The sequence below is a fragment of the Segatella asaccharophila genome (assembly GCF_054687055.1).
On sequence record NZ_BAACAN010000002.1, the window covers coordinates 57,672 to 115,342 of the forward strand.

General features: G+C 48.0%; 38 protein-coding genes, 6 tRNA genes and 1 pseudogene (2 of these 45 cut by a window edge). 17 read left to right on the forward strand and 28 right to left on the reverse strand.

The genetic code is table 11. From position 1 onward, the window contains the following. Together ACYRYG_RS01575 and ACYRYG_RS01580 are read right to left on the reverse strand one after the other, a co-directional pair. Positions 1-33, reverse strand: a tRNA-Lys gene (locus ACYRYG_RS01575) (it extends 40 nt beyond the left edge of the window). Positions 34-203: 170 nt separating this feature from the next. Next, complete coding sequence (locus tag ACYRYG_RS01580) at positions 204-1,829, reverse strand: glycoside hydrolase family 10-like protein (protein ID WP_293426516.1); 1,626 nt, start codon at positions 1,827-1,829, stop codon at positions 204-206. Positions 1,830-2,040: 211 nt separating this feature from the next. Here ACYRYG_RS01580 and recR point away from each other — a divergent pair, with 211 nt between their 5' ends. Both recR and ACYRYG_RS01590 read left to right on the forward strand, forming a co-directional pair. Then, positions 2,041-2,652 (forward strand): recombination mediator RecR, encoded by a 612-nt coding sequence (gene recR, locus ACYRYG_RS01585; protein ID WP_293416627.1) that lies wholly within the window; start codon positions 2,041-2,043, stop codon positions 2,650-2,652. A 1-nt stretch (position 2,653) separates the two neighbouring features. Next, complete coding sequence (locus ACYRYG_RS01590) at positions 2,654-3,100, forward strand: hypothetical protein (RefSeq protein ID WP_293416625.1); 447 nt, start codon at positions 2,654-2,656, stop codon at positions 3,098-3,100. An 82-nt stretch (positions 3,101-3,182) separates the two neighbouring features. Here ACYRYG_RS01590 and ACYRYG_RS01595 read toward each other — a convergent pair. The 7 genes from ACYRYG_RS01595 to lon form a co-directional block, all read right to left on the reverse strand. After that, positions 3,183-3,256: transfer RNA gene (locus ACYRYG_RS01595), tRNA-Asp, on the reverse strand. Positions 3,257-3,283: 27 nt separating this feature from the next. Beyond that, positions 3,284-3,357: transfer RNA gene (locus tag ACYRYG_RS01600), tRNA-Asp, on the reverse strand. A 185-nt stretch (positions 3,358-3,542) separates the two neighbouring features. Next, positions 3,543-4,874: an NADP-specific glutamate dehydrogenase gene (locus ACYRYG_RS01605; RefSeq protein WP_460197416.1), complete on the reverse strand. Its 1,332-nt coding sequence runs from the start codon at positions 4,872-4,874 to the stop codon at positions 3,543-3,545. Positions 4,875-5,091: 217 nt separating this feature from the next. Continuing rightward, complete coding sequence (locus tag ACYRYG_RS01610) at positions 5,092-6,756, reverse strand: DEAD/DEAH box helicase (RefSeq protein WP_460197418.1); 1,665 nt, start codon at positions 6,754-6,756, stop codon at positions 5,092-5,094. A 79-nt stretch (positions 6,757-6,835) separates the two neighbouring features. Next, positions 6,836-8,068 (reverse strand): LptF/LptG family permease, encoded by a 1,233-nt coding sequence (locus ACYRYG_RS01615; protein ID WP_293416637.1) that lies wholly within the window; start codon positions 8,066-8,068, stop codon positions 6,836-6,838. Between the two features lie 55 nt (positions 8,069-8,123). Continuing rightward, a complete protein-coding gene (tgt, locus tag ACYRYG_RS01620) occupies positions 8,124-9,251 on the reverse strand; it encodes a tRNA guanosine(34) transglycosylase Tgt (RefSeq protein ID WP_293416619.1) in 1,128 nt (375 codons plus the stop codon). Between the two features lie 31 nt (positions 9,252-9,282). Continuing rightward, complete coding sequence (gene lon, locus ACYRYG_RS01625) at positions 9,283-11,760, reverse strand: endopeptidase La (RefSeq protein ID WP_460197420.1); 2,478 nt, start codon at positions 11,758-11,760, stop codon at positions 9,283-9,285. A gap of 150 nt (positions 11,761-11,910) precedes the next feature. On the opposite strand from lon, the gene ACYRYG_RS01630 reads away from it, so the two are divergent. Beyond that, positions 11,911-12,660: a methyltransferase gene (locus ACYRYG_RS01630; RefSeq protein ID WP_293416615.1), complete on the forward strand. Its 750-nt coding sequence runs from the start codon at positions 11,911-11,913 to the stop codon at positions 12,658-12,660. 17 nt (positions 12,661-12,677) lie between these two features. On the opposite strand, the gene ACYRYG_RS01635 is transcribed toward ACYRYG_RS01630, so the two are convergent. Continuing rightward, entirely contained in the window at positions 12,678-13,577 is a 900-nt protein-coding gene (locus ACYRYG_RS01635; protein ID WP_293442820.1) for a diacylglycerol/lipid kinase family protein, read from the reverse strand. 299 nt (positions 13,578-13,876) lie between these two features. Here ACYRYG_RS01635 and spt point away from each other — a divergent pair, with 299 nt between their 5' ends. Continuing rightward, on the forward strand, positions 13,877-15,064 hold the full coding sequence (gene spt, locus ACYRYG_RS01640; RefSeq protein ID WP_460197423.1) for a serine palmitoyltransferase: 1,188 nt from the start codon (positions 13,877-13,879) through the stop codon (positions 15,062-15,064). A gap of 143 nt (positions 15,065-15,207) precedes the next feature. Here the strand turns inward: spt and ACYRYG_RS01645 are convergent, their stop codons facing one another. From ACYRYG_RS01645 to ACYRYG_RS01660, 4 genes are all read right to left on the reverse strand, one after another. Beyond that, positions 15,208-15,723, reverse strand: a complete 516-nt coding sequence (locus ACYRYG_RS01645) for a cytidine deaminase (RefSeq protein ID WP_293416609.1) — start codon at positions 15,721-15,723, stop codon at positions 15,208-15,210. 157 nt (positions 15,724-15,880) lie between these two features. After that, a tRNA-Pro gene (locus ACYRYG_RS01650) sits at positions 15,881-15,954 on the reverse strand. Between the two features lie 60 nt (positions 15,955-16,014). Beyond that, positions 16,015-17,349, reverse strand: coding sequence for a M64 family metallopeptidase (locus ACYRYG_RS01655; RefSeq protein ID WP_460197425.1), 1,335 nt, complete (start codon positions 17,347-17,349; stop codon positions 16,015-16,017). A 25-nt stretch (positions 17,350-17,374) separates the two neighbouring features. After that, entirely contained in the window at positions 17,375-18,286 is a 912-nt protein-coding gene (locus ACYRYG_RS01660) for a glucosaminidase domain-containing protein (RefSeq protein WP_293416605.1), read from the reverse strand. 108 nt (positions 18,287-18,394) lie between these two features. Here ACYRYG_RS01660 and ACYRYG_RS01665 point away from each other — a divergent pair, with 108 nt between their 5' ends. Next, entirely contained in the window at positions 18,395-18,787 is a 393-nt protein-coding gene (locus tag ACYRYG_RS01665) for a 2-amino-4-hydroxy-6-hydroxymethyldihydropteridine diphosphokinase (protein WP_293416603.1), read from the forward strand. Between the two features lie 37 nt (positions 18,788-18,824). Here ACYRYG_RS01665 and radA read toward each other — a convergent pair whose 3' ends face one another. Further along, positions 18,825-20,237, reverse strand: coding sequence for a DNA repair protein RadA (gene radA, locus ACYRYG_RS01670; protein ID WP_293424768.1), 1,413 nt, complete (start codon positions 20,235-20,237; stop codon positions 18,825-18,827). A gap of 234 nt (positions 20,238-20,471) precedes the next feature. On the opposite strand from radA, the gene ACYRYG_RS01675 reads away from it, so the two are divergent. Then, positions 20,472-21,386, forward strand: coding sequence for a substrate-binding domain-containing protein (locus ACYRYG_RS01675; protein ID WP_293416601.1), 915 nt, complete (start codon positions 20,472-20,474; stop codon positions 21,384-21,386). Next, positions 21,368-23,575, forward strand: a complete 2,208-nt coding sequence (locus ACYRYG_RS01680; RefSeq protein ID WP_460197427.1) for a tetratricopeptide repeat protein — start codon at positions 21,368-21,370, stop codon at positions 23,573-23,575. Before ACYRYG_RS01675 ends, ACYRYG_RS01680 begins: the two co-directional genes overlap by 19 nt. Positions 23,576-23,630: 55 nt before the next feature. Here the strand turns inward: ACYRYG_RS01680 and rho are convergent, their stop codons facing one another. Next, the gene (rho, locus tag ACYRYG_RS01685; protein ID WP_293416597.1) at positions 23,631-25,703 is read right to left on the reverse strand and encodes a transcription termination factor Rho; all 2,073 of its coding nucleotides are present in this window, start codon (positions 25,701-25,703) and stop codon (positions 23,631-23,633) included. Between the two features lie 172 nt (positions 25,704-25,875). On the opposite strand from rho, the gene ACYRYG_RS01690 reads away from it, so the two are divergent. Then, positions 25,876-27,678, forward strand: coding sequence for an ABC-F family ATP-binding cassette domain-containing protein (locus ACYRYG_RS01690; RefSeq protein ID WP_460197428.1), 1,803 nt, complete (start codon positions 25,876-25,878; stop codon positions 27,676-27,678). A 63-nt stretch (positions 27,679-27,741) separates the two neighbouring features. Here the strand turns inward: ACYRYG_RS01690 and ACYRYG_RS01695 are convergent, their stop codons facing one another. Then, entirely contained in the window at positions 27,742-31,917 is a 4,176-nt protein-coding gene (locus tag ACYRYG_RS01695) for a translocation/assembly module TamB domain-containing protein (RefSeq protein ID WP_460197429.1), read from the reverse strand. A 322-nt stretch (positions 31,918-32,239) separates the two neighbouring features. Between ACYRYG_RS01695 and ACYRYG_RS01700 the strand changes: the two genes are divergently transcribed. From ACYRYG_RS01700 to nqrF, 6 genes are read left to right on the forward strand one after another with little or no spacing between them, the layout of a single operon-like run. Continuing rightward, on the forward strand, positions 32,240-33,595 hold the full coding sequence (locus ACYRYG_RS01700; RefSeq protein WP_460197430.1) for a Na(+)-translocating NADH-quinone reductase subunit A: 1,356 nt from the start codon (positions 32,240-32,242) through the stop codon (positions 33,593-33,595). A gap of 5 nt (positions 33,596-33,600) precedes the next feature. After that, positions 33,601-34,779 (forward strand): NADH:ubiquinone reductase (Na(+)-transporting) subunit B, encoded by a 1,179-nt coding sequence (locus ACYRYG_RS01705; RefSeq protein ID WP_293422432.1) that lies wholly within the window; start codon positions 33,601-33,603, stop codon positions 34,777-34,779. Then, positions 34,779-35,507 carry an NADH:ubiquinone reductase (Na(+)-transporting) subunit C gene (nqrC, locus tag ACYRYG_RS01710; RefSeq protein WP_293416633.1) on the forward strand — a complete coding sequence of 243 codons (729 nt, stop codon included), beginning with the start codon at positions 34,779-34,781 and terminating at the stop codon, positions 35,505-35,507. Before ACYRYG_RS01705 ends, nqrC begins: the two co-directional genes overlap by 1 nt. A gap of 18 nt (positions 35,508-35,525) precedes the next feature. Then, positions 35,526-36,158, forward strand: coding sequence for an NADH:ubiquinone reductase (Na(+)-transporting) subunit D (locus tag ACYRYG_RS01715; protein ID WP_293416587.1), 633 nt, complete (start codon positions 35,526-35,528; stop codon positions 36,156-36,158). 14 nt (positions 36,159-36,172) lie between these two features. Then, the gene (gene nqrE, locus ACYRYG_RS01720) at positions 36,173-36,799 is read left to right on the forward strand and encodes an NADH:ubiquinone reductase (Na(+)-transporting) subunit E (RefSeq protein ID WP_293416585.1); all 627 of its coding nucleotides are present in this window, start codon (positions 36,173-36,175) and stop codon (positions 36,797-36,799) included. Positions 36,800-36,817: 18 nt separating this feature from the next. Further along, positions 36,818-38,086 carry an NADH:ubiquinone reductase (Na(+)-transporting) subunit F gene (gene nqrF, locus ACYRYG_RS01725; protein WP_293416583.1) on the forward strand — a complete coding sequence of 423 codons (1,269 nt, stop codon included), beginning with the start codon at positions 36,818-36,820 and terminating at the stop codon, positions 38,084-38,086. A 179-nt stretch (positions 38,087-38,265) separates the two neighbouring features. Here nqrF and uvrA read toward each other — a convergent pair whose 3' ends face one another. From uvrA to ACYRYG_RS01740, 3 genes are all read right to left on the reverse strand, one after another. After that, complete coding sequence (gene uvrA, locus ACYRYG_RS01730) at positions 38,266-41,154, reverse strand: excinuclease ABC subunit UvrA (RefSeq protein WP_460197431.1); 2,889 nt, start codon at positions 41,152-41,154, stop codon at positions 38,266-38,268. A 76-nt stretch (positions 41,155-41,230) separates the two neighbouring features. Then, positions 41,231-41,701, reverse strand: coding sequence for a 23S rRNA (pseudouridine(1915)-N(3))-methyltransferase RlmH (gene rlmH, locus ACYRYG_RS01735; protein ID WP_293419612.1), 471 nt, complete (start codon positions 41,699-41,701; stop codon positions 41,231-41,233). After that, positions 41,698-42,051, reverse strand: a complete 354-nt coding sequence (locus ACYRYG_RS01740; protein ID WP_293419609.1) for a DUF4491 family protein — start codon at positions 42,049-42,051, stop codon at positions 41,698-41,700. Before ACYRYG_RS01740 ends, rlmH begins: the two co-directional genes overlap by 4 nt. Positions 42,052-42,211: 160 nt before the next feature. Between ACYRYG_RS01740 and ACYRYG_RS01745 the strand changes: the two genes are divergently transcribed. From ACYRYG_RS01745 to ACYRYG_RS01755, 3 genes are all read left to right on the forward strand, one after another. Beyond that, complete coding sequence (locus ACYRYG_RS01745) at positions 42,212-43,960, forward strand: phospho-sugar mutase (RefSeq protein ID WP_293419606.1); 1,749 nt, start codon at positions 42,212-42,214, stop codon at positions 43,958-43,960. Positions 43,961-44,125: 165 nt separating this feature from the next. Then, positions 44,126-44,212, forward strand: a tRNA-Ser gene (locus ACYRYG_RS01750). Between the two features lie 36 nt (positions 44,213-44,248). Then, positions 44,249-44,320: transfer RNA gene (locus tag ACYRYG_RS01755), tRNA-Glu, on the forward strand. Between the two features lie 132 nt (positions 44,321-44,452). Here the strand turns inward: ACYRYG_RS01755 and ACYRYG_RS01760 are convergent. From ACYRYG_RS01760 to ACYRYG_RS01795, 8 genes and pseudogenes are all read right to left on the reverse strand, one after another. Next, positions 44,453-45,271, reverse strand: coding sequence for a DUF2971 domain-containing protein (locus ACYRYG_RS01760; RefSeq protein WP_460197433.1), 819 nt, complete (start codon positions 45,269-45,271; stop codon positions 44,453-44,455). A gap of 49 nt (positions 45,272-45,320) precedes the next feature. Further along, positions 45,321-48,362, reverse strand: coding sequence for a type III restriction-modification system endonuclease (locus tag ACYRYG_RS01765; RefSeq protein ID WP_460197434.1), 3,042 nt, complete (start codon positions 48,360-48,362; stop codon positions 45,321-45,323). A 4-nt stretch (positions 48,363-48,366) separates the two neighbouring features. Then, on the reverse strand, positions 48,367-49,656 hold the full coding sequence (locus tag ACYRYG_RS01770; protein ID WP_460197435.1) for an abortive infection family protein: 1,290 nt from the start codon (positions 49,654-49,656) through the stop codon (positions 48,367-48,369). Positions 49,657-49,703: 47 nt separating this feature from the next. Next, positions 49,704-51,590, reverse strand: coding sequence for a site-specific DNA-methyltransferase (locus ACYRYG_RS01775; protein ID WP_460197436.1), 1,887 nt, complete (start codon positions 51,588-51,590; stop codon positions 49,704-49,706). Between the two features lie 89 nt (positions 51,591-51,679). Continuing rightward, positions 51,680-52,285, reverse strand: a complete 606-nt coding sequence (locus tag ACYRYG_RS01780; protein ID WP_460197438.1) for a DUF4391 domain-containing protein — start codon at positions 52,283-52,285, stop codon at positions 51,680-51,682. Positions 52,286-52,293: 8 nt separating this feature from the next. Then, complete coding sequence (locus ACYRYG_RS01785) at positions 52,294-55,521, reverse strand: helicase-related protein (protein ID WP_460197439.1); 3,228 nt, start codon at positions 55,519-55,521, stop codon at positions 52,294-52,296. Between the two features lie 522 nt (positions 55,522-56,043). Continuing rightward, a pseudogene (locus tag ACYRYG_RS01790) lies at positions 56,044-56,393 on the reverse strand (hypothetical protein); the annotation flags it as partial. 15 nt (positions 56,394-56,408) lie between these two features. Beyond that, positions 56,409-57,671: the 3' portion of an AMP-binding protein gene (locus ACYRYG_RS01795; protein ID WP_460197441.1), read on the reverse strand. It continues 231 nt past the right edge of the window; the window shows 1,263 of its 1,494 coding nt (coding positions 232-1,494); its start codon lies beyond the right edge, outside the window — the gene reads right to left on this strand; it ends in the stop codon at positions 56,409-56,411.

A 57,671-nucleotide genomic window follows, 5' to 3' on the forward strand; every position in this document is an offset into this window, starting at 1 on the left:
AGTCAGTTGCTCTACCAACTGAGCTAAGGGCGCAAACTGTTCCTTCGAAAAGAATCAAAGGCTGTCAGCTTTGAATTGCGAGTGCAAAGGTAGTGAGATTTTCAGAGACTACCAAACTTTTGTCATACTTTTTTCTCATGCCGTGGCTTTTCCCGTGTTTCTTCCGTTCTCCTGTCAGGGGCGGGGGAGGCTGGTCCGGGAGGTTAGTATGCGGGCCTGCTGATGAGAAAAGTTCCCAGGCGGTGGGCGATCTTCCTGTTGTTCAAGGAGTAGAGCGTGTATATGCCATTAGGGATGCCACGGACGCTGACGATCCCTCCCCGCGTAGGGACAGCGGCAATGATCTGTCCCTGCAGGGTCTTGATCATGACCGTCTGCACCTCTTCTTCTCCATCCCTCTCCGGCGGCAACTGCAGCCGGTTGCCATCACAAGTCAGCAGAGGAATGCTCCGGAATATTTTCCGGCTTTTGTCGTGTGGCGGGATGAGCTCCCGTCCATACCGGTCCATGGGGACGATGATACAATTCGACTTCCCCAGTTGTCTGCGGCATTTCTCCATCTGCGATTCCGGTAGGCGGATGGCTACGAGGTTACGTGCATCATTTATGTCGATGGGGTGGGAACCGGCATAAATATTATAGGTTGTATCCGTCGGAACGGTTCTCTCCCATGTCATCGGCGGCACGAGAGCAGGATAGCGGTTGAAATCATCCGTTATAAAAGTATAGATTCCCTGAGTATTGTCCGTCAGGAACTTGCTCCTGAAGAAAGCCTGTCCCAGCCCGAAGCGGCGGATCTGGAACAGTTCACGGGTGATGTCCCCCAGGCTCCAGTCGCCTTCCCCGGGATTGAGGAAATAGATGCCGAGTCCCGGAGCAATCATTTTCTGATCACTTTGTTCAGCCCAGTCTATTGCAAACGGGAAGAACTGGTTATCCCGGAAATACATCATCGGGAACAGTTCATCCATGAGCCCGCTCCGGAGCCATCCCTGCGCATCCTGGCAGACCCTGTCATAGGCATTCCATCCATGGCTCCCATAGCGGGATAGATCCTCGAATTTCCCGACAGGAGAACAACTCATCTTTACCCATGGCTTTTCCGTTTTTACGGCATCATGGATCTTCCTGACGATTGAGGTGATATAGTTCCTGGCGGCATCGTGGCTGACACGGATGGACCAGTTTTCCGGGTAGCGGATATAGTCAAGGTTGATGCCGTCAATATCATAGCGGTGCGTGATTTCCGCGCAGATCTCCGCCAGATAGTCTCCTGTGCGCGGGTCCTCCGGGTTCATGTATCCCTCTGGGCCGATGCGCCTGATGAGTCCCGGAAAGCGTCTGCGGAGCATCCGGCAGCCGAGTTGGTTCCATTTCCCCACCGGCATGGCCACGATCCAGGCATGGACTTCCATCCCCCTTTTATGACATTCATTGATGGCAAAGGCCAACGCATCATACCCCGGGCTCTTCCCCGGGAACCCCGAGAGGCATCCGTCCCATGGCTCATACCGCGAAGGGTAGATCACCGTGCCGCGGATACGGGTCTGGAGGATTACCGTGTTGATATTTGCCTGTTTCAACCGGTCGAGGATGTTCCTCAGCTCCTCTTTCTGCTTTTCCATGGAACGGGCAGACTGGGAATAAGAGTGCGGCCAGTCAAGACCTCCCATGGTCGTGAGCCAGACCGCCCTGACCTCATACTTAGGCGTTCCGAAAGAGAGGACGGCATCCCACGGAGAAGGCTTCCCGCCGTCCCCTTCAGGAGTTTTTGCGGAAGTTGTGATCACGAAGGATAAAAAGAACAGGAACAGATAGAATCGGCGCATTTTATTTTTATTTGGCCACAAAGGTACTGATAATTTTCCTTTTTCCAAATTAAATTCTTAATTTTGCAAGGCGTACACCGATTACTTGATCAGACTGTAAAGATACCTTTTGTCTTGAGCCTTGCCGCTCTTCCTGCAGGTCACATCTTCTATGGTACATTCCATTGATTTCCGGTTACTGAGAGAGTAAATGAAAGAGGAACAGCTAAGTATGGAACAACAATATCCTTCAAAACTTTTGGAGAAGGCCGTATCAGAATTTGCCAGACTGCCGGGAGTAGGCCGGAAGACTGCCTTACGTCTGGTCCTGTATCTGCTCCGGCAGAGCAATGATTCCGTTGACGAGTTTACCAGTGCCATCTCCCATCTGAAGAAGGATGTAAAATACTGCAAGGTCTGTCACAATATCAGTGATACGGATATTTGTCCCATTTGTTCAGATCCCCGCCGTGATGCCTCAACTGTCTGCATCGTAGAGAATGTACAGGACGTGATGGCCATAGAGAACACGATGCAGTACCATGGCCTTTATCACGTGTTAGGGGGCATGATCTCTCCCGTTGACGGCATCGGGCCGGGGGATATAGAGATCGATTCCCTGATCAGGCGGGTGTCCGGTGGCGGTATCAAGGAAGTGATCTTTGCCTTGAGCAGTACGATGGAGGGAGATACGACTAATTTTTACATCTCGCGGAAATTAGCTCCCTTTCATGTCCGTATGAGTGTCATTGCAAGAGGGATCTCTGTGGGGAATGAAATAGAATATACGGATGAGGTAACCCTTGGCCGTTCGATAGTGAGTCGTACACCTTTTGAAAAATAATATGGAAAGAGTTCAGAAACAATTGATGATCAGTTTTATCGGTCTGATGTTATTGTCAATATTGCTGGTGGTAGCAGGTGAGTCAGGGATAGCCTTTTTCACCTTCAGCTTCCGGGGTACCGGGCATTCCGGACAGGCACAGTTTATCTGGCAGGCTTTGCTGGAAATTACCACCATAGGGGTGATTCCCCTGGCCCTGAGGCTGTTCAAGTTTAAAAAAGTTCATCAGGATCTGGTCTCAAGGAGAGAGAAAGCCTTGCTGAAGTGGGGGCAAGTACGGATATGGCTCCTTTTCCTGCCCCTTCTTCTCGATGTGATCTTCTATTATGCCTCGATGGCCCCCGGGTTCGGATATATGGCGATCATTCTGTTCCTTTGCTCCTTCTTTATTATTCCCACCAAGGGAAGGTGTACAGAAGATGTAGAAAAAGACCTGGAGAAGAAATAAGAATAGCGGCCCTGGCTCCACGGAGGCTGGCAGAATGGGCTACAAACAAAAAACCTTCAAGAGAGGATCTTGAAGGCTGAAGCGGTACGTATGAGACTCGGACTCATGACCTCCTGCGTGACAGGCAGGCATTCTAACCAACTGAACTAACGTACCAGTGTGCAATGATGGAGCGGAAAAGGGCGGTACGTATGAGACTCGGACTCATGACCTCCTGCGTGACAGGCAGGCATTCTAACCAACTGAACTAACGTACCTCGTACGTGCTCTTGGATCAATTGCGAGTGCAAAGGTAGGAATTTTATTCTATATATCCAAATATATCCTTTATTTTTTTGCCCAAAGAATGTGAAAAGTCGTTCAGAAAAGCGAAAGAGCTGCCGTCAGCAGACAGCAGTCCTTCGATAATCAGCATTTTTATCCTTCACGCCATGCCCGATCATCATATCCCCTGCGCCATCATCGCACGGGCCACTTTCAGGAATCCTGCGACATTAGCACCCTTGACGTAATTGATATAGCCATCCGGCTCTGTACCATATCTGACACAGTCGTCATGGATATGATCCATGATCTCCCGGAGTTTGTCATCTACTTCCTTACGGGTCCATTTCAGTCGTTCTGAATTCTGTGTCATTTCGAGGCCGGAGGTAGCCACACCACCTGCATTGCTGGCTTTTCCGGGGCTGTAGAGGAGATGAGCATCCTGGAAAACCCTGACAGCCTCCGGGAGGACGGGCATATTAGCTCCCTCGCTTACGGCAATCACCCCATTGCGGACTAATGTTTTTGCCTCCTCTTCATTGATCTCGTTCTGGGTGGCACACGGAGTAGCTATATCCGCTTTTTCAGACCAGGGCTTTTCTCCTTTTATATATCTGGCCCCGTATTTCCCGGCATATTCACAGATACGTCCCCGTTGCTTGTTTTTCAGTTCCATGATGAACCTGAGTTTTTCCTCATTGATGCCATCCGGGTCATAGATATATCCATCCGAATCAGAGCAGGTTACCGGTTTTGCCCCCTTCTGGATCAACTTCTCCATGGTATACTGTGCCACATTTCCTGCCCCGGAGACCAGTACCGTCTTTCCTTCAAGGCGCTCACCACGTGTCCTGAGCATGTCTTCCAGGAAATAGACATTGCCATAGCCCGTTGCTTCCGGCCGGATGAGCGACCCGCCATATTCGAGTGCCTTTCCTGTGAGGATGCCCGTGTATTGGTGAGTGAGTTTTTTGTATTGTCCGAACAGGTAGCCGATTTCACGGCCCCCCACGCCAATATCACCGGCAGGGACATCTTCGTCAGGTCCGATATAATGGTAAAGTTCGTTCATGAAGGCCTGGCAGAAGCGCATGATTTCTCCCTCACTTCTTCCCCGGGAAGAGAAATCCGATCCTCCCTTGGCACCGCCCATCGGCAGGGTGGTAAGCGCATTCTTGAAAGTCTGTTCGAAAGCCAGGAATTTCAAGATGCTCTGGTTGACTGACGGATGGAACCGCAGGCCTCCCTTATAAGGGCCGATCGCATTATTATGCTGGACACGATAGCCCATATTTGTCTGCACCCGTCCCTCATCATCCACCCAGTTTACCCGGAACTGGATAATACGGTCCGGGATGCACAGGCGTTCGATGAGGTTAGCTGCCTCAAATTCCGGATGCCTGTTATATTCTTCCTGTATGGTTTTCAGAACCTGGCTGACGGCCTCGATATATTCCGGTTCTCCCGGAAACTTTGTCAGCAACTGCTTTACGATTTCTTGTTCTTCCATAATTCTTTCTGTTTAGATTATTAAAATATTTGAGTTTGCTGCTACAAAGGTAAACTTTTTTTAAATACAGCGGTTAAGTGAAGGATAAAAAATGATGGAAATCCTGGCAGGAGGTCATCTTTGCCGTATCTCTGCCAGGAGGGAAGGGCACGGAGAAAGAAAAAGGGCTGCCGTTCTCGATGCGGCAACCCCTGTAACCCGTTTCAGGCAGATAATGTCATTTCCTGCCGAAAAGTTTTTTAAAGAACTTCTTGATCCCTCCGCTCTTCTCCTGCGGTTTCTGAGCCGTGTGGGTCTGAGGAGCAGACTGGCGTGGGGCAGTCCGGTAGTTATGCCGGGGCTTGTCATTGCCATTGGCCGTTCTCCTGTGTGGCTGGCGGTACGTCTGCTGTCCTGCATTCTCGCGGGCAGGCTTCTTCGTCTTGTCCCTGTAGTCATCCCGGTGTCTGGGAGTATATTGGGGATTATGCTGTGCCTGTTGTGCTTGCGGCTGTCCTTGTTCCTGTCCGTTTTCTCCCTGTGGGCGAGGCCTTCTGTAATTCCTTCTCTCCCTCTGGTTCTGCGGAGTCTCATCAGTACCTTTTCTTTCCGGGCCGTTATGGTTATCCTTGTTGAAAGGTTGTCCCTCCCTGTGCGGTGTATGCTTATGATCCTTGTGTGATGTCTGGTCACGGTCTTTTCTCCTTCGGTTCTTCGCCATATTCCTGGGACCTCTTGAAGGAGCCCCCGATACCCTGTATTCAGGCCCTTTCAGGTCTCCAGGCAGAGGATTCTTGGTGATTTCCTTACCCAGGAACTTCTCGATCTGGGAGAAATAGTACATATCCTCTTCATTGACCAGCGTGACGGCAATACCTTCTTTCTCTGCCCGTGCCGTGCGGCCGATACGGTGCACATAGTCTTCTGCATCGTGAGGGACATCATAGTTGATGACCATCGCGATGTCATCGATGTCGATTCCCCTGGCCAGAATATCCGTAGCCACGAGCACGTCATACTGGCCACTCTTAAACTTGAACATCATGTCGTCACGTTCAGCCTGGTCCAGGTCTGAGTGCATCTCCCCGCAATTGACATGCTTTCTCTGGAGAGCGCCGGCAACCTGTTTGACCTTGATCTTACTGCCACAGAAGATCAGGACACGTTTGAGGTCATCCGCCTTGAAGATGTCTTTGATGATTTCCATCTTCTGCGTCTCATAACAGATGTAAGCACTCTGCTTGATCTTGTCAGCAGGTTTGCTGACCGCCAGTTTGACCTCTACCGGATTTTTCAGCAGTGTCTTGGCCAGGCCCTCGATCTTATCCGGCATGGTAGCAGAGAACATGATTGTCTGGCAGTTTTTAGGAAGATATTTGGCTATTTTCTCAATATCCTCAGAGAATCCCATGTCCAGCATCCGGTCCGCCTCATCCAGCACGAAGAAACTGACCTTGCTCAAATCCACGTTGCCCAGGGAGATGTGCGAGAGCAACCGCCCCGGGGTAGCGATAATCATATCAGCTCCCATGCGGAGACTCTTCACCTCCTGGTCATAACGGTTCCCGTCATTCCCGCCGTAGATAGCCACGCTGCTCACCCCGTTGAGATAATATCCGAAGCCCTGCATCGCCTGGTCGATCTGCTGTGCCAGTTCACGTGTGGGGCTCATGATCAGGCAGTTGATGGCTTTGTCAGGATACCCCCCGTCATCAAGTTTACTCATTATGGGAAGCAGGTAAGCTGCTGTTTTACCCGTTCCGGTCTGTGCTACGCCTAAAACATCTTTTCCTTTTAATATTTCCGGGATACATTTTTCCTGAATAGGGGTGCACGTGTCGAAATGCATGTCATAAAGTGCATCCAGCACATGATCATTTAAATCTAATTCTTCAAATTTCATAAAATTTCTTATTCAATATTTTTATAAGACAGATGGAGGTTCCCGTCCGGACTAGTCCTGTCCGAGGAGAGACCACGTATTAATTCGGTGCTTTCCGGTAGCAGAAATAAGCTATGAAAGCAAAGAGGATATTCGGCACCCACGCTGCCAGCATAGGAGGAGCACCCGCATTGATGGCAAATGTGGCGGAAATGGTCTCCAGCATGATGTAGATAAAACTTAGGGCCAGGCCGATGCCGAGGTACAGTCCCATCCCACCCTTCCGCTTCTTGGCAGACAGAGAAGCACCAATGATGGTAAGGATAAAGGACGCGAAGGATGCAGCGATACGCTTGTGATACTCCACCTCATACTGTACGACATTCTGCGATCCCCGGTTGACCTGTTTAGAGATATAGTCTTTCAGTTGCGGACTCGTCAAGGTCTCCTGCTGTCCTTTCGAGTAGACCAGGTCCGTCGGCTCGATGGGTATGATCGTATCTTTTTCAACTCCGCTGGTGATATGCTCTCTCAGTCCCTGCAGTTTACGGATCTTCCAGTTGCTGATCTTCCAGTGGTACTTCGCATCCGAGATCGTGTCATATTGAATCTCCATTGCAGTGAGGTGACTGATGAGGTTCTTGTTCTCAAATTTATCCAGGCAGAATCCGTACCCTTTCTTGAGGTTATCATCATAGTGCTGCATATAAGCGATGACCCCCTTTTCCACCTGCAACTGGACATTGTCTGCCGACGTGTTTTTCTCCCTGTTCTTGTACATAGACTCGAAGTTCTGGCGGATGATGGTCCCATGGGGGATGACATAGGCAGAAAGGTAAAAAGACAGGATCGTGATGAGGGCACAGGTGATCATGTAAGGGCGCAGAAGCCGTTTGAAGGAGACCCCTGAGGCGAGTATGGCGATGATCTCACTGTTGCCTGCCATCTTCGAGGTGAAGAAGATGACGGCGATGAAGACGAAGAGAGCGCTGAACAGATTGGCAAAATAGGGGATGAAATTAGCGTAATAGTCAAATATGATTGCCCTCAGCGGCGCATGGTACTGTGTGAATTTTGCCAGATTCTCGTTAATATCGAAGACGATGGAGATGGAGATGATGAGTACGATAGAGAAGATATAAGTCCCGATAAACTTCTTGATGATATACCAGTCAAGACGCTTGAGGTACCGGCGGGGGTCAAGCCAGCGCAGAAAGCGAAACAGGTGAGCGAGCCATCTTCCGGCTTTGACCAGTCCTGAGCAATGCCTGTTCAGGGTCCTTCCCATCCTGTAGAAATAGTGATATTTTCTGATGTTACGATACTTGTTCATCATTTTAAGACAACTTACAAAGTAAAAAAGTGCCAGCCTGAAGGTTACTGTCTCCTCAGATTCTCTTTTGCATCTGGGCGGTGACCGAAGATTTCCATTGTACGAAATCACCCTGCTCGATGTGATGGCGGGCATCAGAGACCAGCCTGAGATAGAAGGCAAGGTTGTGGATGCTTCCGATCTGCATGGCCAGGATCTCCTTGGCCTTGAAGAGATGGTGGAGATAAGCCCTGGAGGTGACCCGGTCTGTCTCGCAACCTTCAGGGTCAATCGGCGAGAAGTCCATTTCCCATTTCTTGTTACGCATGTTCATGGTCCCCTCGTAGGTGAACAGCAGTGCGTTACGGCCGTTTCTGGAAGGCATTACCGAGTCAAACATGTCGACTCCTCTCTCGATGGCCTCCAGGATGTTCCACGGCGTTCCTACCCCCATGAGGTAACGCGGCCGGTCTGCAGGCAGGATGGCGTTGACAATCTCGATCATCTCATACATCGTCTCTGCCGGTTCGCCGACGGCCAGTCCTCCGATCGCATACCCGTCAGCCCCCTTATCCGCACAATATCGTGCTGAATCCTGCCGCAGGTCCTTATAAGTACATCCCTGGACGATGGGGAAGAGGCTCTGGGGGAAACCGTAGAGCGGCACCGTCTCCTGAAAATGCCGGATGCCGCGGTCCAGCCAACGCTCCGTGAGTCCCAGGCTCTCTCTGGCATAGTTATAGTCACTCAGTCCTGAAGGACATTCATCCAGTGCCATCATGATGTCCGCTCCGAGGATCCGCTCCTTGTCCACGACATTTTCCGGTGTGAAGAAGTGCCTGGAGCCATCAATATTTGACTGAAACTGGCAGCCCTCCTCGGTAAGTTTGCGGATTCCCGAAAGGGAGAACACCTGGAATCCTCCACTGTCCGTCAGCATGGGCCTGTCCCATCCGATAAACTTATGGAGGCCGCCGGCAGCCTTCAGGATTTCCAGGCCCGGTCGCAGATAGAGATGATAGGTGTTGCCTAAGATGATCTGGGCTTTCACCTGTTCCCGGAGTTCCCTGAAATGAACAGCCTTGACACAGCCATCAGTACCTACAGGCATATATATAGGAGTCTTGATGTCACCGTGCCCGGTTTTGATGAGTCCCGTGCGTGCATCGGAGGCCGGATCAGTATGTTGCAGTTCGAAGGTCATTGCTCGTTGTTTTTATCCAGAGGAAGTGGCATTATTTCTCTTTGTCCCCGTCACTTTTCCCATCCTCTTCCGGGATGGTGAAGTTGACCGGATGGTCTACCGTCTCCTCCGTGAGGGCAAAGTCCCAGACCTCCTGGATGTTCTCTACATAATGGAAAGTGACCCCTTTCCGGTATTTCTCCGGGATCTCTTCAATATCCTTTTTGTTTTCCTTGCACATGACGATGTCCGTGATGCCTGCCCTTTTTGCAGCGAGGATCTTTTCCTTGATGCCCCCTACGGGCAGCACCTTCCCCCTCAGGGTGATTTCCCCCGTCATGGCCGTGTTCTTACGGACCTTACGCTGCGTGATGGCAGAGGCTATGGACGTGGCGATCGTGATGCCGGCAGAAGGGCCGTCTTTAGGAGTGGCTCCCTCAGGGACATGGATATGGACGTTCCAGTAATCGAAGATACGATAGTCGGTACCCAACTGGTCGATATGGGCTTTGACATATTCCAGGGCAATGATTGCCGATTCCTTCATGACATCCCCCAGGTTTCCCGTCAGGGTGAGTTTGCTGCCCTTTCCGCGATACAGGGAAGTCTCTATGAAGAGGATCTCACCCCCTACGCTTGTCCAGGCCAGTCCGGTGACCACCCCGGCATAATCGTTGCCCTGATAGATGTCACGGTAGAAAGGCGGGTTCCCCAGCAACTTTTCGATGTCCGCAGGGGAGAGGTCCGGTTTCTGGATCGACTCTGTGCTGGCCTCCTCAAACGCCAGTTTCCGGAGGACCTTGTTGATTTGCTTCTCCAGCTGCCGGACGCCACTTTCCCGCGTGTAGGACTCGATGATCTTTTCCAGTGCCGGTTTAGTGAATTTAATAGCCGGCCGATAATCCTTCAGCCCCGTATTCTCCAGTTCTTTAGGAATCAGATGCCTTTTGGCGATTTCGATCTTCTCTTCAGTGATATAGCCACTCAGTTCAATGACCTCCATCCTGTCGAGCAAGGGCCGGGGGATAGTGTCCAGATCATTGGCCGTGGCGATGAAGAAGACCTTAGATAGGTCATAGTCCACGTCCAGGTAATTGTCATGGAAGGCATTGTTTTGTTCCGGGTCCAGCACCTCCAGGAGCGCAGAGGCAGGATCCCCATTGATGGAATCCTGGGTTACTTTATCTATCTCATCAAGGATGAACACCGGGTTACTGGAGTCTGCCTTCTGGATCCCCTTGATGATTCGTCCCGGCATGGCCCCCACATAAGTGCGCCGATGGCCTCTGATCTCAGCCTCGTCATGGACACCTCCCAGGCTGATCCTGACATATTTTCTTTTCATCGCCTCGGCAATGCTCTTGCCCAGGGACGTCTTTCCTACTCCCGGCGGTCCGTAGAGACAGAGGATAGGACTTTTCAGGTCCCCGCGGAGTTTAAGTACCGCCATATATTCGAGGATGCGCTGCTTGACCTTCTCCATGCCGTAATGGTCACGGTCGAGGACTTTCTTAGCCCTTTTCAAGTCCAGGTCATCCTTCGTATATTCTCCCCACGGAAGGTTGACAAGCGTCTGCAGGTAGGTGAGTTGTACATTATATTCCGGATTCTGCGGGTTCAGGGATTCGAGTTTGTCAACTTCCTTGGAGAAGTTGTCTTTCATCTCCTCAGACCATTTCTTGGTGCCAGCCTTCTTGATCAGATCATCCCATTCCGGGTTGCCGTTGCTTCCCAACTCATCCTTGATGTTCTTGAGTTGTTGCTGCAGGAAATATTCTTTCTGCTGCTCGTCAATATCCTGGTGAGTCTTCTGGTTGATCTTCGACTTGATCTGCTGCAGCTGCCGGTCCCGGTCTTCCGTCTTCAGGATCTTGTAGATACGGTCTTCGAGCGAGGCCATGGAGAGCATTTCTATCTTCTCCTTGATACTGAAAGGCATGTTGACGCAGATGAAATTGACCAGCATCACCGGATTGTTGATGTTCCCCAAAGCGATCTCTCCCTCGTGAGGGATGTCATCGTCAGCTTCGATATACTGTTTGGTCGATTTGCGCAGGGTCTCGATGAGAGTGGCAAACTTCTTGTCCTTTGTGTCCGGCACGTTTTCAGCCATCGGTTCAACTTCCCCCGTGTAATACGGTTTTTTCTTCTTGATGGATTTCAATTCACATTTCCCCAGGGCCTGGACGATGACAGTAATATTGTTTTCCTGTCCCGGCATTTCCATCACCCTGATGACTTTGGCAAAGACCCCGATATGATAAAGGTCGTTCAGTGAAGGGTTGTCCACATTCTGGTCCTTCTGGCAGAAGATGCAGATGACATCCTTGTCATGCTTCTGTGTATGCTTGACCACGTTGACACTCTGTTCACGGCCGACAAGAATAGGGGTGACGACGGTGGGGAACAATACCAGGTTACGGGTGCAGAGAAGCGGATATACCCCCGCCTTATGTTCACCGTAGAGGCACGAGGCATCGCCATCAAAGTCTGCCACCATTTGAAATTGTGTATTTGAAATTTTATTCATAAATTCTCTCATCCATTTTGATGTGCAAAGTTACTAAAAAGATCGGAGATAGGGGAATGGTATTTGTAGATTTTTTCAAATAAAGGGAAAGCTCTCCTGTTTTCATTTGATTTGAAAGAATAAATAGAGCTTTTGGACGTTAATAATCAAATGAAGGATGAATTTATATTTCAGCATTTTGTCATACGGCAGGATCACTGTGCGATGAAAGTAGGGACAGACGGCGTACTTCTCGGGAGTTGGGCATTACCGTCAGAGGCGGATTCCGGCAAGGGAGCATCCTTCCCTCTGCGGATTCTCGATATTGGTACCGGTACCGGTCTGATTGCCCTGATGCTAGCCCAGCGTTTTCCTGCTGCTGAAGCAGATGCCCTGGAAATTGATCCTGAGGCATGTTCACAGGCTGCCGGCAATGTCCGGCACAGCCCTTTCTCCCGCCGGGTGAGGATCATCAGTGAAAGTCTACAGCATTTCAGCCTTTCTCCCTGTCCTCATCCTTATGACCTGATCGTCTGCAATCCACCGTTTTTCGTTCAGGGGCACTCCCTGAAGTGCCCGGATGACCGGCGGAATGAAGCCCGCCATACTTCTACTTTATCCTATTGTGCCCTCTTTCAAGGAGTGAGGCACCTCCTGGCTCCCGGGGGAGTATTCAGTGCCGTCATTCCATTTACGGCTTCAGAAGATTTTCTGGCAGAAGGTTATTTCTCCGGTCTGGTCATGACCCGCAGGTGTGCCGTGAAGACCGTGGAGGGGAAAGTCCCGAAACGGAGTTTGCTGGCTTTCTCTGACCGGCGGACGTCGCCTCCTGAGGACACTGTGGAGATGATGATGACCAGGGAGGGCCATCCTACGGAATGGTGGTCACGGCTGACACAGGATTTCTATCTGAAAAAATAGGGGGAGGGTGGCAGGTCTCAAAGTCTTTGTTTTTCCACCACTTCCGGGTTGACAATAACTTTCAAGCCTTTCTCATGAATGGCGACATCTATATCCGTTCCAGCCTTCACAGGATCACCATCATAATGGACAACGCCAGGTCCGGAACGCCGGATATGAATGTGCTTGCTGGTATAGGTGGTCACATGAGGGTTGACATCCAGCGTCTTCCTGAACAGTTGGATAGCCATCCGGGGAGCGGCAGAGAACTTGAAAGGCTTGATGATCGTCACGTCCAGGAGTCCGTCATTGATGGAGGCTTTCGGGCAGATATAAGCTCTGTTGCCGTATTCAGAGGCATTCCCTATCGTGATGAGAAAGGCGGTGACCAGCCGTGTGCCCCTTTCATCAGTGATCTCATAGGTCTCCGGTTTATATTTGAACCAGTCCCGCATGACCTTTTGCACATAGGTGACAGGTCCACGCTTGCCTGCCAGAGCAAATTCTTCAGCGATGAAAGCATCGAAGCCCATGCCACAGGTGCAGAAAAAAGGGTGGCCGTTGATCGTCCCATAGTCTAAGTTGCGTATCTTCCCCTGGTTAATCATGCAGATACTTTTTTTCATGTTCAGAGGCAACAAGAGATGGCGGGCTAGTCCGTTTCCTGATCCGCAAGGGATGATGCCCATCACCGTGTCAGAGTTGATGAGTCCGCGGGCCACCTCATTCACCGTACCGTCCCCGCCTACGGCGATGACGGTATCGAAATGTTGCTGGGCCTCTTTGGCGATTTCCGTAGCATGTCCCGGATATTCCGTCAATTTGATCTGATAATCGAATCTGGACAGGTCCAGATGCTTATTGATCAACCCGGGGAGAGAGTCCTTGTCGGACGTACCCGAGATGGGATTGACGATAAATAGTAATCTTTTTTTCATAAGTGTGGCAAAAGTAAGCATTTCTGATGGATTGGAGATTTCCTTATTTGTTAAAAGTTTTAAAAAAAGGACGAATCAAACTCTTTCACCATCAAATTCACCTATAAAAACCTGTTGGCCTGGAGACCGCGGACAGGCCCGTAATCCCAGGGGTGCGTTGCTGACATTAATAGGTGAAAGGAGTTATAAATGTTAGCTAAAAAGCATATTTTTCTCAAAAAATATGCTTTATGACTTGTTTTTTTTGTATCTTTGCAACGTTTGAAATGAAAAAAAATTAGTTCACCTACTTATTTATAATGGGACAATTACAGGAAAGATATAAGAATTATCGTATACCTCAGAAGTATATGAAAGAGGGTGTGTATCCTTACTTTCGCGTGATTACGAGCAAGCAGGGCACAGAAGTTGAGATGGGCGGACACAAAGTCTTGATGTTCGGTTCCAACGCTTATACCGGTTTGACCGGTGATCAGAGGATTATAGATGCTGCCAAGAAAGCATTGGACAAGTATGGCTCAGGGTGTGCCGGGAGCCGGTTTCTGAATGGAACGCTGGATATCCACGTCCAACTGGAAAAAGAACTGGCAGAGTTTGAGCACAAGAATGATGCACTGAGTTTTTCCACCGGATTTTCTGTCAATCAGGGCGTTCTCGCCGTGGTAGTCGGGAAGGGTGATTATATCATCAGTGATGAGCGTGACCATGCCAGTATCGTAGACGGTCGCCGTCTTTCCTTTGCCAAGCAGTTGCATTACAAGCATAATGATATGGAAGACCTGGACCGTGTCCTCCGGAACCTTCCTTATGATGCAGTGAAATTAATCGTAGTGGACGGAGTATTCTCTATGGAAGGGGATCTGGCTAATCTTCCTGCGATTGTTGCACTCAAGAAGAAATACAATTGTTCCATCATGGTCGATGAAGCCCATGGTATCGGTGTCTTCGGCAAAGAAGGCCGCGGGGTGTGTGATCATTTCGGCGTTACGGATGACATCGACCTCATCATGGGTACTTTCTCAAAGAGTCTGGCTTCCATCGGCGGCTTCATCGCCTCAGACAAGGATACCATCAATTTCCTTCGTCATAATGTCCGTACTTACATTTTCAGTGCCAGCAATACACCTGCTGCAACGGCAGCTGCGATAGAAGCACTTCATATTATCCGTACCGAGCCGGAGAGACAGCAGCGCCTGTGGGAAGTGACGAAATATGCTTTAAGGCGTTTTCGTGAAGAAGGCTTTGAGATCGGCGACACACATAGTCCGATCATCCCGCTGTACGTGCGTGATGACTATAAGACCTTTTTAGTGACCAAGCTGGCTTTTGACAACGGCGTGTTTATCAATCCCGTCGTTCCTCCGGCATGTGCACGGCAGGACACCCTTGTAAGGTTTGCCCTGATGGCTACCCACACGGAGGAGCAGGTAGAGCGTGGCGTACAGGTCCTGAAGAAAATCTTTGTAGAGCAAGGGTTGATCAAGTAATATAGATTTACCTCTCCTGCCGGTGGGCAGAGAAGAGAAAGCCGTCAGGAATGCTCATTCCTGACGGCTTTTTTCATGTCTCAGGGCAAGGGTCTCCCGTTGACAGCACGTTCCGTGTCCCAGGGAATCGCCCGGTGAGGATCTCAGAAGTACATCGTCGGCTCCGGATCGTCCTTTTTCCCGTTCATGTCAGCTTCAACAAAGGAGAAGGGAAGAATATCCCTCACCGTGTTGAAAACCAGGATCCGGTCTGTGCCGTAGAGGAGAATACGGACGGGTTTTTTATAACGGTCTTCTATCTCCAGGATAACCTGCCGGCATTGCCCGCAAGGGGTGACGGGACTCTTCAGTAGTCCCTCCGTGTTCTTTGCAGCAACGGCCAGTGCCACGATGCGGTGTTCAGGGAATTGTGCCTGGGCAGCGAAGATAGCTGTACGCTCGCCACATAGTCCGGACGGGAAAGCAGCGTTCTCCTGGTTGGCTCCAATGATCTCCCGGCCGTTGTCAAGTCGTACTGCTGCGCCCACATGGAAATGACTGTAGTGCGCATAACTGTTAGCCGTAGCCTCGATGGCAGAATGGATCAGGTGCTGATCCTCTGCACTCAGCTCTGAGAGCTGTGCAGATTGATATGGGATAGAAAGGGTTAAGTTTTTCATAAAATTTAATTTTGGTTTATTATTTGTCAGAGGAGAGAGGTTGTATTGTTGGCTACACCCCTTACAAAAATCGTGGCCTGTTCAAGTGAGAACAGTTTTCTCTAAGTGACGAAAAGAGAGATAACTCAGTAAGAAGTTATCTCTCTTTCAAAAGCAGTCGGGGCGACAGGATTCGAACCTGCGACCACCTGGTCCCAAACCAGGAGCGCTACCGGGCTGCGCTACACCCCGTTTGCTTTCAAAGCCTCAATCATTGACCTGCCTTCAAAAGCATTTGCAAAGGTAGGATAATTATTTCACTCCGCCAAATTTTTGATGTGTTTTTTTATCTGTTCTTTTATTTATCCGGGAGAAGGTCTTGGCCTGGGGAACGGTATCCTGGCCGGTATAGAAATCGATGAGCCGGCGGATAGCCTGCTGGCATACCGGGCAGAATTCCGGGAACGTATTGGTACGCATCCTGCAGTCAGGATACCCCCTGTACACCCCTTTGAGCGAATATCCGGCCCCTTCATAGAAACCGATCCTGGGATCTTTTTTCCCGATCAGGTTTTCCCATTTCCCGTGGAAATTGACTTTCGTAGTAATATTCGGTTCCCAGGGTTCCACATCATGGGGATACATGGGGATCTGTTCCTCCGGGTAAGCATATTCATCGGCAAGTCCGGCAAAGGAATGTCCGAATTCATGTACGACAACCGATTTGAACCATTTGTTATGCGTCATGCTCAGGTTGTAGGAATTGAGGATTCCACCTCCGCCGTATTTCTCCGTGTTGACCAGGATGATGATATGCTCGTATGGCGTTCCTGCCAGCCAGTTATGCAGATCCTTCAGGTGCAGGGTGGTAAGGTAGCGGTCACTGTAGAAGGTGTCGAAATGGGAATGCAGGGCTGTATCCTTCCATATCCCCTTGTCCGGTTCGCTCGTACCGCTCTCTCTGGATGGTGCTTCCACGGCGATGATATTGAACCGGCCACGGAGGCTCTTGAAAGGTTCATGCTCGAAAAGAGCTTCCATGGCCGTCCTGGCATCTGCGAGGAAGACCGGCATTTCTTCAGGCCGGTACCCCTCGGCAATATAGGCAATATGGATACAGCGGGTTGTGTCATCGGCTTTCTGGAGAGTGATATAAGGGGTAATGTCTTTCTCCCCGATGTGCCGGATCAGCACATCCTTGGGGTCTATGGTAGTCGTCATTGATGTCATGACCTGCCGGCGGTTGTTCATCAACTGGAGGGTCACCTCCACGGTATCCTTCGGGAAGGGCATTAGGAACACATTCTCGAAACTCCTGGTTCTTGTCTTGGACATGTCGTAGGACAGCCATTCCTGGAACAGGGTAGAGAAGGAGTTGCGATAGATCACCTTACCGGTCCGGCGTGACCGGGCGATCAACTGTCCGTTTCCTTCCACAGGCACTTCAGCCAGCCGTTGCCGCTTCCCATACCATCCCGGTATAGACAGGAGTTCGTCGACGGCGATGTCCTGGTGCTGCCGGTTACCAGAAAAGATATAGTCGATCCTCAGGGTACGGTTTTCAAAATAGTCACTGAATTTCTGCGCTTTCATGGACAGTGCCATCAGCGAGAAAAGGACTAACAGGAAAGTATTTTTTATGTTCATGTCTCTTCGTTTAGCAGAAACCGATTTATCTTACTTTCAGCACAGCACCCGCATAGATCTGGAACGTCGGAGAAAGATGATTCATCTCATAGAGGTTCTTCAGCCGGATGCCATATTCCTGTGAGATGCTGTACATACTCTCGCCCGGTTTGACGATATGCGGACGGTTCTTGAACGCTTTCGGAGCTTTTCCTCGTTTCTTCTTCAGAAACACAATATCTCCCTTTTGCAGGATGTCGTTCTTGTCGCGCTCGTTGTAACGGGCCAGTTTCTTCCATGATATTCCGACTTCCCGGCCGATTCCCTTGAAGGTGTCACCCTCTCTGGCCAGCAAGTAGTAATTGTCGTTGAAAATACGGATAGGGTGCAGGGCATATTTGACCAGTTGGTCTTTTCCACTATGCTGTGCCATGAAATGGTCATAGTGGTGGTCATGGTCATACTGATTAAGATGGTAGAGATCGATGATCTGGATCAGCATATTTGCATAATTCGGATTGGTCGCATATCCGCAGTTTTTCAGTCCGTAAGCCCAGTCCTGGTAATCAGTGACGTCGAGTTTGAAGAGGCAGGCGTACCTCGGCTGGTCGCGGAGGAACCTGGAATGATCCTCATAGCTTTCCCGTGCGTCAGAGTACACCCGGAAGCATTCCCCTCTGGCATCATCATCATGATATTGGGTCGGCCCGTTCCAGTTGTGACATTTGATGCCGAAGTGATTATTGCCTTGCGTGACCAGTTCGCTGAGGCCCGCACGGCTCTCGAGCACTCCTTGGGCTAAAGTGATACTTGCAGGGACATGGTAACGCAGCATTTCCTCGATGGCCAGGTCTTTGTATTGGTTAATGTAAGTCTGATATTGTGAGTTCCATCTTAGTTGTGCCCTCGCCGGAAGAGCGAGGACCAGTATAAGCAGTAATGAAAGTATTTTCTTCATGTCGACACAGCTGGTTTTCATTGCAAAATTAATAAAAATATCACATATACAGGTTTCTCAGGTAAAAAAATTACTATATTTGCATGAACTTACAAAAGAAGATAACCATTGATTCCCATAATACTTGCTTTAGGCTCCAACACGGAGGCAGAGTCACGGATGGCTCAGGCGCGAGTCCATTTGGAACGGCTGCTGGAGGGTAATATCCGTTTTACGCGAACCTTATGGACTGACCCAGTCAACTTCGGCAGGCAGAAATTCCTGAACGGTCTGGCGGGAGCCTGCACGTCATTGTCCCTTCCTGAACTTCAGTTTTCCCTTAAAGGAATAGAAAAACGATGCGGTCGGACGCCGGAAGGGAAACTCCGGGAAGAGGTGAAGATGGATATAGACCTCTTACAGTATGGTGCCCGGAGACTGCACCTTTCTGACTGGGATCGTAAGTATGTGCAAATCCTGATGGCCGAACTGGGTTCCCCCTTCTTCTCTACGATGGGATGAAAGGGCAGGCGGGGACAACCCGTCCTGTCGTTCCTCTTCAACCGAAGAGCGCCTTGAGAGCCTGTTCCACCTTTCTGACCGGAACAATCGCAATCTTGTATCTTTCGGCATGCAGTCCTTTCTGATTATTCCTGGGGATGATGATATGACTGAACCCCAGTTTTTCGGCTTCAGCCACCCGCTGGTCTATACGGCTTACCGGCCTGACCTCCCCGCTGAGTCCCACCTCTCCGGCCATGCACCATCCCGTCTCTATGGCTATGTCGAGATTACTGGACAGGACAGCTGCAATGACGCTCAGGTCGATGGCGAGATCCGTCACATGCAGTCCTCCCGCAATATTCAGGAATACATCTTTCTGCATCAGTTTGAATCCCACCCGTTTCTCCAGGACAGCCAGCAGCATGTTCAGCCGTCTCTGGTCAAAGCCGGTGGCGCTGCGCTGGGGAGTACCATAAGCTGCGCTGGAGACCAATGCCTGTGTCTCTACCAGAAAGGGCCTCACCCCCTCGATGGCCGCAGAGATGGCCACGCCGGAAAGGCCGTCATGATCTTCCGTGAGCAGCAGTTCGGAGGGATTGCTCACGGGCTTGAGACCATTCTGCTCCATCTCGTAGATCCCCAGCTCAGACGTGCTTCCAAACCGGTTCTTCGTGCTTCTCAGAATACGGTAGATATAATGGGCATCCCCCTCAAACTGGATGACGGTGTCCACGATATGCTCCAGGATCTTCGGCCCTGCCAGTGTCCCTTCCTTGTTGATGTGCCCGATGAGGATGACTGGTATGCCACTGGTCTTGGCCAGGCGGAAAAGGATGGACGCACACTCCTTGACCTGGGAGATACTGCCGGGACTGCTTCCGATCTTCTCCGTAGACATGGTCTGAATGGAGTCGATGACGATCAGTCCCGGCCGGCAGGCCTTGACATATTCCAACACCTTCTCCAGGGAAGTCTCGCAGAGGATGGAGATATGAGCGCCGGCAGAGTCCCTTTCAGGCCCTTTCAGGTCAGCCGTCAGCCGGTCGGCCCTCAGTTTGATCTGGTGGGCGCTCTCCTCTCCGCTGACATAGAGCGTTTGATATTCCGGCATACGGAGGATAGTCTGCAGGGTGAGCGTGCTCTTTCCTATGCCCGGTTCACCACCCAGGAGGGTGATGCTCCCCGGCACCATGCCTCCGCCCAGGACCCTGTTCAACTCTGCATCGTGCATGTCAATCCGGGGCTCGTCCTGTGCCGAGATGTCCCGTAAGGCGACCGGTTTCCCGGTGCCGGAGGGCAGGCCGTCATAAAAAGAAGAGGTGCCGTCGGAGCCGGCATCTCCCGTACCCGCGGGAATCCTGATCTGTTTAAACGTGTTCCATTCCCCGCAATTCGGACATCGTCCCATCCACTTGGCGGATTCTTGACCACAATTGCTGCATACGTAAGCGATTTTGTCTTTTGCCATATCGGTTCCTTTCAAGATCACAAAGTTACAAACATTTTCTGTATTAGCCGTCATGTCCTGGATAGAATCCACCTGATTTGCTCCCGGCTGGACATCTTTCCCAGAGGCTGGAGAGGGTCTGTGCGCATTTACTGGAGTAGTCTGACGGTGCCCCTCCGGCAGGTCTTTCATCCGGGTTTTAAATTTTACGAATAAATTTGACAGAACCAAAATAAATACGTATTTTTGCAGGTAATGAAAAGAATAATGCCAGTTTTGGCGATTGGAATACTCTTTGTGCTGGTGTCCTGCGGTAATTCATACGAAGAGAACCGACGGTTGTCAAGAGCTGAGAAGGAACGACTGGACAGTCTTGACCAGATTGCCTTTAAAGTGGGGGTGATGCCCACCCTCGACTGCCTGCCGGTCTATATAGCCTATGAGGACAGTCTGTTTGAAAAGGATAGCGTACGGGTGCACCTTAAAAGTTTTACCGCCCAGATGGACTGCGATACGGCGCTGACAAAGGGCAGCGTGCAGGGTTCGGTCACTGACCTGGTCAGGGCAGAACGACTGCAGAGCCGTGGCGTCGCCCTGACTTATCCTATTGCCACGAATACCTATTGGCAACTGGTGACTAACCGGCTGGCCCGTATTCGCGAACTGCATCAGTTAAGTGACAAGATGATAGCGGACACCCGTTTTTCTGCTACCGATCTGCTGACGGGCATAGCTATCAGAAGAGGGCATCCTAAATATAATGTATACCGCGTACAGATCAACGATGTGAAAATACGGTTGGAGATGCTGGAGAACAATGAGATGGATGCCATGTTCCTCACGGAGCCTCAGGCCACCAAAGCCCGGTTGATGGGCAGTCCGGTGTTGCTGGACAGCCGTGATCTGGATATGCATCTGGGCGTGTTTGCTTTCCGGAAGGCTGACCTGGCAGGGCGGAGGCGGCAGATGCGCCTGTTCCTCAAGGCTTACAATCAGGCGGTCGATAGTATTCACAGGCATGGCCTCCAGTTTTACGGTCCTCTGATCCGCAAATATTGCGGCAGTGACCCTCAGACCGTCAAGGCCTTACCCTCTTTGGTATTTACACCTGCTCACTCTCCTAGACGGCAGGATATAGAAAGGGCCAGAAAATGGATCATTCAACATTGAACGAAATATTAAACAATGAAATCGGACGTGACCGGAACCTCGGCAGGTCAATCAGAAAATTTGAAAAGTATCTCTCTGATCATCCAGACGCACTCATGGGCAGGAGACTGGACGAGATTAAGGACGACTATGCCTTGATGCTGGACTATGTGCACAAAGGATACCATGATCCGCAGCAGGAGAAAATCTATGGGGAACTCCTGGACCGCCTCTTCGTGCTGGTCCAGGATGTGGGACTACATGAGAAGATCAACACCCTGGTGACTTACCGGGAGGCTTACCAGCATGTCAGCCATATCCATTTCTCCCAGGATTCTATCCGTACCGCTCTCGAAAGTTATGTGTCCGAAATGGCGATGATCAGCCTTGATCCTGAGAATACAAGGCATGAGAAAACACAGGAAATCCAAAACAAGCATTATCATCAGATGAGCCTGCTCTTTGATGCCATCCTGGTCAGTGAACAGTGGCATGAAGGGGATATGGACTTTTATATCCAACTCATCTTGTCGCCTACTATAGACCTCATTGATGCACAACTCCTCGTGAGTGCCATTATCCTGGCTTGTGTGAATATTTTTGATATTCGCAAACTTGAGACCCTTGCCCGGATATTGAAGGGTGCCAGGGATGAGCGTTTGCGCCAGAAGGCACTTGTCGGCTGGGTGCTGGCAATGAACGGCACTTCTGTCTTGTTCCCCCGGCAGCAGGAACTGGTGGATGAACTGACCAGTGACGAAGAAGTGTGCCGCGAGTTGCTGGAACTTCAGGAACAATATTTTTATTGCATCAGCACGGACCGCGATATACAGAAGATCCAGGATGACATCATGCCGAACCTGATGAAAGGGAACCATCTGAATATTACGCGTTTCGGAATAACCGAAAAGGAGGATGACCCTATGGATGATGTCCTCCATCCTGAAGATGACGACAAGACGGCCGAGGATGTGGAAAAGAGCATCCAGCAGATCTCGGATATGGAGAAGCAAGGTTCGGACATCTATTTCGGCGGCTTCTCGCAGATGAAGCGTTTCCCCTTTTTCTATACCCTCAGCAACTGGTTTGTCCCTTTCTATCTGGGACACCCTGCCCTGGAACCTATTCGGAAAAAACTCGGGGAGAACAAGTTCCTGCAGGTCCTCTTTGATGAAGGCCCGTTCTGTGACAGTGACAAGTATAGTTTTGCCTTTGCCATGGGGACGGTCATTGACAAGATCCCCAGCAATGTAAAGGAGATGCTGAATTCTGGTGAGGCCGTGATGGGACCCGTAGCCTCAAATATCAACAGAGCGAGCAAGACATTCATCCGGCGGAGTTTCCTGCAGGACCTTTACCGCTTTTTCCGGCTTTACCCTTATAAGAAAGATTTCAAGAATCCATTCGAGAACTTCAATCCCGTTGACGGTGGACCTGGATTCTTCTTCATCACCCCGTTTTTCCTGAAGACCCCTCTGAAGAAATATGTCCTCAGTCTGGCCCGTTTCCTTTCCAAACAGGGGTATCCTTCCGTGGAGCATACTCTTCTCGATGCGTATGCTTCCAGCAGTGAGGGGACTATGGAGCCTTACCTTGTGGTCAGGGGATACAATGCTTTGCGCCTGGGCAATTATCCCCAGGCCGGCGACTATTTTGCAAAAGCACTCAGCATGAATTCTGAGGACCTGTCTGCCTTGAAAGGAATGGCCAAGTCCTGCCTGATGGCCAACAGGATGGGTGAGGCTGAGAATGTTTATCGCAAATTGGTTGCCGTTTATCCGGACAAGCATATCTATCAGATCAATCTGTGTATAGCATGGATCAGCAATGGGAAATATGATGAGGCGATCAATGAACTGTACAAACTCGATCTGGAATATCCCGGGAACCATAATGTCCACCGGGTGCTGGCCTGGGCCCTTCTCTGTCAGGGGAAGGTAGAGCAGGCGGATAAAGAATATCATAAATTGCTTGAGATGAAATCACCCGATCCGGATGATTACCTGAATGCAGGTTATTGTAAATGGATGCAGCACCAGATAGATGCGGCGGTCGGCCTGTTCCGGACTTTTATGGCAGCCGCCCATTTCAATTCTTCCATTGACCGGAACAAGGAATTGGAAAAGCAGATGGAAGAGGATCATCAATTCCTGAAAGACCATGGTTTCACGGAGACCGATATTAAACTGATGTGCGATCTGTGCGTGTGAGCGGTGGCCGTGCAGGATGATGCCTTTGACCTGAATGCTCAGGCTGTCAAATTCCTCATGAGTTCATTGACAGCAGGAACTCCTCATTGTCATGCGTATGAATCATCCGGTCACGGATCGTGTTCATGGCCTCAATGGGATTCATGTCACTGATATATTTGCGGAGAATCCACATGCGGTCAAGGGTCGTCTTGTCCTGCAGCAGATCATCCCGGCGCGTGCTGGAAGCCACAAGATTAACAGCAGGGAATATACGTTTGTTGGACAGAGAACGGTCAAGTTGCAGTTCCATATTACCTGTACCCTTGAATTCCTCAAAGATGACCTCGTCCATCTTACTGCCCGTATCGATCAGGGCCGTGGCGATGATGGTCAGAGACCCTCCGCCTTCGATATTACGGGCTGCCCCGAAGAATCTCTTCGGCTTTTGCAGGGCGTTAGCGTCTACACCGCCGGTGAGGACCTTTCCTGATGCCGGAGCCACCGTATTATAAGCACGGGCGAGACGCGTGATCGAGTCAAGGAAGATGACCACGTCATGTCCGCATTCTACCATCCGCTTTGCCTTTTCAAGTACGATGCCCGCAATCTTGACATGCCGTTCTGCCGGTTCATCGAAGGTGGAGGCGATGACTTCTGCATTGACGGTACGAGCCATGTCCGTCACCTCCTCCGGGCGCTCGTCGATCAGCAGCATCATCAGGTAAGCTTCCGGATGGTTTGCTGCAATGGCGTTGGCGATATTCTTCATCAGGATGGTCTTACCGGTTTTCGGCTGGGCCACGATCAGGGCACGCTGGCCCTTTCCGATAGGAGAGAAGAGGTCTACTACACGGGTGCTGAGATCCGTTGTGGCCTTGTCGCCGCAAAGGTTAAACTTCTCCTCCGGGAACAAAGGGGTAAGGTGCTCGAAAGGTATCCTGTCCCTGATTTCACTAGGCTGCCGGCCGTTGATCTCGTCAATGGAGGTCAGAGGGAAGTATTTCTCCCCATCGTGCGGCGGTCTTACATGACAATTGATCACGTCACCGGTCTTCAGGCCGTAGCGTCTGATGAAATTCTGTGATACGTAGATGTCATCAGGGGAAGAAAGATAATTATAATCACTGGAACGAAGGAACCCATAACCGTCTGGCATCACTTCTAGGACACCCGTTGAGGTGATCAGGTCAGCAAAGTCGTAGGTTACCGCAGGGGCGGCCTCCTGTCTGGGGGCTACCGGCTGGTAAGCGCGAGGCTGTGGAGTGGTCGGGCGGTCAAACATGTCGAAAGAGGGTACGGCACCCTGATCTTCTATCGGAAGGTCGACGACAGTGATAAAATCCGTTCCGTTGCCCGGATCACCATCCCATATCCCTTCACTGGAGGCATCGTGGTTGTTCGGTTTACTTTCTGTATTTTCGTTATGAGCGTTCATTTTTGCCTGGAGTTGAGCGATGAGTTGGTTATCTCGGTGGTTGTCCTCACTGTTATGGTGTGCTGCAGAAGAGAACGCAGCTTCCGGAATAATATTGGAATTGTGATCCTGATGTTCTTCCTTTTTCAATTCAGCCGTCGCATTATTGAGCACGTTTTCTATTTTTGAGCCTGAGAGGGGCGTTTTTTCTTTAGGGGGATTATCCGTATGATCGGTGCCGACAGGAGTAGGGGTGTCTTCTTCTTTCTCCACCGCTTCCACCGGCTGGTCTTGTGTCTTGCTCACCACCGCTTTAGCGTCAGCGATAGCCTTAAGTTCCGCTTTACTCTTGCGCCCTCTGTGTTTGGGAATATTTGCCAGGAAATCAGCCGCCGCTTTCACATCATCCGTCGACTTTGGCTTTTCTGTTTCCGGATCATCCTGGAAAAGAGCCTGGTCCTCAGGTCCTTTTCCCTTATTTTTCATCACGTCGAAATTTTCTCCTTCCTTTCCTTTTACGGAATAGACACGATCGTCATGTTTGGTGATATGGATACGCCTGCGCCTTATGCCAAGGGGATTTTTTTCACCCTCTACAGCTGCCTGTTGGTCAAGGATCGCATAAGTAATTTGTTCCGGACTATCTCCGGACGTATAATCGGCGCCAATTTTTTTGGCAATATCTTCAAGTTCTGAGATATTTTTTGATAATAACTCGTCTTTACTATACATTAACATTTATGTATAAAAATTCTGTTGAAAAAGCGTTTCACGAATGGAAACACTGTGTTCTGTTGAAATCGAGTGCAAATATAGATAAAATAATCTTCTCTGCCAAATTTTAGATACGTTTTTTTGTGTTCTCCTTTATTTCCAGTACCTTTGCCGGCAAATAAACAAGTGTATGGCAAAAGAGAGACCTTATCTTGATGTACAGAATCTGACGAAACGTTTCGGGGCCAGACTCCTTTTTGAAAATATTTCCTTTTCGATCGCCGAGGGCCAGAAAGTAGGATTGATTGCCCAGAACGGGACGGGGAAGTCTACGCTGATGTCCATGATTACCGGTGAGGAAGGAATAGACAGCGGACAGGTGATCTTCCGCCGTGACCTCAAAGTGGGCTATCTGGAACAGTCACCTAAGTTTGATCCTGACGAGACCGTCCTGGATGCCTGTTTCAACCATCATGGTGATCCTGCCAAGGTGCTGAAGGCCAAGCAGATTCTCAGTCAGTTGAAGATTGATAACATGCAGCAGCCGGTAGGACAACTGAGTGGCGGGCAGCAGAAGCGGGTGGCACTGGCTAATGTCTTGATCATGGAACCGGACCTCTTCCTTCTGGATGAACCTACGAACCATTTGGATCTGGACATGATCGTCTGGCTTGAGGACTTCTTTGAAAAGGGGAACAAAACCTTGCTGATGGTGACTCATGACCGTTATTTCCTTGACCGGGTTTGTAATTCCATCATCGAGTTGGATGACCACCAACTCTATACCTATGGCGGCAACTACAGTTATTATCTGGAAAAGCGCCAGGAGCGGATGGACCAGACACGGGCAGAGATTCAGCATGCGAAGAACTTGTACCGGAAAGAACTCGACTGGATGCGGCGCATGCCACAGGCGCGTGGGCATAAGGCCCGTTATCGTGAAGAGGCTTTCTTCGATTTGCAGCAGGTCGCCAGGAAAAGGATTGAGGACCGGCAGATGCGCCTGAAGGCTTCTCATGTATATATAGGAAGCAAGATCTTCGAATGCCAGTATGTTTCGAAGTCGTGGGGGGCGAAGGTGATCCTCAAGAATTTTTATTATAATTTCTCACGGTTTGAAAAGATGGGAATCGTGGGCGATAACGGGACGGGTAAGTCGACCTTCATCAAAATGCTGTTAGGACTTGTCCCTCCTGACAGTGGACGGTTTGATATTGGCGAGACCGTGCGTTTTGGCTATTTCGCGCAGGAAGGTATGCAGTTTGATGACCAGCAGAAAGTGATCGACGTGATCACTGACATTGCCGACAATATTGATCTGGGAGGCGGCCGTCATCTGACAGCTGCACAGTTCCTGGAGTATTTCCTGTTCTCCCCCCAGGAGCAGCACGATTATGTTTACAAACTTTCGGGAGGGCAGAGGCGTAAACTCTATCTTTGTTCCATCCTGATGAAGAACCCGAATTTCCTGGTACTGGACGAGCCTACGAATGATCTGGATATTCAGACCCTTCAGGTCCTGGAGGAGTATCTTCAGGACTTTCCCGGGTGTGTGATCATTATCAGCCATGACCGGTATTTTATGGATAAGGTGGTGGACCATCTGTTGGTCTTTAAGGGCGATGGTATCATCAAGGATTTTCCGGGGAATTATACCCAGTATCGGGAATGGAGCTCCCTTCAGTCGGAAAAGGATCAGGAGGCGAAGAGAGAGAAGAAAGGAAAAGAGGAACATGAAACTCCGGCCGCACCGAAGGTGAATGATCACCGCTCCAGCACGAAGATGACCTATAAGGAGCAAAGAGAGTTTGAAAGTCTCTCCGTAGAGATCAAAGCGTTGGAAGGGGAGCAGAAACAATTGGAAAAGGACCTCTGCAGCGGACAACTCTCCGTGGAGGATTTGACGGAAAAGAGCAAAAGACTTCCTCAGTTGAAGGAAGAACTGGATAACAAGAGCATGCGGTGGCTGGAACTCAGCGAACTTAAATCATGAAAGGCCGGAAGGACTGCTGTCTGCCGGTGGACAGATGGGAACACGGTCCGGTGCATATCGTCTTCATTCACTGGAGGGTCTGCCGATGAGGGGCGGGACACCATCCTTCTTGGGCAGGGCTTTCTTTTTCTTCTTTTTCCTGATGCCTAACAGATCCCGTATGCCGTTGAAGTCTTTCTTAAGGATAAAACCGATCCCTTGCGTGTTCAGGCTGTTGCGTGTGAAATAACGGTCGTTGGTCTGGTTGTAGATCCGGAGGGCAATGTTCCCGTTCGGAATTAACAGATACCGGATGTCAAAATCCCCGATGAAACTTGTGGTTGCATTCGCTTTGTCCCGATACCCGAACTGGCCGTTGAACTGGAGGCGGTTATTGAACATCCTGCCACTGAGGAGACCTTCATATTCCGCATTGTAAAAGCCCTCGTTACCGGTAGAAATATTTGCTCCGAAATTCCAGTTGGAATTATTGATTACCGAAGAGAGGACCTGGCTCAACTGCTGGCTGATCGTGCCGCTGAGGAGACTCTGCATCGCCAGTGAGGTCTGTTTTTGCTGTTCCGTGCTCTCCACTGCGGCATTGTTGTTCCCTTCGTTATAGAATCGTCCTACCGCCAGGAGGTAAAGCACCTGCTGGTTCATATCCTCTTCGCTGTTGAGAAGGGAATAGACCATCTGTTTCGCTTCACTGTTTAAGGTCGGCAAGTCAAGGGCAAAACTGATCTTGGGCTCTTGCGGAGTACCGGTAATATTCATCAGACAGTTGACGCGGATATTGTTGGAAGAGAAACTCTTGCCGATATTCAAATCAGAGAGGCTTACCCCATTGACCACATAGAGGGCCTGGAGGTTCAAGGCTGACCGGTAAGGGTCGCCATTGAAGGCAATTGTACCGCCCTGCTGAAACTGGAAATCTTTTTTGATGATATTCTGGATGGTGAGTTTGTAGATCCCGTGATCGACGACATAGCTGCCGAACATCTGGAAGTTTCCTTTATTGAAATAATTTGCCCGGATCAGACCGTCCCCGTTCAGGGTAATATAATCCTGTGACTGATTGTCCAGCAGCAGTTTGACAGTCAGGTCCTGGTTTGCATTAATGACAAAGTTGAAATGGAGATCGGTAGGAATATCCGGGTGGGTGCCATTGGAAAAGTCAGGACGATGAACCAGGGATTTCATGTTTAGGGTATCTTTGGAGACATCCTGCCAGTGGATGAAGGATTCATTGTCCACCGCATCGGGGCTGGCGGCATTGTAGACCAGCAAGGAGCCCTTTTCCGGTTTGACGTTCACATCAAAGGTGACCTCTCCATTCTTTCCGTGGATTCCGCAATTGCCGGTGGTATACAGGGTCCCGTAAAAAGTGTTGCTGCCAAACTCATGGGTATCGTAAGCAAGGAGTTTCCGGCCTTGGAGGTTAAGGTCATAGCTCATATCTGTCAGATGCTTGTGATGGATAGCCCCGGACAGGATCCCCTGGTTCCCGTCACGATCATTCAGCGAATCGTCGGGGAACTGTATCTCGTCGGGGATGGCATGGATGCGCAGGTGCTGGAAAGAGTAGTCTACATCAGTAGGGATGATGTGGACTTTGCCATGACCGGTGAGATCTCCTGTCAGGTTGATATTGTCAAAGGTGCCGGCTACGAGCAACTCTCCATTGCCCCATGCGTCGATATGGTTCATGAATGAACCGCAGAGACTCTTGAGAAACTCTAATTTCGTGTTTTCTGCCTTAATGTCAATGCTTAGGCGGTTATGCTCGGGAGAGATATAACCGTTGATGAAGGTGTTTATTCCCGGCCCGTCCTTGGCTATGGAATGGATGTCTATTTGTCCTTTAGCCTGGTCATAATTGACATGAGCGTATAAAGTGCCCATCTCACCTCCCTGGAATCTGAATTTTGATACATTCAGGTCTGATGATATGCTGGGATGTTTGCTGAAGAGGGCGGAGAGGTTGATCTTTCCGGAAGCCTTTCCTGAGAAGTCGACGGTATGGAAATTGATGAGGTTGAGGATATAACTGACATCTATGTCGTTGATGTCCACGAGCAGGGAGTCGTCGGGAGAAGGTGTGGCCGTGCCATCGACGATGAGATGCTGGTCCTGGTGGCCTACGGAGAAATGACCTATATCGAGGTGATTCTTTCGGTAGTAAATATCTCCTGACTGGACTTTCCATATCGAATCACCGACGATGAAGTCGCTGGGCATGATCTCGATATGCGCTGTGTTCTGGCCGGCGAGGTCCTTGTAAAATTGTGTCCGTGAGAGAAGGCGTCCATGGATATGGAGTTTCTGGGAGTGGTTGTCAAAGGAGAAGGCTGTGGAGAGACGATTATGGGCCGCCGAGGCACGGACGTCAAAGCAGTTGCCGTTTTCCGCACATAAGTTGGCTACTGCCTTGAGGGTGTCAGCAGGGGTGGTGAGGTGAACGGATCCCTGGCGGTAGGCCACCCCGTCATACGTGAATCCGGGCAGACTGACATCCAGGTCAGCGGTTTTCCCATAGTTGCTTACCCTTCCTGTAAGGAGAGCCGGAGCATGCAGGTGGAGAGGGATGCCGAACAGTTTCTGGATCATCTCCGTTCCTTTAAGGTTGATGCTGACCGTGAAGTCATTATTGCTCTTCACCGTCTCTTTCTTCAGACCAGGAAAGGTCGGGAGTTTGTCTGCCAGCAGTTGTCTGAGGCTCTGCATGAGGGTAGCATAGTCATAGGTGCCGTTCAGATGGGCCTGCACCTCCGGGGCCGTAATGTCCAGTCTTGAATCCCGCCCCTGTTTCTTGGCTTCAATCTGGATGTTCCTGAAGGTATAGTTCTTTCTGATCCCTGTCCATCTGCTGAGCATGAAAGGGGAGAGGTGGTGAATATTTGCCAGGAGATTATACCTGTGTTGTTTTATGGCATAATTGCCTTTCAGATCGATACTGATATTAGGGTCATTGATCTTTCCCGTTCCGGAAAGGTCGGAATGCAGCAGTTTGCCGTCGATGATGATATTCCGGTAAGGGTATCCGTCATAGTCGAAACGGGAGAGGATACCCTTGGCCACGAGGTCAGGAATTCCCCTCGACGGGAGATGACCGTCTATATCCAGGTCCGCCGTCGTGATCCCGAAATGGCGGTCATTTAAAATGCGCCCTAAGTCGGCTTTGCGGACATTGATCCTGGCCGTAAAGTTCCTCTGGTGCTTGCCTAAGGCCAGGACCGCATCTCCGGCATCACATTTAAGGGCACCTATCGCGGCGATGTTCTGGTCATATCCCCCTATTCTCCCACTGAAATCAAGTGTGCCCAGGCGGGTGATCAATGAGGGGATATGCCATCTTGTCCCTAAATTATCAAGGAGAAACTGGATACCGTCTCTTCTCAGGAACAGATGGCTGATATGAGTCAGCCAGTGGTATTGGTTGTTCCAGTAGCTTAGCACCGCCGAGGCTTGCAGGTTGATGCTCCCCGTTGCCGCCTTGAGAGCCAGCCCGCTGATCTGAAGGCGGGACGAAGTGCCCCTGAACGAGGTGCTCAGGAAGACAGGATTGATGAACCTGTGGAACTGTGGCATCAGGAAGGAGAAATCCGAGAGTGTTATTTCAGACTGCAGGATACTTCCCGTAAACTCCACAGAGGGGATGTCTATCTTCTTCCCGGTCATCGAATAGGTTACCTTTATAGGTCCGAGAGCCAGTGACGTGCCCGGAAGATCCATCCTGAAGTTGTCCAGAATGGCCTCATGACGATTAGCCGTCAGTTTGAACCGCAACTGTTTCAGATCCAGCCCGCTGGCTTCCCGGAAGACCAGTTTCTTCACGTTTAAATCAATGTTGTGGTCCGTGAGATGATTGAGGATGATATGACTGCTCACCTCTGTGAGGTGGAGGTGATGGAGATCGAAGGTGGGGGAAGGAGCGACATCCTTTTGGTCATATTTGATGTCTCCGTGGCGGATAATCAGACTGTTCAGGCGGAGGTCCAGGGGGGGGTGCTTCTGTGAGGGATGGGAAGCCAGGGAGTCGACGACAAACTGATAGTTGGGTCTGGCGTCAGCGGTCTGCTTATAAAGGAGAGCTTTCAGTCCGAAAATCTGTGCTGAGGAGATGATCACTTTGCCCTTGGCGAGGGCCCACAGATCTACTTTCGCCGCCATCCTGGAAGCCGCGAACATGGAGTCACCCTTCTGGTCCAGTACGGATACGTCATCAATGATCAGACGGTTGAAGAATCCTACATCCACCCGTCCTACACTCGCCTGAGTACCGAACTTTTTTTCGATGGCATCAGCTACCCTTGCTCCTAAAAGGTCCTGGACTGCAGGGAGATGGAGAAGGATGATCAGGATGACATAGAGTCCTATAATGGTCCAGATAACCGTATTTATAATATGCTTGAGCCGCTTCAGTTTCTTTCTAATACCTTAATAATTATGTGATGCAAAATTATCAAAAAAAAGTGTGTTTTGAAAATAAATCGCTATAAAAATAACATTTTACGCAAATTCTGTGTATATTTGCAATTAACTATTCGAATATTTAACAGAGCCAAATAATAATGTAGTTATGGTAAATGTAATCAAGTTGCGGAAAGGCTTGAATATTAATCTGAAGGGAAAGGCAACGAAGAAAAGAAGTAAACTATCGCAAGAGGATGGAATATTCGGAGTGGTTCCTGATGATTTTACGGGTGTTATACCAAAGGTAGTCGTCCATGCCGGTGATCAAGTTAAAGCAGGGGACGCATTGTTTGTTAATAAATTTTTCCCGGCTGTAAGATTTCCCTCTCCCGTCAGCGGAACGGTGACGGATATTGTCAGAGGCGAGCGGCGAAAGGTTCTTTGTGTAAAGGTAAAGGCAGATGAAAAACAGGTGTTCAGGGATTTTGGGCGTAAAGAGATTTCCGGTCTGGAAGGTGAAGCGGTGAAGGAATCGCTTCTGGATGCAGGCCTGTTTGGCTTCATTAACCAGTTGCCTTATGCTGTCTCCACGACCCCTGACGTAAAGCCTAAGGCCATTTTTGTGTCGGCGCTCCGGGATATGCCCTTGGCCTGTGATTTCGAGATGGAGTTGCAGGGGAACGAGGACGCTTTCCAGACGGGTCTGACGGCGCTGAGTAAGATGGCGCCTACCCATTTGGGGATTGGTGCCCGTCAGACGGCTCCGGCATTGGTCTCTGCCAGGGACGTGACGGTGACGGTCTTCCAGGGTCCCTGCCCTGCAGGGAATGTAGGTGTTCAGGTGAACCATCTTGATCCGGTCAACAAGGGAGAGGTGGTCTGGACGGTGGATCCTTCTGCCGTGATCTTTTTCGGACGGCTTTTCCTGACCGGAAAAGTAGATCTGACCAGGACCATTGCCGTAGCCGGAAGTGAGGTGAAAGATCCCTCTTACCTGGACGTGCGCATAGGGACTTCCCTGGGGACGATCTTGAAATCCAGACTGAAGAGTTCTGACCATGTCCGTGTGATCAACGGGAACCCGCTTACCGGAAAGCATGCCGGTCCGGAAGATTTTCTGGGCGCTCATGTCAGCGAGGTGACGGTGATCCCCGAGGGGGATACCGCAGATGAGTTCCTGGGGTGGATCCGTCCCAGGACGAGGCAGTTTTCGGTGAGCCATAGTTATTTCTCCTGGCTGTTCGGGCACAAGAAGGCCTATGACCTGGATGCCAGGATCAAGGGTGGTGAGCGTCACATGATTATGAGTGGCGAATATGACCGGGTGTTGCCCATGGACATTTACGGCGGTTATCTGATCAAGGCCATCCTGTCGGGGAATATTGACCGTCAGGAGCAGTTGGGCATCTATGAAGTCAGTCCGGAGGATTTTGCCCTAGCAGAGTTTGTCGACAGTTCCAAGTTGCCGTTACAGAAGATTGTCCGTGACGGTTTGAATCAATTACGTAAAGAAAATGCTTGAAAACAATGAGTCTCAAAAAGTATCTTAATCGAGTAAAACCCTGTTTTGAAGAGGGGGGAAAGTTACACGCCTTTGAAAGTGTTTACGACGGATTTGAAGCTTTCCTGTATGTGCCGAACAAGACCTCGTCCAGTGGAACGAACATACATGACTCCATTGATTCCAAGCGGATCATGATCCTCGTGGTCATCGCTTTGATGCCTGCCTTGTTGTTTGGGATGTATAATGTAGGCTATCAGAATTATATGCTGGCAGCCAGCCATCTTGGTCATCTGGCCCGTCCGGGTTTCTGGGCACTGTTCGGTTATGGCTTCCTGGCGGTACTGCCGAAGATCCTGGTCAGTTATATTGTAGGTCTGGGGATAGAGTTTGCGTGGGCTCAGTGGAAGCATGAGGAGATACAGGAAGGCTACCTGGTCACCGGCATTCTCCTTCCGATGATCCTCCCGGTCAGTTGTCCTCTGTGGATACTGGCTGTGGCAGTCGCCTTTGCGGTGATCTTTGCCAAGGAAATCTTCGGCGGTACGGGGATGAACATCTTCAATGTCGCTTTGGTTGCCCGTGCCTTCATGTTCTTTTCTTATCCCTCGAAGATGAGCGGCGCCAGCGTATGGATCGCCACGGACAAGATCTGCGGACTGGGCTTTACGCTGCCTGACGGCATCACTGCGGCTACGCCTTTAGGACAGATCAGCCAGAATGTTACCGTTCCTTACAGTTTATGGGATATGTTCAATGGTCTTATCCCCGGTTCTATTGGTGAGACGAGCGTGATAGCCATTGCCCTGGGAGCCTTGATGCTCCTGGTCACCGGCATAGCCAGTTGGAAGACCATGCTGAGTGTGTTTGTCGGCGGCGGGGTGACGGCAGCTCTTTTCAGTGCTACCGGATCAACGCCCATTCCATGGTATGAGCAACTTTGCCTGGGTGGTTTTGCCTTTGGTGCCGTCTTCATGGCTACTGATCCTGTCACCTCTGCCCGGACAGAAACCGGCAAGTATATCTACGGACTGCTCATCGGTATCCTCGCGATAGTGATCAGGGTCAAGAACCCGGGGTATGCCGAGGGGATGATGCTGGCCATTCTTGTGATGAATATGTTTGCGCCGTTGATTGACCACTGTGTCGTACAGTACAATATCTCCAAGAGGATGAAACGTGTAACCTCCAAAAACGAAAGATGATGTCAGAAAGAAAGAAAAAAAGTCTGGATACAAATTCGAATACTTATACCATTATTTATGCGAGTATCCTGGTCATCGTGGTAGCCTTTATGCTGGCGTTTGTCTTCAGGGCTCTTGCACCGCGCCAGAATGCAAACGTAGCCCTGGACCAGAAGAAGTGTGTGCTGGCTGCCCTGAATATCCGGGACCTCACGGACCAGCAGGCCGCAGCCACCTATGACCGGGTCGTGAAAACTGATGAGATCCTCAATGAAGCGGGTAAGGTGGTGAATCCCGGCTCTCCCGGTGCCGATCAGGCAGGGTTCAAACTGAACAGTGCTGATTACAAGGCGGGCAGGCTGGCTCTTTATGTCTGTCAGGTCAACGGGGAGCGGAAGTATGTGATCCCCGTTTACGGCATGGGGCTGTGGGGACCCATCTGGGGCTATATAGCTATCAATGCAGACAAGTCTACCGTTTTCGGGGCTTACTTTGATCATGAGAGTGAGACGGCCGGACTGGGTGCCGAGATTAAGGACAATGCCCAGTGGCAGGAGCAGTTCCGTCAGAAGAAGATTTTCAAACAGGGGAGCAGTGATATAGCGCTGTCCGTGGTGAAGAAAGTCGATGTTACCGATCCTTCTACCCAGTGTGATGCCGTGACCGGTGCTACCCTGACTTCCAAGGGGGTCAGCGCAATGCTGCATGAAGGTTTGGGAAAATACAAAGCATTTTTAATCCAGAAATAGAAGGAGAGGAGAATAGATATGAATAATTTGTTTTCAAAGGAGAACACACAGGCCTTCACCCGTCCGCTGAATGCGGATAACCCCATTATGGTACAGGTGCTGGGCATTTGCTCTTCTCTTGCCGTCACGTCACAGTTGAAGCCGGCAATCGTCATGGGCCTTGCCGTCACGGTGATCACGGCCTTTTCCAATGTCATTATCTCATTGATACGCAAATCCATCCCGAACCGTATCCGCATTATCGTCCAGTTGGTGGTCGTGGCTGCCCTGGTTACGGTGGTGAGCCAGATGCTGAAGGCTTTTGCCTATGATGTAAGTGTACAGCTCTCGGTATATGTGGGACTGATCATTACCAACTGTATCCTGATGGGGCGGTTAGAGGCGTTTGCGATGCATAACCGTCCTTGGCCGAGTTTTCTGGATGGACTCGGCAATGGACTGGGATATGCCTGGATATTAGTCGTTGTGGGTGCTGTACGGGAATTCCTGGGACGCGGGTCCCTTTTCGGTTTCCAGATTCTCACCCCCAGTACTTCCGGTGACGGCTATCTCAATAATGGGATGATGACGATGCCGGCGATGGCCCTGATCCTTCTGGGCTGTATCATCTGGGTGCATCGTGCTCTTTTTGACAGTGAAGATAAAAAATGACAGTTTAGAAAATTATGGAACATCTGTTTGGCTTATTCTTTAGATCGATCTTTGTCGATAACATGATCTTTGCCTACTTCTTGGGCATGTGCTCTTTTCTGGCCGTATCCAAGAATGTAAAGACCTCACTGGGGCTGGGACTGGCGGTGACCTTCGTGCTGCTGGTTACCGTTCCTGTCAACTACCTGTTGCAGGTTTATGTCCTCGGTCCTGACTGTCTGGTGAAGGGTGTCGACCTGAGTTATCTGAGTTTTATCTTGTTCATTGCCATCATCGCGGGCATTACCCAGTTGGTTGAGATGGTTGTGGAACGTTATAGTCCTGCCCTGTATTCTGCGTTAGGTATCTTCCTGCCGTTGATCGCAGTCAACTGCGCCATTATGGGAGCATCCTTGTTCATGCAGCAGCGCATCAACCTGGATCCCGCTAACCCGCAGTTTATCGGAAGCGTGTGGGACAGCATCGTCTATGCCCTGGGCAGCGGACTGGGCTGGACGCTTTCTATCGTGTCCATGGGTGCCATCCGGGAGAAGATGGAATACTGTGATGTACCTAAGCCTTTACAGGGATTGGGCATCACGTTTATCACCGTGGGACTTATGGCAATGGCCATGATGTGTTTTTCAGGACTTAAATTTTAAAAGGGGAGTTTGATATACATGGGACAGTTTATTAGCGTGAGCATCATCGTATTTCTCATTGCGATTCTTTTATTGGTTGTGATCTTGCTGATAGCCAAGAAGTATCTTTCACCGAGTGGCAACGTGACCATAACGATCAATTCGGACAAGACACTGACCGTGGCGCAGGGAGATTCACTGATGTCCACCCTGAACCAGAAGGGAATCTTCCTGCCGTCGGCATGTGGCGGGAAGGCAAGTTGCGGACAGTGCAAGGTGCAGGTCCTGGCAGGGGGAGGGGAGATCCTGGAATCAGAGATCCCTCATTTTACCCGCAGGCAGGTCAGGGAGCATTGGCGGTTAGGGTGCCAGACGAAAGTCAAGGGCAACCTGTCCATCCTCATTCCCCAGAGCATTCTCGGGGTCAAGTCATACGACTGTACAGTGATCTCGAATCAGAATGTCAGCAGTTTTATCAAGGAGCTGAAGGTAGCCCTTCCGAAGGGACAGCATATCGACTTTATGCCAGGTTCATATATACAGATCTATATCCCGGCGTATGAAACGATCGACTATGACAAGGATTTTGACAAGGAGGCGATCGGTCCCGAGTATCTTCCGGTATGGAAGAAATTCAACATCCTGTCGATCAAGGCGCATAATCCGGAGCCGACGGTCCGCGCCTACTCCATGGCCAACTATCCGGATGAGGGGGACATCATCATGCTGACGGTCCGTATAGCCTCTACTCCGTTCAAGCCACGTCCTCAGGTGGGCTTTCAGGATGTTCCCACGGGTATCGGGTCCTCTTACATTTTTGCTCTCCGCCCCGGAGACCATGTGAAGATGAGCGGTCCTTTTGGGGATTTTCATCCGAGGATTCATTCTGAGAAAGAGATGATCTGGGTCGGGGGAGGAGCCGGCATGGCACCATTGCGTGCACAGATCATGTATATGACCAAGACGCTGCACTGTCGTAACCGCGAGATGCATTTCTTCTATGGTGCCCGTTCACTCAGCGAGGCCTTTTTCCTTGAAGATTTCTGGAACCTGGAAAAGGAATATTCCAATTTCCATTTTCATCTGGCCCTGGATCGTCCCGACCCGAAGGCGGATGCTGCCGGCGTGAAGTACACTGCCGGTTTTGTGCATCAGGTCATGTATAATACTTATTTGAAGAATCATGAGGCCCCTGAGGATATTGAGTATTATTTATGTGGGCCCGGACCGATGACCAAGTCCGTACAGAAATTGCTCTACGACCTTGGTGTCGACGAGGGGGATATAATGTTTGATGATTTCTCCTGATCTTTCCCTTTTCCCGTTCCGTTCTTCACGGATCGTGGGAGATCAGCTATACCACCATTAAGAGGCAGGGGCCCGGTGAATCACCGGGCCCCTGCCTCTTAATGGATAGTGTGTGACCAGTCCTTTCGGGGGGGGCAGTCACCGTGACATCATCCCCTCGTGATCGTCTTGAGAGGACTCTATTTTCCGGGTTTGCGCCCTTGCTCCTGTACTTTCCCGTCAGCCTCCAGTTTTTTCTTGAGGAAGACACCGGTGATGCTGTCGCCGCAGGCAGCGACTTCCTCCGGTGTTCCCGCGATAACGAGGTTGCCGCCGTTATTACCTCCGTCAGGGCCAAGGTCTATGACGTGATCAGCGCATTTGATGACATCCAGGTTATGCTCGATCACGATGACGGTATGTCCTCGGGAAAGTAAGGCATCAAAGGCCGAAAGGAGGCGCTTAATATCGTGGAAATGCAATCCGGTCGTCGGTTCATCAAAGATGAAAAGGGTCGGCTCCGCCTGCTCCTGACTGATAAAATAAGCCAGTTTTACACGTTGGTTCTCCCCGCCTGAAAGCGTAGAGGAGTTCTGTCCGAGTTTGATGTATCCCAGTCCCACCTCCTCAAGAGGTTTCAAGCGGTCAGTGATGGCCTTTTCCTTGTACTTCCCGAAAAAGTCGATCGCTTCACTTACCGTCATGTTAAGGACATCGTTGATGTTCTTCTCATGAAACCTGACCTCAAGGACATCATGCTTGAAGCGCTGTCCGTGGCAGGCCTCACATTCGAGCGTCAGGTCAGCCATGAACTGCATTTCCACGGTGATGACGCCTGCGCCCTTGCAGACCTCACAGCGTCCTCCGTCCGTGTTGAAACTGAAATATTGAGAGGTGAATCCCATCTGTCTGGCCAGGGGCTGCTCTGCGAACAGTTCCCTGATGGCATCATACGCCTTGACGTAGGTGGCAGGATTACTCCTTGTACTTTTCCCTATCGGATTCTGATCCACGAATTCCACATGCTTGATCATTTGCCAGTCCCCTTCCATGGACAGGTATTCCCCCGGCACATCACATACCTCATCGAGGTGACGTTTCATTGCGGGATAGAGGATTCCCTTTACGAGAGAGCTCTTCCCGGACCCGGACACGCCGGTGACGACCGTCAGCACATTCAGCGGGAACCGGACATCGATGCCCCTCAGGTTGTTCATCCTGCAACCTTTCAGCAGGATACTTCTGTTCCAGTTTCTCCTGGAGGCAGGTACAGGGATGGTCTCCGTGCCGGTCAGGTACTTTATCGTGTAACTCCGGGGGTACCGTGCCAGCAGTTCCTGACATTTCCCGGGGTCTCCCTGTGCCTCGTTGATAGCGTCCATCCTGCCCTGGAAGACCACCTCTCCCCCCAGGCGGCCGGCATCCGGACCGATGTCGATCAGCTCATCTGCTGACCGGATGATCTCTTCATCATGCTCGACGACGATGACCGTGTTCCCTATGTCTTGCAACTCTTTCAGGACGTGGATCAACCGGTCTGTGTCCCGTGGGTGGAGGCCAATGCTGGGCTCGTCCAGGATGTACAGGCTGCCAACCAGCGAACTGCCCAGGGAGGTCGTCAGGTTGATGCGCTGGCTCTCCCCGCCGGACAAGGTGTTGGAGCGGCGGTTCAGGGTAAGGTACCCGAGGCCTACCTCCACCAGGAACTGGAGTCTGTTCCGGATCTCCACGAGGAGCCGTTTGGCTATTTTTGCATCATCAGGGTCTAATGCCAGATGGTCAAACCAGTCTTTCAAGTCCCATATAGACATCTCCACCAGGTCAGTGATGCTCCTGCCGCCGATCTTCACGTAGGAAGCTTCCTTCTTCAACCGTGTCCCATGGCAAGTCGGGCAGACCGTCTTTCCACGGTATCGGCTCATCATCACGCGGTACTGGATCTTGTACTGGTTCTCCTTGACCATCTGGAAAAAGGAGTCTATACATATCCGGTCGTGGATATTTACCTTCTTTTCCGAAGGCAGTCCGTGCCAGAGCATATCCTTTTCCTTCTGAGACAACTGATAGTAAGGTTTGAATACAGGGAAATGATCCTTTTCCCCACGGCGTATGAATTCTTTTTGCCAGACGTTCATCTTGTCCCCATGCCAGCATTGCACACAGCCATCATACACACTCAGGGTAGAGTTGGGAATGACAAGCCGTTCGTCAATACCCAGCACGCTCCCAAAACCTTCACAGGTGGGACAGGCCCCCAGCGGAGAATTGAAGGAGAAGAGATTCTCGGTCGGTTCTTCAAACTGGATCCCGTCAGCTTCGAAGCGTGTGGAGAATTTGAAGATTTGCTGTGACGGCAGGATCATGACCTGCATGTATCCATCACCCTCATAGAAGGCGGTCTCTGCAGAATCCGTGAGCCTGCTGATGGCGTCCTTCTCCTTGGATACGGACATCCGGTCAATGACCAGGTAGATTTCCTGAGGTTTCAGCACCTCTTTGGCATGGGTCTCGAGAAAGTCATCTATCCGGATGAAATCACCCTTGGTAAAGATGCGGGAATAACCCTCCTGGACGTACATCTCCAGTTGCTTCTGGGTGGTCCGCCCCTTGACGATATGCAAGGGAGACATAATGACAAACCGTGTACCCTCACCAAACTGTTCCATCTGCCGGATGACATCTTCGGCAGTATGCTTTTTCACTTCCTGTCCGCTGACCGGCGAGTAAGTCCTGCCGATCCGGGCATAAAGCAGTCTCAGGTATTCGTATATTTCCGTAGAGGTGCCGACGGTACTTCTGGGGTTCCGGGCGATGACCTTCTGTTCGATGGCAATGGCCGGAGGAAGTCCCTTGATAAAGTCGCATTCCGGCTTTCTCATCCTGCCCAGAAACTGGCGTGCATAGCTGGAGAGGCTCTCCACATAGCGACGCTGGCCCTCAGCATAGAGCGTGTCAAAGGCAAGGGAGGATTTTCCCGAACCGGAAACTCCGGCGATGACAATAAACTGATCACGGGGAATCTTCAGACTGATGTTTTTCAGATTGTTGACCCTGGCTCCCTTGATCTCTATATATTTTTCTTCTGACATATCTTTTCCTTCTGGTCAATGAAACAGGATGACATCATCCTGTACTGCCGGAATCCTGGTCCAGCGGATTCCTCTGTTATTCATGATGGTAAGGTTCCCCCTTGATGATCGTGCAGGCCCGGTACAACTGCTCGGTGAAAATCAGTCTGACCATCTGGTGGGAGAAGGTCATTCTGGAAAGGGAGATCAGTTCATCAGCCCTGTGATAAATATCCTTGGAGAAACCATAAGGGCCGCCGATGACGAAAACGAGGCGGCGGGCCGTGTTCATCTTCTTCTGCAGCCATCTGGCATATTCGATGCTCCGGTATTCCGTCCCGTGTTCATCCAGCAGGACGACCGTGTCTGATTCCTGCAGCTGTCTGAGGATAAGTTCTCCTTCACGGGCCTTCTGCTGTTCCTCCGAGAGATGTTTCGTGTCCTTGATCTCCGGGATGATCAGGATGTCAAAGGGCAGATAGTGACCTATCCGTTCCTTGTAGTCCTGGATGCCGGCGATGAAATGCTTGTCCGTGGTCTTTCCGACGACGATCAACTCCGTTTTCATTCCCCGTGTGCTGATCCTTGTCCCCCGGCAGATCCCTGTGTTTCCTCCTTATGGAGGTGATAACAGTCCTTCCTCTCAGGGTTCATCGGGAACCATCCCTTTTCCACCCTCTTCTTCTGGTTGAAAAGTTCTCCGATAGACCATAGGAGAGTGGCACCGAGCACTCCGAGAAGGGAGGAGAAGACCACCTGCCTTACGAGGACAGAGGCGCATATACAGAGGATGCCGACAACCAGGAAAAGGATCCAGGGACGCGTCCCCCAATAATATTCAGTCTTGATGACGACGGGGTGAAAAATGCCGATGATAAGGAATGTCGACAGGGCAATGATAATACCTGTAAAATACATCTTATTTTTAATCGTTTGGTTTCTTGTCTTGCAAATTTAAGAAAAATAATCCGATAAATGTATTTTGCAATAGAATTTAATCACTTAAAAAGTTACTTAGGATAAATATTATTATTATCTTTGCGTAGAAAAGAAAACGTATTATAAAATCTTGAATATTATGTCAAATAATGCAGAATTGATCGCTCAGTGCGAAAAAAGAGCAAAGAAATGGTTATCTCCTGATTTTGATGAAAAGACCCGTAAAGAGGTTCAGGCTAAACTCGATGCCAAGGATAAGACGGATCTGGTAGAGAGTTTTTATAAGGATCTGGAATTCGGCACGGGAGGACTCCGTGGCATCATGGGGGCCGGTACGAACCGGATGAATATCTATACAGTAGGAATGGCAACACAGGGATTTGCCAACTACCTGAAGAAGTGTTTTACGGACAAGAAGCAGATCTCTGCTGTCGTCTGCTTTGATTGCCGTAACCACAGTGATCTGTTTTCCCGGACGGTGGCTGATATTTTCTCCGCCAACGGCATTAAGGTCTATTTGTTCAAGGAGATGAGGCCTACTCCTGAGTGTTCTTTTGCCATCCGTTATTTCAAGGCCCAGGCAGGTGTCAACATCACGGCCAGCCATAATCCCAAGGAGTACAATGGCTACAAGGCTTATTGGGAAGATGGAGCTCAGGTACTGACTCCTCATGATACCGGTATTATAGAAGAGGTCAATAAGGTCAGCGTCGAGGATGTGAAGTTCAAGGGTAACAACGATCTGATCCAGATGATCGGAGAGGATGTAGACAAGCCCTATCTGGAGAAGATCAAGGCGCTTTCCATTGATCCTGAGGTCATCAAGAAGCAGCACGACCTGAAGATCGTCTATACGCCTCTTCATGGAACGGGCATGACGATGATTCCACGGTCCCTGGAGTTCTGGGGCTTTGACAATATCCATTGTGTGAAGGAGCAGATGGTCAAGGATGGTAATTTCCCCACCGTTGTCCGTCCTAACCCGGAGTTTGCCGAGGCGCTGACCCTGGGGCTGCGTGACGCAAAGGCACTGGATGCAGACATCCTGATGGCCAGTGACCCGGATGCCGACCGTGTAGGTATGGCCTGCAAGAATGACAAGGGCGAGTGGGTGCTGATCAACGGCAATCAGACTACCCTGATCTTCCTGTGGTACATCATCACGAACCGCAAGGCTAAAGGACTGATGAAGCCGACCGATTTCATTGTCAAGACGATCGTGACTACAGAGGTCATCCGCAAGATCGCCGAGAAGAACCATATAGAGATGCGTGATGTCTATACCGGTTTTAAATGGATCGCCCGTGAGATCCGCAATTCGGAAGGTATGCAGCACTATATCGGGGGCGGCGAGGAAAGTTACGGTTTCCTGGCTGAAGATTTTGTCCGTGACAAGGATGCAGTAAGCGCCTGCTCACTGCTGGCAGAGATCTGTGCTTATGCCAAGGACAAGGGTGAGTCGCTCTATGACATCTTGATGGACATCTATATGGAGTATGGCTTCTCAAAGGAATTTACCGTTAATGTGGAGCGTCCGGGGAAAGCCGGAGCTGATGAGATCAAACAGATGATGACCGATTTCCGCAATAATCCTCCGAAGGAACTGGGGGGCTCGAAGGTGGTCATGGTCAAGGACTATCAGTCTCTGCTGGCCACCCGTGAGGACGGGACTCAGACGCATGTCTGCATGCCGGCTACCAGCAACGTGCTCCAGTGGTTTTGTGATGATGAGACCCGTGTGAGTGTCCGTCCTTCCGGTACGGAGCCCAAGATCAAGTTCTATATTGAAGTGAAGGGCGTTATGCATTCTCCCAAGGACTATAAGGCTCTGGACAGAGAAGGGATGCAGAAGATCGAGGCGATCAAGAAGAGCCTGAATCTGAAATAAGGTTCTCATGCACTTGTTTCCGGTTTGCTGCTGACATGGTCTGCAAAGGGTAATCAATAGACTGTTAAAAAAATCTTTAGGAAAAGTTTGGCAGGATAAAAACTTTATTGTACCTTTGCAGACGCATTCGAGAAACGATGCCTGGCAAATCGGAAACGAGCCTTTGGAAGGATGGGTGAGTGGCTGAAACCAGCAGTTTGCTAAACTGCCGTGCGGGTTTCCGTACCGGGGGTTCGAATCCCCCTCCTTCCGCTTTGAGGCGGGGCAAGTTTTGAAAATGCTTCTAACGGTCGGTTCATCTAATGGTTAGGATACAAGATTCTCAATCTTGGCATATGAGTTCAATTCTCGTACCGACTACTCAATAAACCTTGCAAGTTACTATTAATTAAGTACTTGCAAGGTTTATTCGTCTTAGCTTAGGAAACATTTAGGAAACAAAAGAATCGGTATTGTATGAAAGTTTTGATGACAGTGTCAAATTGGACCAGTCTATTTTAATCTTACTTTTCCGAATAAAGCACTGTCGGATATTTTTGCTTCAGGTGCGAATTGTCTACATAATGCTTCGACAATAATTCTTTGACTTTCAGAAACTTCAGGACTCAATGTTATCTCTATCTTGTTAAGGATATCATTTTTAAGTCTCATATCATAAAAAGAAAAATTCAATGCTTTGTTGCTCTTATAAGCATTATATACTATGTTGACCATTAAATTAGGATTATTGACGTAATAGAGAGGATTGCAGGGCATTATATTTATAATAAACCTGCTTTCTTTTTGAAAAGCCCATTTCGTATTTTTGTATTTACCAATTTCACCAAAGTTGATAATGGCATCTATTTTCTTCTTTTCTTTCAGTTGAAATTGAGCCACATTATCTGTATATTTATGAATATCAGGTACATACTCTACTTTTTTAAGAAATGATGTTCGGTTGTTGGTACCTAAAGGCATGATAAAATAATCTTGATTTTCTATATCTTTTTGAGGTATTAATGAGAGTGAACCTATAATTGGAACCTTATCCCTAAATTTAAAATTGCATATGTCATAGGTTTGAAACATATCTTCATCCAGACAGATACGTACACCATTTTCAATTCCAGCATACATTCTCCATAAAGGAATACTCTCCTCTGCATCTTCTGTCCAACAGGAAACAAATATATATTGTCCCAAATTTAATCCATTTGATTTTACATTTTCTTCTAAATCATCAACTTTATCTAAACGATTAAATCGTAATGTTCTATGTTTTAAAATCAAAGCAAGTGTTTTAAGATTAGTGTAGTGATATAATTTCATGTCTTTTTGTATTATATGTGAGGATTTCTTGATAGTCTGCTTCTCTTGTTTAATCTATATTATTCATCACATCCAGCAGATTTTGATAACTGGTTACGTCATGATAACGCACCTGACCGACGGGATTATAATTGAAGAGGTGTTTTGCGCACGTAATCTTAGCCGTTTCAATCGGTCGGAGTTGCATCGAGACCAAACTCCCCTTGGTTTCTGCAATGAAGAAGATATGTTTAACGGAGCCCTTCTTGAATGCGATGGCCCAGTCCGGGGCATAATTACCAACGGGAGTTGGAATTTGGAATGAGCGGGGTAAACGAGCATATACCTCGACATTTCCGGCACCATCCAAATCTTTAGCAAACTGTTCTTCGCCTTCTGAATCCGTAAACACATAATCGAGGATATTCTTTTGAGACAGATACGCCTTATCTACTCGCTCAGAAGTTTTCTCTTGCGTAAAAATATCAAGGTCGTAGGTGTTTTCTGTTCTATTGTAAGAAATATGATCAATAATCATCGTTGCCTTTTGTTCCCGGATGATTTTAATGACATTTCGAATAAACTCCTCTGGATTGTTTTTAAAAAGTAATTGTTTTGCAGGAAGAATACCTTTTAATATTTGCACTACAGTATGTCGGGTAAGCGTTGCACCTTGTGCAATTTCGCCCACCAAATCATATTTTACGGTTGAAGTGCTCACTTTTGTAAGTATATGGGTATCGGAAGCGACATGACTATTGAAATCAATATCATCTGCATCTTGTATACCGGTTTTTACAATATATTTGAGTTGAGTTACGTTCAAATTAAAATCGATGGCCTGAATAACCTTTGCTATTAATTCTTCACTGTCATAGTGGACGGTATAGACATAACGATGGTTGATTTCATTCCACAGCTGTTTAAAAGCTTCTTTTTCTGCATTTGCGTTTAATCGACTGTTTACAGCTTCTGCAGTTTGATTGGCATCCTCAAACATCCCTTCTAATAGTGAAGGATTGTAAATACTCTGGATGAGCGTATGAATTCCTTGCTCCATAGGTTGTAGCTTCTTGCCAAACGGAGCTAGTGTACCTCCATTCAGGTCTTTATAATATGAAGACTTAATCTGTCCCTGGTCATTGATGTAGTCGTTTTCAAACAAATATGATACAATACTGTCTGCTTCGGGTTCAGTAATGAGATGTTTCTGACCATTGATCATCACAGGGAGTCCATTGAAATAGTCAGCTGTTGCATTTGTGGGCCGTTCTCGTAAAGCCTCATGTGTTTCTTTCTGTAAGGCATTTACAAAGGTACTATAACTCTCGTTGGCGATGACGGTCAATTTGTTGATGTCGTGTACCGCATCCCCTAGACGTTCATAGTCCATACGGTTGCCGTTTTGATCTACACAAATCCGGAGACCACGTCCTACCTCCTGGCGTTTTGCCGTTTCCGAATTGGCATGGCGTAGCGTACAAATTTGAAACACGTTCGGATTATCCCATCCTTCACGCAGAGCTGAGTGTGAGAAAATGAAACGCGTTGGTTCTTCGAAGCTCAACAGGCGTTCCTTATTCTTCAAAATCAAATCATACGCAGAAATGTCATTCGAGTCCGTTTCTCCGCGTTTCACCACGCTGTTGACCACGTGTCCTTTTTTATCAATGGAGAAATATCCTTTGTGAACTTCCGCAACCTGAAATCGAAGAAGGTATTTCTGGTATTTTGCATCAAACAGTGACAAGTTTTCAGATAGATAGTGCTGATATTCTTCCTCAAACATCTTCCAGAGATAACCGTGAACAAGATTGCCCGCATCATCATAGTTTTCGTAGTGATCCACTTCGTCAATAAAAAACAGGGAAAGTGTCTTGATACCCAATTGGAATAAAGTCCGTTCTTTCTCAAAATGACTTTTGATAGTTTCCCTGATCTGAACTCTCTGAATGTCTTTCTCACTGACATCACCCATTACTTCACTCTTTTTGAGACTATCACCGTTCATAAAACTGACTTTGTTGGTTAGTGGGTTGATGTCGGTAATTTCAAAACCATCATATACGTGGAGGTGGGAAGCATCATAGAGTTTATCTCCGACCTCAAACTTTAATGTTTCGCGTCGCGTCATATTCTGTCTCTTTACCTCTATTTCCAGTTTCACCTTTGGGGCATGGTTCCTTGACAGTATGATACTGTCAAAATAGATATAACCATTTGTGCCGAGTAAGTTCATCAAGGTAATTCCCTTCACCTGAATCTTCTTTACCAGTTTCTTCCGGTAAGCATCGAGGGCGTCCAGGGCATAAATACAATTATGATGGGTCTTGTGTGTAGCTGAATAGTTCATCATAAAGAGCGGCATGAAATGCTTCAAGGCCCTCATCGTAGCAGCACCTTCCATTTTCTGAGGCTCGTCCATGATGATAATCGGATGGTTGGCTGCGATCACATCAATCGGACGCCGACTTTGGAAATCGTCACGTTTGGTATAAATAATACGTGCCTCCTTATTTCGTGCCCCCTCCTTAAATGAAGTGTTGAAGGCCTGTACATTGATGATCATTACATGGATACCATCATCACTGGAAAAACTGTCGATTTCATTTAAATTGCTACTATTGTAAATGAAGTACCGGGCTTTCTTGCCATACTGTTCCATAAAATGATCTTCCAGCATGTTAAAACTTTTGTTGACCCCTTCCCGAATAGCAATGCTGGGTACCACCACGATAAATTTGCTCCAGCCATAGCGCTTGTTCAACTCGAACATCGTCTTGATATAGACGTAAGTTTTGCCTGTACCTGTTTCCATTTCAATATCAAGGGACACACGGCCTAAACCATCTTGTTTAATCAACTTAGAACTTTGCGGGATCTCACTTTGGACTTGAATTCTCTGGATATTGTCTAAAAGTTGTTGATCATTTAGTTCAACTTCTTGGTTTCGGTAACCGGTATATTCCTCTTCATATACAATTCGGTTATCTGTGTTGCCCAAGTCCCGACGGTAAATATCGGATGTTTTCGACGGCTGACCGGAAAATACATCCACCGTATTATTCACGGCGTCTGTCTGGTATTGTTGTATCTTAAATTTAAACTTCATGTTTCTATTTTTGGTTTTGACGAAGGAAAGAATCCCATAAGAAATTTACAAGTGTAACACTACTACCGACTGCAAGTTTTGCATGTCGTTCTTGCAATCCTTTATAGGAATTGCTTCTCCCATGACCTGTACCATAAGCATTTCGGATATTTGCCAAACAGTTAACAATAGTTTTTAAGGCTGCTAACAGAGTTTTCATTGAAGTCGATTCGGGAATATTGTCGGGAATATCTTTAGGCATAATTTTTAATTTAGAAGTTGTTTCGTTCATAAGATGGTTGATATCCCAATTCTTATCAAGATTAATACCATAATTCTCTAATATGGTCTTGCAACAACTTTCAATTAATTCCTTTGCTTTGCCAATTGCCTCTGTCGGATTTTCTTTTTGCATCTTACACATCAAATTAATTTCAGATGTTAAGTATTCACTTGAGAAAATTCCTTTTAAGTTTTTAGTAGATTCTGGCAATACTGGTGTTTCTTTATTAATTCTATTAAGTATTTCCTTGCACTTTTTATAAAGAGTGGTCTGATAATTTTGACCATGGATTTCTTCATCATATTCAGGTTGGAGTTCATAATATTCCATGAGTTCATTAAAAAGTTTGATAATCTCATCTTCAGTTCCATCATCTATAAATAGTTCAAGTGATTTTCCTTTAGAAAGGTTATAATGATCACAGAGGGCAACATTCACAACTCTTTTTGTAAATTCATTAAATGAAGGTGTTGTGAAATTTAATACATATCCCCCCCGATTAAATAATCTAAGAAAGATAGAAATCTCAGTTTCTTTTAATCTTAAAAGGGTCTTATCATGCCATCCAAATATATCTTTTCCTGAAATCTGACCTTTACAAAATAATCGGTATTTGTCGTTTTTTAGTAGTTCATTGATCTTGTAGTAAAATGCTAACCAATTTGCTTCGTCCTTACGAACATCAGGATGAAAAATCTCACAAAGGAAATCTAAAAAATCCTCGTCTGGACCATTTTTCAAAGGGAAGCGCTCATCTGTAAATAGCCAGTTTTTTGGGTAGTCGTTATTTGTAATAGTATGAGCATATATTTCTTCTTCCGCATTTTTAAATTGAGGATCCTTGGAGGGGAATTCTTTTAATGGATAAAGTCTATTTAAGAAATCAACAGAAGTGAGTTTACCCCAAAAATTATAACTATAATGGTCGGGTTTAAAATCTATCGGTTCCCAGAATGTGGGTATTTCTTCTTCAAATCCAGAAGTTAAAATTTCGAAGATATTCTTTCTCGTTATTTTTGTAATTCTGTTCATATCAAATGACTTTCTTATCTAAAAATGACCGTATGATTGTTATTTTGTCAGAGTATTTTACGAATGGTATCTTTGCTATATTCCTCAAATATCTGCTCAAAGTTATCTGCTACATTATCCGTTGCCAGAGAATGATCACGCATGATGAAATAATATGGATGTATCTTAGCAATTTCCTTGATGGTTTTTTCATCCACATTTTCGTCAAAACAAGCTAAGAGATAACCATCTTCTACATTCCATACACTCTTGCCAGCTATTTCGTTCTTTTCTATTTTCGCTGATAATTCGATACCAAGTTCAATCATCACCTGGAATAGTAAGTCCTCGTCTGTTCGGTCATTTTTGATATTGTCGTCAAAAAGTGTATCTGTCGAGGTTTCTGCAGGAGTATAGTAAACTGGTTGCATATTAGAACTATCGAGCTTCAGTACGCGGAAACCAATATCCAAAGAATCTTTTTTGTCTTCAAATAAATCCGGTTGTTTTTGCTCTTCCACAATCTTCTGGCCGGCACGACGAATACGTTCCTTTCCGATTTCGCAGATGTTTTTGTAACCAGCTTTATAAGCTTCACTTTTCTCGTCTGTTGGCTCGGGCAATTGTACCATAATAAACTTGCGGTGTCCTCCATCTTCAGCATTCAGTTGCATCACGGTATGGGCTGTTGTGGCAGAACCGGAAAAGAAATCAAGAATAATAGAATCCTTTTGACTATACAATTCAACACATCGCTTTATCAGTCCAACAGGTTTAGGATAATCAAAATATTTTTTCCCATCGAAAAGTTGAGCCAACTTTTGTGTTGCTTCTTGAGAATGACCAACTTCTGAATATTTCCAAATGGTCATAGGGGTAATACCTGTTTTACGTAATTCTGAGAGGAAGCGCTTCATTGACGGGACATTATCCCCATTAGAGCCAAACCAAATACGATTGTCTTGAAGTCTTTCCTGGAAAGCTGTTTGCGATAGACGCCAACTCCGTCCAGCAGGAGGTACTACCACACGCCCTGAAGGGGTAGTTATAGGAAAGATATTTGACTGTATTGCAGGTCCAACAGATAAATTGTCCGCTTTCCACACTCCACGTGGGTCCTTGTCAGGATTGGAATATCTTTCATTTGTCTCATCTGTTCGTGGTATCCCATTACAGACAGCTAATTCGATATTTTTTGCGTAACATAAAATATAATCATGAGAAGTGGAAAAATGTTTCATCAGATTGATAGGCGCGTATGCTCTTTCCCAAACCACTTGAGCTATAAAATTACTCTCCCCAAACACTTCATCACAGATGTTCTTAAGATTTTTCTGTTCATGATCATCAATCGAAATGAAAATCACGCCATCTTTAGTCATTAAGTCTTTTGCCACTTTGAGCCGGGGATAAATCATGTTGAGCCAGTCAGTATGGAAGCGCCCGTTACTTTCCGGGTTGGAGACCAAATGGTTGCCTTCTTCGTCTTCTTGTCCGCTATGGTCTTTATAGTCTTGAGCATCTTGGGTAAAATTATCCTGATACACAAAGTCATTCCCGGTATTGTAGGGGGGATCAATATAGATCATCTTAACTTTTCCCAGATAGTCTTCGCGCAAAAGTTTCAGTACTTCTAAGTTATCGCCTTCAATGTAGAGATTATGGGTGCTGTCAAAATCTACGCTTTCTTTACGGCAAGGGCGAAGTGTGTCTGTTGTGGGTGTGCTTGCAATACGTATGGCATTGCGTTTATCAGGCCATGTAAACAGATAGCGTTCTTCCGGACCTTCTACAATATCTTTGGAAAGATCTTGCCGAAGCTGGTCGAAATTGATGGCACGGACTGTCCGACCATGTTCGTCTTTTATTTCTGTAAGGCAATCCGGGAACAGTTTTCCGATTCGTTGGATATTCTCGTCTACTGTATCTGTAGACTGCATTCTAAGTTTTTCCATCTTTAGAATTAATTCTTTTTGTTTTAACTAATTAATATCCCCGTTCTGTGCGATAGGATGACAGGCATGACGGGTGAGCATGATATTCTTCATGTTTCGATTTCCTTTTTCAAGATTAAGATTTGTTGATGCAATTCATATTTTCTCCGGGGTTGTCTTTCTATACGGCATTGTCTTTCAAGGCTTTCTATCTGATGCTGTATTTTCTCCCGCCGTTCCCTGTCCATGATTTGTTCTTCCAAGGATAACTTGGAAGACAAGTCCAAATGGGCAATGTCTGCGATAATGTGCTTCCAGGCCATATCCAGATCGAGTCCGGAGAGACGAAGAGTAGCCGAATCTATTGGCTGCCAGTCTGTTGTTAAGATGTTAACGTAATAAATAGCCCATTGAATTTCATTCTCATATTGGAGGGCAAAGACCATTTTTTGAGGAATCAACCGATTGAGTAACAAAAGATTCTGTGCATCATATTCTTTATGTTTCAGAAGAACCATGAGGACATAAATACCTTTGATGTTTTTTCCTTCAGGTAATGCGGGTACGGTGTCTGGAGAGATATGAGCCAGGATGGATAGTCTGTTGATATCAGAATCGAAATGGTTGCGATCAGCCGTTTTGATGCAGAATTTCTTATAAATTGCTTTTTTGGGCAATGACTTATTGATGAAAGTGGCAGGTGGTAGCTGGAACATAGGCGTTTCTATTTGATGACAAGAAAACAAATTAACTCAAAGTCATCCAATCCGGAGATACGTTTTTCAAACAGGTCCCCGGCAAATCCGTTCAGGAAACTGTCAACGTCTGATTCTTCTTTCACATTGACAATAGACGCTATAGCTTTATTCAGTAAGTCCGAATACTTGTTCATTTTCAAACCATTGTCAGTTTCCTTATTAAACTCATGGCATAATTGCAAATCGGGTTTTGTAACAGGCTTGCAAACCAGTCTCATCTTATCTAATAAGTCCTTGGGGTGAAGATGATCAATGAGAACGTGACCATCATTTGCAATATAGACCATGTAAAACGGGTGGAGTTGGTTTTTGTGGTCAATATTAATTCCTTCTGTGCGGTTCTTCAATACGAAAATAGTACCAGGAGGCACGTTAGCATTTCCTCTGACCACGGCATGTAGTCCGAAAGGTGTATGCTCAACATCATTATTGGTGTGAATATATTCGAGTAGGTCTAATCTGAACTCGTTGAGTCCCAAGTCCATGATATTGACTCCCGAATTCATATCTTCCAGGTCGACCACCTCATTCTTAAGTTGCTCCAACTGTTTTTTCCTGTATTCTAAATCGCCCTGTTCTTCTGGAGTTAGTGGATTTTCATCGCCTGTGGCTGTCATCACACTCATTTTCATGCGTGCTTCTACTCGTCCTTTTAGATTGATGTATTCGTCTAAGGTCATATCGGGCCAGTAATTGACCAGTTGGATAACGGTATTGTGTGATCCGATACGGTCGATTCGTCCGAAACGTTGGATGATGCGGACCGGATTCCAATGAATGTCATAGTTGATCAGATAATCACAATCCTGCAGGTTTTGCCCTTCGGAAATACAGTCTGTGGCAATGAGGACATCTATGGTCTCATGAAGATGAGGGTAGACTGAGGCTGCTTCTTTGGAGACAGGAGAGAAAAGGGAAAGTACCTTGTTGTAGTCCAGTTTCTCTCTGAGATTCATGGTGCTGCGGGCCTCGACTGTACCCGTAGCCAAGGCTACATTGAGCCCGTACCGTTCCTTGATGGGGCGGGCCAGGTGGTCATAGAGGTATTCGGCCGTATCAGAGAAAGCCGTAAATACCAGCACTTTTTTGTTGCCGGGGTTGAGGGGATGTGCAAATTTGTCTTTCAAGTCGGTTACAAGTTGCTGGAGTTTGGAGTCATGTTTGGGTGTAATGTCTTGTAAGAGATCCAAAAGCCTGTTGAAAATCCCTAAATCATCCTGGATATGGCGGCGCCACGTGATATAGTCCATATCCTCCAAGAGTATACGGTTTTTCTTCTTGCCAATGAAAAAAGCATCTTCGTCCTCATCTGAATCTGCATCTTCATAATCGTCTATTTTAATATGATGGTTACCATTTTCGTAATCAGAGATTTCTTTTAGCGTATGGTCCATAGAATTCCTGATACGCGTGAGTGTCAATCTGAAAGAGTTGACAGAAGACTCTAAACGCTTGAGCAACTGGATATTCATAAGACGCTGGATGCCACGTTCCCGGTCTTCTATACTTAGCCGGTAACCATTTTCACCTTCCTCATCCCGGTATTTAGAAAGTTTACTGCTGAGAATAAAGGCTGATGGAGTATAGATGGCCAGTTTCAATTGTTGCAGGAGTTCGAATATCCCATTGTAGGTGACGGCATGGTCAAGGTCTGTCAAATGTGGACTTCGGTTGATGGGCTTATTGCGCTTTGGGAAAGTTCCGATTTTGGACATATCGTAATATTGCTGGATATGTTTTCGGCTTCTGGCAATAGTAACAGCATCTAGCATACGAAAAAAGTCGAAATCCAGTCTCTTGAGCAACTGTTCGGTCGTGCGTTCTTCTGAGGGCAGATTGGCCCAAAGATTATAGGCTGTCTGAGCCTGTGAAAAAATATCTTTGATGCCTTTTTCTGTGGGCAAAAGAGTATCGAAAGATTCGGTGTCACCTTCATAAGCAAGTTGCAACTGGTTCTTAAGATCGTTGAAACGATTATTGACAGGTGTTGCGCTCAACATCAGTACTTTCGTCTTTACTCCGGCCCGGATAACCTTATTCATGAGTCTCAGGTAGCGGTTTTCCTTCGGATTCTCATCATTTTCATCAGTAGTTACTTTTCCTCCATTTCTGAAATTATGGCTTTCGTCAATCACTACCAAATCAAAATTTCCCCAGTTAATACGACCTAAATCAATATCATTGCTCATGCCGTGATCTCGTGAAAGATCGGTATGATAAAGGATCTTGTAATTTAACCGGTCCTTCAACAACGGGTTGTTGGTATAGTTTTGCCGGTAGGTGTTCCAGTTTTCGTATAGTTTCTTAGGACAGAGCACCAGCACGGAACGATTGCGGCTTTCGTAATATTTAATGACTGAAAGGGCAGTGAAGGTCTTGCCAAGACCTACGGAGTCGGCAAGGATGCAACCATTGTACTTTTCAAGTTTGTTGATGATGGCCAGGGCTGCGTCCTTTTGAAAACCATAAAGTTTATTCCAGATAACGGAATTCTTAAACCCTGTGGCTTCATTTGGTAATACATCTTCACTAATATCTTCCAAAAACTCATGAAAGATATTGTAAAGTGTAACAAAATATAGGAATTCTGGTGCGTTTTCCTTATAGGCATTGGAGATGTTTTCAATCACCTCGTCCGTTACGACCTGCATTCGATCGTTGTCATTCCATATCTGATTGAATAGGTTGATGTAAGCTTGGGAAAATGGTGAATCCAACTTTTGGATCATCGTATAGGCGTTATTCCCCTTCTGACTTCCTAAATCAACTGTGGTAAAACCTGAAACAGGGGTATAAGTCTTTTCATCGACATTAATGAAGCCCATCATGTTCTCATTGGTCTTATTGGATTTGAAGCAGACTTTGGTCTTGATCCATTCTGCACATTCTCTTGCAATGGCTTTTTGATTTAACTGATTTCTCAATCTTACTTCGAATTCTGATCCATTGACAGCCCTTTCTCGGTTTAACCGTGGAATATAGAATTCACGTTGCTGCTTGGGAGTTTTTTCGGTAATGAAGGTGGGGGAGGTAAAGACAAAATGTAGTTCTTTTATCTTTTTCAATTCTGTCTTTAACTCTTGGAAAGCATATATAGAGAAGCAGGAAGCTGCAATAGATAAGCGACTTCCTGAATGGATTTCTTTCGATAAGTTTTGACATAAAGTCTGGTGTATATTGTCAATAATCTCCATGATGAATGACCCAAAAATGAATTTGGCAGATTACTGCCAAAGCCAAAGTTACAACATTTTTTTGACTTAGAAACTTAAATCATTAATAATCTGTTATTACTGATCGTTTTTATTTTTAGAAAAGACATCAGATGCTTCTCCTTAATACATTTTGTAGCATAATTGACTATTTGCAGTAGGTTAATCCTGGCTAGTGGAGATTTCATAACGAATAATATCTACATCTGTCTTAATGAGAAATAAAAAAGATTAATCCTTGTGACAGAATATGAAAAAATGATATAGATATTATGATAACTGCCGTTTTTTAATTCAATTATCACCAACTTAAGCAAGGCACCAATATCGTCATACAGAATCTTATAAGGGCAGGAATGCATCACGTACTCTTACCCTTTATCTAATACTATAAAAACTTATCACAAATATAGCACTTTTATCCCAGATAACATCCATATCAGTTTTGAATTAACATAATTAAGTATCAAAAATGCTCAAAAAAGTTGGAAACTGTTGATTAAATTGCTGCTCGATGAGTTCTGCCTTTCGCGTCTGTACTGCAAAGTAAGTTTGTGCAAAGGCAATCTGCTCCTTTCTCGGGTCTCCGTTCTGTGCGATAAGATAGCAGGCGTAACGAGTGAGAAGGATGTCTTCAAATTGACGCTCTGCTCCGGATCCCAGTTTGACCATTTTCCTGACGCCAGGAAAATGATCATTAATTGGGTGGCCGGCATTACGGCAGGCTTCTTTAGCCTTTTTATAACTTTTGAGAAATTCTGCCATAAGCTATAATTGGATAAAACGGGCGATATATCCACCCATTTATCTGGGTCTGATGGGGCTTCGTGATAAAAAAAGAGGATATTTGACATACCCTCTTTTTATTGTCAGGCAGTGATCATTTCGCTTATTTTCCTGCGGTCTATTTTATTGTTTGCATTCTGAGGAAAGCGGGAGAGAAACATGATTTGACGCGGGATCATATAGGCCGGAAGATACTGGCTCAGGTATCTGGCCAGTGAGTCCTTGGTCCCCTTTTCTTCACCTTCTACAACCAGTATGATAGACTTGCTGCCACTGTCGTCGGTCACGGGGACAGCTACGACATTCTCTTCTTCCTTATAGAAATGCCTGGCTATGCTTTCGATCTCACTGAGTTCTACACGGAACCCCTGGATCTTGATCTGTGAGTCTTTGCGGCCACAGTAGAGGAGATTATGGCTGTCATCTTCTATGCACAGGTCACCGGTTTTATACCATCTCACACCTTCATGCGTGAAGAATGCCTTGCGGTTGTTCACCTCGTCCTGCCAGTATCCCGGTGTGAGCTGCAGGCCGGAGAGACAGAGCTCTCCCTCTTCGCCGCATTTGAGAAACTGGTGATCCTCTCCGATGACGGCGGTCCCTGTTCCTTTCATGGCCGTCCCGATGCTCATGATGCCGTTCTTCTGGCTGATGCTGCCGGCATTCATCTTGTAGCAGGTACAGAAGATCGTGTTTTCAGTAGGACCATAGACGTTCCATATCCGGGCGTTGGGGACTGCTTTCTGCCACTGGACGGCATCATCCGTGGAAAGTGCTTCTCCACAGAACAGACAATGGTGTACGCCGGGTTCCTCTATTTCGTCCAGGTAAGGGCGCAGATAATGAATGACGGAAGGGACCATCAGGGTCATTGTGAGATGGTAGGTGTCCATCAGCCTGAATACTTCCTGATATTTTACGCTCCCGGGGGGGACTGTATACAGACAGGCTCCATGGAGAAGGGCGGGGAGATAACTGCCTACGGACAGGTCAAAGGTCAGGTCAAACATCTGCAGGCACCGGTCTTCTTCCTTGAGCCGGATTCCCATGTCCTCGTAGGCGTCTATGAAGGCAGCTACGTTGCGGAAGGTGACGGGCACTCCCTTGGGATGCCCTGTGCTCCCTGAGGTAAACAGGATATAGGCTGGCTGCTGGTCATCGGGAGGTACCATCGGCCGGATCTTTCCCCTGACATCGGGGAGGTCCGGTGTGAGGACCGCCGGAAGGGTGAGGGTCGTGCCGGAAACGGCTGGATTCAGAATGGTCTTGATCCCTACCTGATGGATGATGTCCCTGATCCTGGCTTCTGGCTGCAGGGGATGCAGAGGCACATAGCATTTGCCTTC

Excerpts from the sequence above, each read along its gene's own strand:
- ACYRYG_RS01705 (WP_293422432.1), top strand. The coding sequence starts at position 33,601 with ATGAGTCTCAAAAAGTATCTTAATCGAGTAAAACCCTGTTTTGAAGAG.
- ACYRYG_RS01740 (WP_293419609.1), bottom strand. The coding sequence starts at position 42,051 with ATGTATTTTACAGGTATTATCATTGCCCTGTCGACATTCCTTATCATC.
- ACYRYG_RS01680 (WP_460197427.1), top strand. The coding sequence starts at position 21,368 with ATGGATCATTCAACATTGAACGAAATATTAAACAATGAAATCGGACGT.
- ACYRYG_RS01615 (WP_293416637.1), bottom strand. The coding sequence starts at position 8,068 with ATGAACAAGTATCGTAACATCAGAAAATATCACTATTTCTACAGGATG.
- ACYRYG_RS01785 (WP_460197439.1), bottom strand. The coding sequence starts at position 55,521 with ATGGAGATTATTGACAATATACACCAGACTTTATGTCAAAACTTATCG.
- ACYRYG_RS01715 (WP_293416587.1), top strand. The coding sequence starts at position 35,526 with ATGAATAATTTGTTTTCAAAGGAGAACACACAGGCCTTCACCCGTCCG.
- ACYRYG_RS01610 (WP_460197418.1), bottom strand. The coding sequence starts at position 6,756 with ATGAAATTTGAAGAATTAGATTTAAATGATCATGTGCTGGATGCACTT.
- rlmH (WP_293419612.1), bottom strand. The coding sequence starts at position 41,701 with ATGAAAACGGAGTTGATCGTCGTCGGAAAGACCACGGACAAGCATTTC.
- spt (WP_460197423.1), top strand. The coding sequence starts at position 13,877 with ATGGGACAATTACAGGAAAGATATAAGAATTATCGTATACCTCAGAAG.
- ACYRYG_RS01765 (WP_460197434.1), bottom strand. The coding sequence starts at position 48,362 with ATGAAGTTTAAATTTAAGATACAACAATACCAGACAGACGCCGTGAAT.
- uvrA (WP_460197431.1), bottom strand. The coding sequence starts at position 41,154 with ATGTCAGAAGAAAAATATATAGAGATCAAGGGAGCCAGGGTCAACAAT.
- nqrE (WP_293416585.1), top strand. The coding sequence starts at position 36,173 with ATGGAACATCTGTTTGGCTTATTCTTTAGATCGATCTTTGTCGATAAC.
- ACYRYG_RS01630 (WP_293416615.1), top strand. The coding sequence starts at position 11,911 with ATGAAGGATGAATTTATATTTCAGCATTTTGTCATACGGCAGGATCAC.
- nqrC (WP_293416633.1), top strand. The coding sequence starts at position 34,779 with ATGTCAGAAAGAAAGAAAAAAAGTCTGGATACAAATTCGAATACTTAT.
- ACYRYG_RS01760 (WP_460197433.1), bottom strand. The coding sequence starts at position 45,271 with ATGAAATTATATCACTACACTAATCTTAAAACACTTGCTTTGATTTTA.
- ACYRYG_RS01660 (WP_293416605.1), bottom strand. The coding sequence starts at position 18,286 with ATGAAGAAAATACTTTCATTACTGCTTATACTGGTCCTCGCTCTTCCG.
- ACYRYG_RS01635 (WP_293442820.1), bottom strand. The coding sequence starts at position 13,577 with ATGAAAAAAAGATTACTATTTATCGTCAATCCCATCTCGGGTACGTCC.
- ACYRYG_RS01590 (WP_293416625.1), top strand. The coding sequence starts at position 2,654 with ATGGAAAGAGTTCAGAAACAATTGATGATCAGTTTTATCGGTCTGATG.
- ACYRYG_RS01780 (WP_460197438.1), bottom strand. The coding sequence starts at position 52,285 with ATGTTCCAGCTACCACCTGCCACTTTCATCAATAAGTCATTGCCCAAA.
- ACYRYG_RS01655 (WP_460197425.1), bottom strand. The coding sequence starts at position 17,349 with ATGAACATAAAAAATACTTTCCTGTTAGTCCTTTTCTCGCTGATGGCA.
- ACYRYG_RS01775 (WP_460197436.1), bottom strand. The coding sequence starts at position 51,590 with ATGGAAAAACTTAGAATGCAGTCTACAGATACAGTAGACGAGAATATC.
- ACYRYG_RS01675 (WP_293416601.1), top strand. The coding sequence starts at position 20,472 with ATGAAAAGAATAATGCCAGTTTTGGCGATTGGAATACTCTTTGTGCTG.
- radA (WP_293424768.1), bottom strand. The coding sequence starts at position 20,237 with ATGGCAAAAGACAAAATCGCTTACGTATGCAGCAATTGTGGTCAAGAA.
- ACYRYG_RS01745 (WP_293419606.1), top strand. The coding sequence starts at position 42,212 with ATGTCAAATAATGCAGAATTGATCGCTCAGTGCGAAAAAAGAGCAAAG.
- rho (WP_293416597.1), bottom strand. The coding sequence starts at position 25,703 with ATGTATAGTAAAGACGAGTTATTATCAAAAAATATCTCAGAACTTGAA.
- ACYRYG_RS01690 (WP_460197428.1), top strand. The coding sequence starts at position 25,876 with ATGGCAAAAGAGAGACCTTATCTTGATGTACAGAATCTGACGAAACGT.
- recR (WP_293416627.1), top strand. The coding sequence starts at position 2,041 with ATGGAACAACAATATCCTTCAAAACTTTTGGAGAAGGCCGTATCAGAA.
- ACYRYG_RS01700 (WP_460197430.1), top strand. The coding sequence starts at position 32,240 with ATGGTAAATGTAATCAAGTTGCGGAAAGGCTTGAATATTAATCTGAAG.
- ACYRYG_RS01605 (WP_460197416.1), bottom strand. The coding sequence starts at position 4,874 with ATGGAAGAACAAGAAATCGTAAAGCAGTTGCTGACAAAGTTTCCGGGA.
- nqrF (WP_293416583.1), top strand. The coding sequence starts at position 36,818 with ATGGGACAGTTTATTAGCGTGAGCATCATCGTATTTCTCATTGCGATT.
- ACYRYG_RS01770 (WP_460197435.1), bottom strand. The coding sequence starts at position 49,656 with ATGAACAGAATTACAAAAATAACGAGAAAGAATATCTTCGAAATTTTA.
- tgt (WP_293416619.1), bottom strand. The coding sequence starts at position 9,251 with ATGACCTTCGAACTGCAACATACTGATCCGGCCTCCGATGCACGCACG.
- ACYRYG_RS01580 (WP_293426516.1), bottom strand. The coding sequence starts at position 1,829 with ATGCGCCGATTCTATCTGTTCCTGTTCTTTTTATCCTTCGTGATCACA.
- lon (WP_460197420.1), bottom strand. The coding sequence starts at position 11,760 with ATGAATAAAATTTCAAATACACAATTTCAAATGGTGGCAGACTTTGAT.
- ACYRYG_RS01645 (WP_293416609.1), bottom strand. The coding sequence starts at position 15,723 with ATGAAAAACTTAACCCTTTCTATCCCATATCAATCTGCACAGCTCTCA.